This is a genomic window from Pseudomonas brassicacearum, from assembly GCF_918698105.1.
Taxonomy (GTDB): Bacteria; Pseudomonadota; Gammaproteobacteria; order Pseudomonadales; family Pseudomonadaceae; genus Aquipseudomonas; species Aquipseudomonas brassicacearum_F.
Genome location: NZ_CAKKMI010000046.1, coordinates 1 through 54,340, shown reverse-complemented (window position 1 = coordinate 54,340; position 54,340 = coordinate 1). Strand labels below are relative to the sequence as shown.

46 protein-coding genes are annotated in these 54,340 nt (G+C 61.1%); 20 read left to right on the top strand and 26 right to left on the bottom strand.

Annotation, left to right across the window (positions count from 1 at the left end; all coding sequences use genetic code 11):
- Positions 1–180 precede the first annotated feature (180 nt).
- From gorA to ahpF, 3 genes are all read left to right on the top strand, one after another.
- Positions 181–1,536 (top strand): glutathione-disulfide reductase, encoded by a 1,356-nt coding sequence (gene gorA / locus LQ215_RS18510; protein ID WP_230151966.1) that lies wholly within the window; start codon positions 181–183, stop codon positions 1,534–1,536.
- Between the two features lie 295 nt (positions 1,537–1,831).
- Positions 1,832–2,395 (top strand): alkyl hydroperoxide reductase subunit C, encoded by a 564-nt coding sequence (ahpC, locus tag LQ215_RS18505; RefSeq protein WP_230151965.1) that lies wholly within the window; start codon positions 1,832–1,834, stop codon positions 2,393–2,395.
- 124 nt (positions 2,396–2,519) lie between these two features.
- Positions 2,520–4,082: an alkyl hydroperoxide reductase subunit F gene (ahpF, locus tag LQ215_RS18500; RefSeq protein WP_230151969.1), complete on the top strand. Its 1,563-nt coding sequence runs from the start codon at positions 2,520–2,522 to the stop codon at positions 4,080–4,082.
- Between the two features lie 181 nt (positions 4,083–4,263).
- On the opposite strand, the gene gloA is transcribed toward ahpF, so the two are convergent.
- Positions 4,264–4,785, bottom strand: coding sequence for a lactoylglutathione lyase (gloA, locus tag LQ215_RS18495; RefSeq protein ID WP_230151964.1), 522 nt, complete (start codon positions 4,783–4,785; stop codon positions 4,264–4,266).
- A 194-nt stretch (positions 4,786–4,979) separates the two neighbouring features.
- Between gloA and LQ215_RS18490 the strand changes: the two genes are divergently transcribed.
- Positions 4,980–5,507: a DUF4946 domain-containing protein gene (locus LQ215_RS18490; protein WP_230151968.1), complete on the top strand. Its 528-nt coding sequence runs from the start codon at positions 4,980–4,982 to the stop codon at positions 5,505–5,507.
- Positions 5,508–5,613: 106 nt separating this feature from the next.
- Here LQ215_RS18490 and LQ215_RS18485 read toward each other — a convergent pair whose 3' ends face one another.
- The 3 genes from LQ215_RS18485 to LQ215_RS18475 all read right to left on the bottom strand — a co-directional run bounded on the left by LQ215_RS18485 (position 5,614) and on the right by LQ215_RS18475 (position 8,834).
- Positions 5,614–5,979 carry a histone-like nucleoid-structuring protein, MvaT/MvaU family gene (locus LQ215_RS18485; RefSeq protein ID WP_230151962.1) on the bottom strand — a complete coding sequence of 122 codons (366 nt, stop codon included), beginning with the start codon at positions 5,977–5,979 and terminating at the stop codon, positions 5,614–5,616.
- 212 nt (positions 5,980–6,191) lie between these two features.
- A complete protein-coding gene (locus LQ215_RS18480; protein WP_230151960.1) occupies positions 6,192–7,736 on the bottom strand; it encodes an EAL domain-containing protein in 1,545 nt (514 codons plus the stop codon).
- Positions 7,737–7,970: 234 nt separating this feature from the next.
- Positions 7,971–8,834 carry a LysR family transcriptional regulator gene (locus tag LQ215_RS18475; RefSeq protein ID WP_230151958.1) on the bottom strand — a complete coding sequence of 288 codons (864 nt, stop codon included), beginning with the start codon at positions 8,832–8,834 and terminating at the stop codon, positions 7,971–7,973.
- Between the two features lie 229 nt (positions 8,835–9,063).
- Between LQ215_RS18475 and LQ215_RS18470 the strand changes: the two genes are divergently transcribed.
- Together LQ215_RS18470 and hppD are read left to right on the top strand one after the other, a co-directional pair.
- On the top strand, positions 9,064–10,008 hold the full coding sequence (locus LQ215_RS18470; protein WP_230151957.1) for a DMT family transporter: 945 nt from the start codon (positions 9,064–9,066) through the stop codon (positions 10,006–10,008).
- Between the two features lie 250 nt (positions 10,009–10,258).
- Positions 10,259–11,335: a 4-hydroxyphenylpyruvate dioxygenase gene (hppD, locus tag LQ215_RS18465; RefSeq protein WP_230151956.1), complete on the top strand. Its 1,077-nt coding sequence runs from the start codon at positions 10,259–10,261 to the stop codon at positions 11,333–11,335.
- Between the two features lie 176 nt (positions 11,336–11,511).
- Here hppD and rarD read toward each other — a convergent pair whose 3' ends face one another.
- From rarD to LQ215_RS18445, 3 genes are all read right to left on the bottom strand, one after another.
- Positions 11,512–12,396, bottom strand: coding sequence for an EamA family transporter RarD (rarD, locus tag LQ215_RS18460; RefSeq protein ID WP_230151955.1), 885 nt, complete (start codon positions 12,394–12,396; stop codon positions 11,512–11,514).
- A gap of 164 nt (positions 12,397–12,560) precedes the next feature.
- Positions 12,561–13,574, bottom strand: coding sequence for an aldo/keto reductase (locus LQ215_RS18455; RefSeq protein ID WP_230151954.1), 1,014 nt, complete (start codon positions 13,572–13,574; stop codon positions 12,561–12,563).
- 197 nt (positions 13,575–13,771) lie between these two features.
- Positions 13,772–15,082 (bottom strand): MFS transporter, encoded by a 1,311-nt coding sequence (locus tag LQ215_RS18445; protein WP_230151953.1) that lies wholly within the window; start codon positions 15,080–15,082, stop codon positions 13,772–13,774.
- A gap of 185 nt (positions 15,083–15,267) precedes the next feature.
- Between LQ215_RS18445 and LQ215_RS18440 the strand changes: the two genes are divergently transcribed.
- From LQ215_RS18440 to LQ215_RS18420, 5 genes are all read left to right on the top strand, one after another.
- Positions 15,268–16,392 carry a sugar diacid recognition domain-containing protein gene (locus LQ215_RS18440; protein ID WP_230151952.1) on the top strand — a complete coding sequence of 375 codons (1,125 nt, stop codon included), beginning with the start codon at positions 15,268–15,270 and terminating at the stop codon, positions 16,390–16,392.
- 280 nt (positions 16,393–16,672) lie between these two features.
- The gene (locus tag LQ215_RS18435; protein ID WP_230151950.1) at positions 16,673–17,809 is read left to right on the top strand and encodes a glycerate kinase; all 1,137 of its coding nucleotides are present in this window, start codon (positions 16,673–16,675) and stop codon (positions 17,807–17,809) included.
- 83 nt (positions 17,810–17,892) lie between these two features.
- Positions 17,893–19,080 (top strand): pyridoxal phosphate-dependent aminotransferase, encoded by a 1,188-nt coding sequence (locus LQ215_RS18430; protein WP_230151948.1) that lies wholly within the window; start codon positions 17,893–17,895, stop codon positions 19,078–19,080.
- Positions 19,081–19,222: 142 nt separating this feature from the next.
- A complete protein-coding gene (locus tag LQ215_RS18425) occupies positions 19,223–22,258 on the top strand; it encodes a hypothetical protein (protein ID WP_230151947.1) in 3,036 nt (1,011 codons plus the stop codon).
- 266 nt (positions 22,259–22,524) lie between these two features.
- Positions 22,525–24,984, top strand: coding sequence for an autotransporter outer membrane beta-barrel domain-containing protein (locus LQ215_RS18420; RefSeq protein ID WP_230151946.1), 2,460 nt, complete (start codon positions 22,525–22,527; stop codon positions 24,982–24,984).
- Between the two features lie 59 nt (positions 24,985–25,043).
- Here LQ215_RS18420 and LQ215_RS18415 read toward each other — a convergent pair whose 3' ends face one another.
- Positions 25,044–25,499, bottom strand: a complete 456-nt coding sequence (locus LQ215_RS18415) for a hypothetical protein (protein ID WP_230151945.1) — start codon at positions 25,497–25,499, stop codon at positions 25,044–25,046.
- Between the two features lie 408 nt (positions 25,500–25,907).
- Between LQ215_RS18415 and LQ215_RS18410 the strand changes: the two genes are divergently transcribed.
- Both LQ215_RS18410 and LQ215_RS18405 read left to right on the top strand, forming a co-directional pair.
- Positions 25,908–26,609, top strand: a complete 702-nt coding sequence (locus LQ215_RS18410) for a response regulator transcription factor (RefSeq protein WP_003202964.1) — start codon at positions 25,908–25,910, stop codon at positions 26,607–26,609.
- 4 nt (positions 26,610–26,613) lie between these two features.
- Positions 26,614–27,918, top strand: a complete 1,305-nt coding sequence (locus LQ215_RS18405) for an ATP-binding protein (protein WP_230151944.1) — start codon at positions 26,614–26,616, stop codon at positions 27,916–27,918.
- 60 nt (positions 27,919–27,978) lie between these two features.
- Here LQ215_RS18405 and LQ215_RS18400 read toward each other — a convergent pair whose 3' ends face one another.
- The gene (locus LQ215_RS18400) at positions 27,979–28,620 is read right to left on the bottom strand and encodes a DUF1345 domain-containing protein (RefSeq protein ID WP_003202958.1); all 642 of its coding nucleotides are present in this window, start codon (positions 28,618–28,620) and stop codon (positions 27,979–27,981) included.
- 362 nt (positions 28,621–28,982) lie between these two features.
- On the opposite strand from LQ215_RS18400, the gene LQ215_RS18395 reads away from it, so the two are divergent.
- Positions 28,983–31,061 carry a putative bifunctional diguanylate cyclase/phosphodiesterase gene (locus tag LQ215_RS18395; protein ID WP_230151943.1) on the top strand — a complete coding sequence of 693 codons (2,079 nt, stop codon included), beginning with the start codon at positions 28,983–28,985 and terminating at the stop codon, positions 31,059–31,061.
- Positions 31,062–31,067: 6 nt separating this feature from the next.
- On the opposite strand, the gene LQ215_RS18390 is transcribed toward LQ215_RS18395, so the two are convergent.
- Positions 31,068–32,168: a DNA alkylation repair protein gene (locus LQ215_RS18390; RefSeq protein WP_230151941.1), complete on the bottom strand. Its 1,101-nt coding sequence runs from the start codon at positions 32,166–32,168 to the stop codon at positions 31,068–31,070.
- Positions 32,169–32,432: 264 nt separating this feature from the next.
- Here LQ215_RS18390 and LQ215_RS18385 point away from each other — a divergent pair, with 264 nt between their 5' ends.
- Positions 32,433–32,741: an RcnB family protein gene (locus LQ215_RS18385; protein WP_058543516.1), complete on the top strand. Its 309-nt coding sequence runs from the start codon at positions 32,433–32,435 to the stop codon at positions 32,739–32,741.
- Between the two features lie 7 nt (positions 32,742–32,748).
- On the opposite strand, the gene LQ215_RS18380 is transcribed toward LQ215_RS18385, so the two are convergent.
- Positions 32,749–33,072 (bottom strand): protealysin inhibitor emfourin, encoded by a 324-nt coding sequence (locus tag LQ215_RS18380; protein WP_230151939.1) that lies wholly within the window; start codon positions 33,070–33,072, stop codon positions 32,749–32,751.
- A complete protein-coding gene (locus LQ215_RS18375; RefSeq protein ID WP_230151938.1) occupies positions 33,072–34,133 on the bottom strand; it encodes a M4 family metallopeptidase in 1,062 nt (353 codons plus the stop codon). Before LQ215_RS18375 ends, LQ215_RS18380 begins: the two co-directional genes overlap by 1 nt.
- A gap of 146 nt (positions 34,134–34,279) precedes the next feature.
- Between LQ215_RS18375 and LQ215_RS18370 the strand changes: the two genes are divergently transcribed.
- On the top strand, positions 34,280–34,621 hold the full coding sequence (locus LQ215_RS18370) for an FKBP-type peptidyl-prolyl cis-trans isomerase (protein ID WP_230151935.1): 342 nt from the start codon (positions 34,280–34,282) through the stop codon (positions 34,619–34,621).
- A gap of 15 nt (positions 34,622–34,636) precedes the next feature.
- Here the strand turns inward: LQ215_RS18370 and LQ215_RS18365 are convergent, their stop codons facing one another.
- The gene (locus LQ215_RS18365; protein WP_230151932.1) at positions 34,637–35,773 is read right to left on the bottom strand and encodes a cytochrome P450; all 1,137 of its coding nucleotides are present in this window, start codon (positions 35,771–35,773) and stop codon (positions 34,637–34,639) included.
- Positions 35,774–35,855: 82 nt separating this feature from the next.
- Here LQ215_RS18365 and LQ215_RS18360 point away from each other — a divergent pair, with 82 nt between their 5' ends.
- Positions 35,856–36,611 carry an ArsR/SmtB family transcription factor gene (locus LQ215_RS18360; RefSeq protein WP_230151929.1) on the top strand — a complete coding sequence of 252 codons (756 nt, stop codon included), beginning with the start codon at positions 35,856–35,858 and terminating at the stop codon, positions 36,609–36,611.
- A 210-nt stretch (positions 36,612–36,821) separates the two neighbouring features.
- Here the strand turns inward: LQ215_RS18360 and LQ215_RS18355 are convergent, their stop codons facing one another.
- Positions 36,822–37,616: an AraC family transcriptional regulator gene (locus LQ215_RS18355; RefSeq protein ID WP_230151926.1), complete on the bottom strand. Its 795-nt coding sequence runs from the start codon at positions 37,614–37,616 to the stop codon at positions 36,822–36,824.
- 110 nt (positions 37,617–37,726) lie between these two features.
- Between LQ215_RS18355 and LQ215_RS18350 the strand changes: the two genes are divergently transcribed.
- Complete coding sequence (locus LQ215_RS18350; RefSeq protein WP_230151925.1) at positions 37,727–38,656, top strand: DMT family transporter; 930 nt, start codon at positions 37,727–37,729, stop codon at positions 38,654–38,656.
- Positions 38,657–38,887: 231 nt separating this feature from the next.
- Here the strand turns inward: LQ215_RS18350 and LQ215_RS18345 are convergent, their stop codons facing one another.
- The 5 genes from LQ215_RS18345 to LQ215_RS18325 all read right to left on the bottom strand — a co-directional run bounded on the left by LQ215_RS18345 (position 38,888) and on the right by LQ215_RS18325 (position 45,174).
- Positions 38,888–39,907: a branched-chain amino acid aminotransferase gene (locus LQ215_RS18345; protein ID WP_230151923.1), complete on the bottom strand. Its 1,020-nt coding sequence runs from the start codon at positions 39,905–39,907 to the stop codon at positions 38,888–38,890.
- 301 nt (positions 39,908–40,208) lie between these two features.
- The gene (gene lpdA, locus LQ215_RS18340) at positions 40,209–41,591 is read right to left on the bottom strand and encodes a dihydrolipoyl dehydrogenase (protein ID WP_230151921.1); all 1,383 of its coding nucleotides are present in this window, start codon (positions 41,589–41,591) and stop codon (positions 40,209–40,211) included.
- A gap of 18 nt (positions 41,592–41,609) precedes the next feature.
- On the bottom strand, positions 41,610–42,878 hold the full coding sequence (locus LQ215_RS18335) for a dihydrolipoamide acetyltransferase family protein (RefSeq protein WP_230151919.1): 1,269 nt from the start codon (positions 42,876–42,878) through the stop codon (positions 41,610–41,612).
- The gene (locus tag LQ215_RS18330) at positions 42,879–43,937 is read right to left on the bottom strand and encodes an alpha-ketoacid dehydrogenase subunit beta (RefSeq protein WP_013693602.1); all 1,059 of its coding nucleotides are present in this window, start codon (positions 43,935–43,937) and stop codon (positions 42,879–42,881) included.
- A 1-nt stretch (position 43,938) separates the two neighbouring features.
- Complete coding sequence (locus LQ215_RS18325) at positions 43,939–45,174, bottom strand: 3-methyl-2-oxobutanoate dehydrogenase (2-methylpropanoyl-transferring) subunit alpha (RefSeq protein WP_230151917.1); 1,236 nt, start codon at positions 45,172–45,174, stop codon at positions 43,939–43,941.
- Between the two features lie 192 nt (positions 45,175–45,366).
- Here LQ215_RS18325 and bkdR point away from each other — a divergent pair, with 192 nt between their 5' ends.
- A complete protein-coding gene (bkdR, locus tag LQ215_RS18320) occupies positions 45,367–45,855 on the top strand; it encodes a Bkd operon transcriptional regulator BkdR (RefSeq protein WP_003202929.1) in 489 nt (162 codons plus the stop codon).
- A gap of 144 nt (positions 45,856–45,999) precedes the next feature.
- Here the strand turns inward: bkdR and LQ215_RS18315 are convergent, their stop codons facing one another.
- From LQ215_RS18315 to LQ215_RS18285, 7 genes are all read right to left on the bottom strand, one after another.
- Complete coding sequence (locus LQ215_RS18315) at positions 46,000–46,869, bottom strand: aldose 1-epimerase (RefSeq protein WP_230151915.1); 870 nt, start codon at positions 46,867–46,869, stop codon at positions 46,000–46,002.
- Between the two features lie 88 nt (positions 46,870–46,957).
- On the bottom strand, positions 46,958–48,238 hold the full coding sequence (locus LQ215_RS18310) for a TRAP transporter large permease (RefSeq protein ID WP_230151914.1): 1,281 nt from the start codon (positions 48,236–48,238) through the stop codon (positions 46,958–46,960).
- Positions 48,238–48,765, bottom strand: a complete 528-nt coding sequence (locus tag LQ215_RS18305) for a TRAP transporter small permease (protein WP_230151911.1) — start codon at positions 48,763–48,765, stop codon at positions 48,238–48,240. The genes LQ215_RS18310 and LQ215_RS18305 overlap by 1 nt, the downstream gene beginning before the upstream one ends.
- Before the next feature lie 76 nt (positions 48,766–48,841).
- A complete protein-coding gene (locus LQ215_RS18300; RefSeq protein WP_230151908.1) occupies positions 48,842–49,810 on the bottom strand; it encodes a TRAP transporter substrate-binding protein in 969 nt (322 codons plus the stop codon).
- Between the two features lie 56 nt (positions 49,811–49,866).
- The gene (locus tag LQ215_RS18295) at positions 49,867–50,772 is read right to left on the bottom strand and encodes an SMP-30/gluconolactonase/LRE family protein (RefSeq protein WP_230151905.1); all 906 of its coding nucleotides are present in this window, start codon (positions 50,770–50,772) and stop codon (positions 49,867–49,869) included.
- Positions 50,773–50,814: 42 nt separating this feature from the next.
- Complete coding sequence (locus tag LQ215_RS18290; protein ID WP_230151902.1) at positions 50,815–51,636, bottom strand: NAD-dependent epimerase/dehydratase family protein; 822 nt, start codon at positions 51,634–51,636, stop codon at positions 50,815–50,817.
- Between the two features lie 173 nt (positions 51,637–51,809).
- A complete protein-coding gene (locus LQ215_RS18285; RefSeq protein ID WP_436839587.1) occupies positions 51,810–53,111 on the bottom strand; it encodes an OprD family porin in 1,302 nt (433 codons plus the stop codon).
- Positions 53,112–53,900: 789 nt separating this feature from the next.
- Between LQ215_RS18285 and LQ215_RS18280 the strand changes: the two genes are divergently transcribed.
- The gene (locus LQ215_RS18280; protein WP_230151899.1) at positions 53,901–54,245 is read left to right on the top strand and encodes a DUF6124 family protein; all 345 of its coding nucleotides are present in this window, start codon (positions 53,901–53,903) and stop codon (positions 54,243–54,245) included.
- Positions 54,246–54,340 lie beyond the last annotated feature (95 nt).

Genomic DNA, 54,340 nt, shown 5'->3' with positions numbered 1-54,340 from the left:
GGTCCAGCCTACACCCATGTTGAATGTGCCGCCGCCATCGCGAGCAAGCTCGCTCCCACATGGATCGGCGTAACTTGAGTGGCCCAACTGGCTTTTCCATTTTCCGCCCCCATAACCATCGCAACGCTGCCTCAGGTGAAAACAGCAGGTATGCTGATGACCTGCCGAAGGAGATAGAAAATGGCCTACGATTTTGACTTGTATGTGGTTGGCGCCGGTTCCGGTGGTGTGCGGGCGGCGCGGTTTGCCGCCGGTTTCGGGGCCAAGGTGGCCGTGGCGGAGAGCCGTTACCTGGGCGGGACCTGCGTGAACGTGGGCTGCGTGCCGAAAAAACTGCTGGTCTACGGCGCGCATTACGCCGAGGACTTCGAGCAGGCGTCGGCCTATGGCTGGACGGCGGGCGAGGCGAGTTTCGACTGGGCCACGTTGATCGCCAACAAGGACCGGGAGATCAATCGCCTCAACGGCATCTACCGCAACCTGTTGGTCAACAGCGGCGTCGTGCTGCACGAAGGTCACGCCAGGCTGACCGGGCCCAACGAGGTCGAGATCAACGGCCAGCGCTACACCGCCAGGCACATCCTGATCGCCACGGGCGGTTGGCCGGTGATCCCGGACATTCCGGGGCGCGAGCACGCCATCAGCTCCAACGAGGCGTTCTTTCTCAAGGAACTGCCCAAGCGCGTCATCGTGGTGGGCGGTGGCTACATTGCGGTGGAGTTCGCCGGGATCTTCCACGGCATGGGCGCGCAAACCTCCTTGCTCTACCGCGGCGAGCTGTTCCTGCGCGGCTTTGACGGCGCGGTGCGCAAGCACCTGGCGGAAGAACTGACCCGCCGTGGCCTGGACCTGCAATTCAACGCTGACATCAAGGCCATCGAAAAACTGGACGATGGCAGCCTCAGGGTCGAACTCAAGGATGGCAAAACGTTGCTCACCGATTGCGTGTTCTACGCCACGGGCCGGCGGCCGATGCTCGACAACCTGGGCCTGGAGACCACCGGTGTCACGCTGGATGAGAAGGGCTTTGTCCAGGTCAACGAAAAATACGAGACTGCTGAACCGTCGATCCTGGCCATTGGCGACGTGATCGGTCGCGTCCAGCTCACCCCCGTTGCCCTGGCCGAAGGCATGGCGGTGGCGCGGCGTCTGTTCAAGCCCGAGCAGTATCGCCTGGTGGATTACCGGATGATTCCCACCGCCGTGTTCAGCCTGCCGAATATCGGCACGGTGGGCCTGACTGAAGAGCAGGCCAGGGAGGAGGGGCATGAGGTCGAGATTTTCGAAAGCCGCTTCCGGCCGATGAAGCTGAGTTTGACCGACTGCCAGGAGCGCACCCTGATGAAATTGGTGGTGGATGCCCAGACCGACAAGGTATTGGGATGCCACATGGTCGGGCCGGATGCCGGTGAAATCGTCCAAGGCTTGGCCATCGCCCTCAAGGCCGGCGCCACCAAGCGCGACTTCGACGAAACCATCGGCGTGCACCCGACCGCTGCCGAAGAGTTCGTGACGATGCGTACCCCCGTCGCCTGACACTAGTCGTCGCAGCCATGTAGGAGCCATGTAGGAGCCATGTAGGAGCTGTGTAGGAGCTGTCGAGTGCAACGAGGCTGCGATCTTTCCCCAAACACTTGCATCTCAAGCGAAAGATCAAAAGCTCAAAAGCTCAAAAGCTCGCAGGCTCCGCCAGCTCCTACAGATTTTTTCTATCTATAGAGATTCCTGATAGCCAAAACCAATCATTCACATCAGGTTTGCCAATGAGCCAGTCTGGGGATGAGTGGTTAAGATCCTCCCATCAACTTTCAACCCTGACGGAGAAACATCGATGCCTATCATCAACAGCCAAGTTAAACCGTTCACCGCCACCGCCTTCAAAAACGGCGCATTCGTCGAAGTATCGGACGCCGACTTGAAAGGCAAGTGGTCCGTCGTGTTCTTCTACCCGGCTGACTTCACCTTCGTTTGCCCAACCGAGCTGGAAGACCTGGCCGACAACTACGCCGAGTTCCAGAAGCTGGGCGTCGAGATCTACAGCGTCTCCACCGACACCCACTTCGCCCACGCTGCCTGGCACAACACTTCGCCAGCCATCGGCAAGATCCAGTACACCATGATCGGCGACCCGACCCACGTCATCTCGCGCAACTTCGACGTGCTGATCGAAGAAGTCGGCCTGGCTGACCGCGGTACTTTCGTGATCAACCCAGAAGGCCAGATCAAGATCGTTGAAATCAACGACGGCGGTGTCGGCCGTGACGCCTCCGAACTGCTGCGCAAGATCAAGGCCGCTCAGTACGTTGCCGCTCACCCGGGCGAAGTCTGCCCAGCCAAGTGGAAAGAAGGCGAGGCCACCCTGGCTCCGTCCCTGGACCTGGTCGGCAAGATCTAAGACCGTGCTCCCCTTGAGGGCGGTCATCCTCACCTAAGCAAGCTGCACCGCCCACAAAAAACGCCCGGGCGAGATTCGCTCGGGCGTTGTTTTTTCTGAAATTCAAAAAATGGAAATCGCCCGTATGTTGGACGCCAATCTTAAAGCTCAGTTGAAGTCATACCTGGAACGGGTCACCCAGCCGATCGAGATCGTCGCTTCCCTCGACGACGGTGCGAAATCCCAGGAAATGCTCGCGTTACTTAAAGACGTTGCCAGTCTTTCCCACCAGATTACCTTGCTCGACAACGGCAGCGATGCGCGCAAGCCTTCGTTTTCGTTGAATCGCCCGGGAGCCGATATCAGCCTGCGTTTTGCCGGCATTCCCATGGGCCACGAATTCACTTCGCTGGTGTTGGCCTTGCTGCAAGTGGGCGGTCACCCTTCGAAGGCCAGTGTCGACGTCATCGAACAGATCCGCTCCCTCAAGGGCGAGTTCAACTTCGAGACCTATTTTTCGCTGTCGTGCCAGAACTGCCCGGACGTGGTCCAGGCGCTGAACCTGATGGCGGTACTGAATCCGAATATTCGCCACGTTGCCATCGACGGCGCGTTGTTCCAGGCCGAAGTCGATGAGCGCCAGATCATGGCCGTGCCCAGTGTGTACCTCAACGGTGTGAACTTCGGCCAGGGCCGCATGGGCCTGGAAGAAATTCTCGCCAAGATCGACACCAGCGGCATCGAACGCCAGGCCGAGAAAATCAGCGCCAAGGACGCCTTTGATGTGTTGGTGGTCGGCGGTGGCCCGGCCGGTGCCTCGGCGGCGATCTACGCGGCCCGTAAAGGCATCCGCACTGGCGTGGCGGCCGAACGTTTCGGCGGCCAGGTGCTCGACACCATGGCCATCGAGAACTTCATCTCGGTCCAGGAAACCGAAGGGCCGAAACTGGCCGTCGCCCTGGAAGAACACGTCAAGCAGTACGACGTGGACATCATGAACCTGCAACGTGCCGACGCCCTGGTGCCAGGCAAGGACGGTGGGCTGCATGAAATCAAGTTCGCCAGCGGAGCGAGCCTCAAGGCCAAGACCGTGATCCTGGCGACCGGTGCCCGCTGGCGTGAAATGAACGTGCCGGGCGAGCAGCAGTATCGCAACAAGGGCGTGGCGTACTGCCCGCACTGCGACGGTCCGCTGTTCAAAGGCAAGCGCGTGGCGGTGATCGGTGGTGGTAACTCCGGCGTCGAGGCGGCCATCGACCTGGCCGGTATCGTCGCCCACGTCACCTTGCTGGAGTTCGATGTGCAATTGCGTGCCGACGCGGTATTGCAGCGCAAACTGCACAGCCTGCCGAACGTGACGGTGATTACCAACGCCCAGACCACCGAAGTAACGGGGGATGGCCAGAAGGTCAATGGCTTGCGCTACAAGGACCGTCCGAGCGGTGACGTGCGCGATGTGGCGCTGGAAGGGATCTTCGTGCAGATCGGCCTGTTGCCTAACACCGATTGGCTCAAAGGCACCGTCGAGCTGTCGCCGCGGGGTGAGATTATCGTCGACGCCCGGGGTGAAACCTCGATCCCAGGCGTGTTCGCCGCCGGTGACGTGACCACCGTGCCGTACAAGCAGATCGTGATTGCCGTAGGCGAGGGCGCCAAGGCTTCGCTGAGTGCCTTCGACCACCTGATCCGTACCTCTGCGCCGGCTTGAATAGCCGATAGCGGGAAAAACAAAACCCCATGGGCCTGGCTCATGGGGTTTTGTTTTGCGTCATGCATAACCCTGTGGGAGCGAGCTTGCTCGCGATAGCGGTGGGTCAGCCTGCATCAATGCAGGCTGTGCTGATGCTATCGCGAGCAAGCTCGCTCCCACAGGGGGACGGTGGAGAGGCTTACAACGGCGCAGGCTGGATGATTTCAACCCAGTAGCCATCCGGGTCCTTGATGAAGGCCAGGCTTTTCATGCGGCCGTCGTTCAGGCGTTTCTGGAAATCGCAGCCCAGTGCTTCGAAGCGCTCGCAGGCGGCGACGACGTCCGGTACCGAGATGCAGATATGGCCGAAGCCGCGTGGGTCGGTGTTGCCGTTATGGTAGGCAAAGGCCGGGTCGCTTTCGGTGCCATGGTTGTGGGTCAGTTCCAGGATGCCAGGGATCGATTTCATCCATTCGGTGCGCGCCGCCGCGTCCGCCGGGATCTGGTCCTTGTCCACCAGGGCCAGGAAATACAGGCTGAATTCGGCTTCCGGGAAATCGCGTTTCTCCACCAGCGAGAAACCCAGCACGCGGGTGTAGAAGTCCAGGGAACGGGTGATGTCCTTGACTCGCAGCATGGTGTGGTTGAAGACGAACTTGGCCGTGGCGGCATCAGGTTGTGCGGTGACGCCAGGGAAAGTATTGAGTTCGTGCAGGCTCATGGGCCCTCCGGAAATAAGTGGGGCAAACGGCGTCGCAAGCTTGCTTGCGACGGTTCCTGGGCTTGCGTCAGACGGCTTCCTTGCAGGTGCGACCATGATACGCAAGGGACGCGGTGTCGCCAAACCGCGTGTGGCTATTGCCTGCTTCTGCCTCGGGCTTCAGACTTTACGATTCGCCCTTGAGTGCCAACGCAATGTTTCGACCGTTCCTTTCGCTGTTTGTCCTGCTGTTTGCCTGCGTTGCGAGTGTCGGTGGCGTCCAGGCGGACGAACCGCAGATCGCCTGGCCCCAAGGCTGGGTCGTCGAGCCGCTGCCCGCCGATGCAGCGACGCCGGGGCCCTTGCGGCAACGTGCAACCAAGAGTGATTCGGCAGGCAATGCCGTGATGGTCATGGAGTTGACCACGACCACCGTCGAGCCCGAACACCAAGTCAACTTGCAAGGCGTGTTGCTGGAAATGCGCAAGTCGATCCAGAAGGATTTCTTCCAAAGCGGTTACCAAAGTGTCTGTACTAAGATCCATGCTTCCATGTTGGGCGGCGTAACTGCATTGGAAACCACTTGCACGATCACGCAAAACGGACGGCATGTATTGTCCCAGGCACTCGTCGCGGCACTAAATGAGGGCAAGGCTTATGTGCTGTCCTATGCGGGGCAGGCGCAGGTGTTTGTTGAAAGCCAGGATGAAATACAGTCGGTGCGAAACAGTTTGAAACTATAACCCCGTCAGCGTAATACGCTCGGGGTTTAATCCAAAAGTTGAGCCCATAAAAAAGCCCTGAGTGTATTCAGGGCTTTTGTGCATCAGGGATGCTGTCAAGCACGTATCAACCACGCAACCAGGAGTCGACGGTAGCTGCACCGTACTGTTCTTTCCAGGCCTTCAGACCGCGATGATTGCCGCCCTTGGTCTCGATCAACTCGCCGGTGTGCGGGTTCTGGTAAACCTTTACCACTCGCGCACGGCGGGTCTTGATGGGTCTGTTCGATTGCAGGCTCGGCTTGGACGGGTTCGGGTCGAGGATCGCGACGATGTCGCGCAAGCTCTTGCCGTAGGTTTTCATCAGTCCCTGGAGCTTTTCCTCGAATTCGATTTCCTTCTTGAGCCCGGCATCGTTCTTCAGCGATTCCAACTGCTTGAGCTGTTCTTGAAGGGCCTTTTCGGCTGCACGAAATTCAGCGAGTCTGGACAAAATCGTTACTCCAATCAAAATATTTTGGCTGATACCAACCGCAAACAAAGCTATAAGCCGAGCGCCTTGGTGTTAATGACTCTCCTGCTATCTGGCACAGGTAGAAAAATTGTAGTAGTTAATCAGGAAAGTGTAAATCGTAACTTTTTCGTTATGTAACAACAGCAAAAGCATTAATCAGTTGGGCATCGTCGTCAGTAGATCGTCGGTGGTTAACTGCCATTAAGGCCGGTCAAGGTCTTAATGAACGCTTGCCCGCTAATCGGCCGGCCAAATAGATAACCCTGTAGAAAGTTCACCCCATGGGCGCTCAGGTAGTCGCTTTGCTCGACGGTTTCGACGCCTTCGGCCACCATGTCCAGGCCCAGCTTGCCCGACAGCTCGATGATGCTGTCGAGCAGGTGCCGTGACAGGGTATCGGCACCGATCATCGCGACAAAACTCTGGTCGATCTTCAAGAAGTCCACGTTGAACTGGCGCAAGTACGCCAGGCTGGAATGACCCGTGCCGAAATCGTCGAGGGCGATCTTGACGCCCAGTGCTCGCAGCTGGTCGAACAGTTGCCGGGTCACGGGCGTAGGTTCGATCAGTTCGCGCTCGGTCAATTCCAGCACCAGGGCAATCGTACCCGGCGCGAAGGCCTCGAGAAATTCGCGACAATCGTCCACCAGCGCCAGATCCTGGCAGTGGCGGGCGGTGATGTTGATGCCGACATGAAACGGCGCTTCGAGTTGAGGCGCCAGCGGCGCGAGCAGGTGCATGGTCTGCTGCATCAGTGCCCGGGTCATCGGTACGATCAGGCCGCTGTGTTCGGCGAACGGAATGAACAGGTCCGGGCGAACGAGGCCTTCCTTGGGGTGGTTCCAGCGCATCAGCACTTCGACGCCGGCCCAGCGTTTGCTGTCGCTGTGTACGACCGGTTGCAGATAAGGCACGAACTCGCCGGCTTCCAGGGCCCGTTGCAGTTCACGACTGGGCGAGGCGGTGCGTTTTTGCAGCCAGTGCCCGAGGACCCCGGTCACCACGCCGAAGAAGATCAGCAAGCTGAACAGCGGCGGATATTCCCTGGCCATGTAGCGCCAGGTTTCACCCTCGTCGAAGCCGGCTTCGACATTGAAGGCGTAGCGCGATGACCCCAGCTCGTGCTGGGCAACCGGCAGCCCGGGCAAGGGCACGGCCCGGACCTTGCCGTCCGCCGCCAGCCAGTTCGGCCCGACTTGCAGCCGTAGCCGGGTCTGACGGCCGATCAAGCGCAAGACGTTCGTCAGGTGGTACCCGTCAAGCGTGGCCAAGGCGCCTTGATGGCCCTCGTTGAGCCGGTAAATCAGTAGCGCGGTATCCGGCGTGACCGGGTTGCCGTCCATGAGCCACAAGGTGCCTTGATGGTAGTCGCTCGGGTTGATGCGTTCCTCGAAGGCACCGAACAGCGAGCTGCAATACAGGTTGTTGTCCCAGATAAGGTTGGTGGAGCGGACAAAGGGCCGGCGCGTCACTTGTTCGCGTAAGGCCAGCTTCACCGCTTCGCAGGGCTGGCCGGCCAGGGGTAATAGTTCACGGGCCGCCAAGGCGGTGTTGTCGAGCATCAGCTCGATCTGCCTGACCAGTTCCTCGGCGGTCTGCCGGGTCTGTTGCGCCAGTGTCCGTTCGGCCTGCATGTACAAAATGGCCAGCCCAGACAGCATCGGTACCAGGCCGCAAAGCAGGGTGACGAGATAGCGACGGGGCCGGGTGTGCGTGCGTGTGGCGGTCAAGGGCATCGGCACAACCTGAGAAGAAGGGGGATGAGGGGAAAACGTTGATGTCGACCATGATAGATGGCTTGCCGGGTGCTTGCTGACCGCAGGGTGGCTGTGGGAGCGAGGTCTGTGGGAGCAAGGCTTGCCCGCGATGAACGATCATGCGGTCCACCTGGGGAACCGGGGTGCCTTCATCGCGAGCAAGCTTTGCTCCCACAGGTTCAATGCCAGGCTCCCACAGGTTTGATGCTGGGTTCATGACTGCCGGGCCAGCTCGATAAACGCCAGGGTGGCGGGCGAGACCTGGCGGATGTCCAATACCGCCAAGCCAATCTGGCGCGGCACCCGCGGCGACAAGGGGCGGGCGACAAAGCCCGAGCTCTCGCCATCCGGCAACGAACCTTCGGACACCACGCTCACCGCCTCACCGCGCCTGACGACATCCAGGGTGCTGAGCAATTGCGAACAACGAAAACGCACATTCGGCGTCAGCCGGGCGGCATTGAACAGGCGCGAAACCAGCTCTGACGATCCCGCCTCGGTGTGCACGAAGGGATCGTTGCACAGGTCCTTGAGGCTCAGGCTGGCCTGGGCGGCGAGGGGATGGTGAGTGGGCAGCAGGGCGACCATCTGATCTTCCATCAACATGAACGTATCGAAACGCTCCTCGGGCAGCACCACGAAGCCGACGTCGATCCGCCGTTCGTCCAGCCATTGGACGACCTGCCTGTCGGGCCCTTCATCGATGTGCACTTCGATGCCCGGGTGCAAGTCTCGATAGCGCCGCAGGATAGCGGGCAACAGTTTTATCGATGACGTGGGCCCGAACGAGCCGATGCGCAAGGTGCCTCGGCGCATGCCCCGGGCGTCGGCGGCTTCTTGGCGCAAGGTGTTGGCCAGCCCGAGCATGGCCCGGGCCCGCAGCAGCAATTGCTGGCCAATGTCGCTGAGTTCCACCTGGGATTGATGACGCCTGAGCAATTCCACGCCCAATTCTTGTTCCAGGGATTTGATGGCGTGGGAGACCGCTGACTGGCCGATGCCCAGACGCGTTGCCGCCGCCGTGAAACCTCGCAGCTCGGCGACCAGGGAGAAGATTTCCAGTTGGGTGAGGGTCATGAGGGATTGCTCATTTTACGATGATCGAACATGAGTCGGATAATGAAGTATCTGGCCTGAATCACAAAGCGAGGTCGCACCCCGTGGGAGCAAAGCTTGCTCGCGATGAACGATGACTCGGTTTGCCTGCTGAATCGCGCCGCCTTCATCGCGAGCAAGCTTTGCTCCCACAATTGATCCCACTCGCCACAGGTTTTGTGTTGTTCTCATTAATGTGCGGTGGTGAACCATGAAAACCCTCGAACAAGCCGTCCCAACCCCGTCAGACCTGGCGGTCTACCTGAAGCTCGCCATGGTCACCATGATCTGGGGCGGGACCTTCGTGGCCGGTCGGATCCTTGCCAATGCCTTGGCGCCGATGTTTGCCGCCAGCCTGCGGTTCCTGATGGCGAGTATCGCGTTGCTGGCGTTTCTCGCCCTGGCCGGGATCCCGCTGGCCAGGCCCAGCGTGAAGCAGGGGCTGCACCTGGCTGCGCTGGGGTTCTTCGGTATCTTTTTCTACAACCTGTGCTTCTTCTATGGCTTGCAGTACATCAATGCGTCGCGGGCCTCGCTGATCGTGGCCTTGAACCCGGCGGTGATCGGGCTGGCGTCCTGGTGGTTGTTCAAGGAGCGGCTCAGCCGCCTGAAAGTGGCGGGCATCGTGCTGTGCATCGGTGGGGCGGGACTGGTGATCGTCAGTCGTGATCCGTCCTTGTTGCAAGGCGCGGCGCAGGGCTGGATCGGCGACCTGCTGATTTTTGGCTGCGTGCTGGGCTGGGGCATCTATTCGCTGTTTTCGAAAAAACTCAATGACAGCCTAGGCCCGTTGCAGACCGTGACCTGGTCGATTCTGCTGGGCACGCTGATGTTGTGGCTGGCCTGCGCGGCGGCGGGTGAGATTCGGCTCGAAGCCTTTCGCGGCCTGGACGTGAAGCAGTGGCTGAGCCTGTTGTACCTAGGCGTGCTGGGCTCGGCCCTGGCCTATATCGCCTGGTACGACGGCATTCGCCGGATCGGCGCGACCCGTTCCGGGGTGTTCATCGCGCTCAATCCGTTGACGGCGGTGCTGCTGGGGGCGCTGCTGCTGGACGAACGGCTCACGGCCTTGATGTGTGTCGGCGGGGGCGTGGTCCTGGTGGGTATTTTCCTGTGCAACAAACCCCTTGCGCGGGGCAAGGAAAAGGCGATTTGATACAGAAGGCGGACAAACTTGGTTACGCTGTGTAGAATCGAGTTACGCATATAAGAATAACGTCTTCTGGCAGCAGAAGCCTCGCCCGCAAGAGCCTTGGGTCGACAATGAAGATACTTGGGTTTCAACTGATCTATGGCGATTTCCTCGCCCGCAGCGTTCGTGGCATTTCCTGCGCGCCGCCCCGTGTCCTCAGCATCGCCAGCAACTAACGTTTTTTGTTAATTGACCCGACTGATGAGGCGCCGACATGGCAGATCTATACGAAAACCCCATGGGCCTGATGGGCTTCGAATTCATTGAATTCGCATCCCCGACCCCCAACACCCTGGAGCCGATCTTCGAGATCATGGGCTTCACCAAAGTGGCCACCCACCGCTCCAAGGACGTGCACCTGTATCGCCAGGGCGCGATCAACCTGATCCTCAACAACGAACCCCACAGCGTGGCCTCGTACTTTGCCGCCGAGCACGGTCCGTCGGTGTGCGGCATGGCGTTCCGGGTCAAGGATTCGCAAAAGGCCTACAAACGCGCCCTGGAACTCGGCGCCCAGCCGATCCACATCGAGACCGGCCCGATGGAGCTGAACCTGCCGGCCATCAAGGGCATCGGCGGTGCGCCGTTGTACCTGATCGACCGTTTTGGCGAAGGCAGCTCGATCTATGACATCGACTTCGTGTTCCTCGAGGGCGTGGATCGCAACCCGGTGGGCGCGGGCCTGAAAATCATCGACCACCTGACCCACAACGTGTATCGCGGGCGCATGGCCTACTGGGCCGGCTTCTACGAGAAATTGTTCAACTTCCGCGAGATCCGCTATTTCGACATCAAGGGCGAATACACCGGCCTGACCTCCAAGGCCATGACCGCCCCGGATGGCATGATCCGTATCCCGTTGAACGAAGAATCATCCAAGGGCGCCGGGCAGATCGAAGAGTTCCTGATGCAGTTCAACGGCGAAGGCATCCAGCACGTGGCCTTCCTCACCGATGACCTGATCAAGACCTGGGATCACCTGAAAAGCATCGGCATGCGCTTCATGACCGCGCCGCCGGACACCTACTACGAAATGCTCGAAGGCCGCCTGCCGAACCACGGCGAACCGGTGGATGAACTGCAATCGCGGGGCATTCTGCTGGACGGTGCATCCGAGCAGGGCGACAAGCGCCTGCTGTTGCAGATTTTCTCGGAAACCCTGATGGGGCCGGTGTTCTTCGAATTCATCCAGCGCAAGGGCGACGATGGTTTCGGCGAAGGCAACTTCAAGGCGCTGTTCGAATCCATCGAGCGCGACCAGGTGCGTCGTGGTGTGCTGGCGACCGAGTAAGGCCTGAACCCAAAAAAGCCCGCCCGGCAGTGATGCCTGGCGGGTTTTTTATTGCCAAATACACCACCCTTGTGGGAGCGAGCTTGCTCGCGATAGCGGTGGTTCAGCTTGCATCCATGTTGAATGTACCGCCGTCATCGCGAGCAAGCTCGCTCCCACAGGGGCTCGCGGTGACCTTAAGTTCGGCGCTGCTGCCGCACCAAATGCTTGAATCCTTCGAACACCAGCACCGCCACCGCCATCCAGATGGGGATGTAGGTCAGCCATTCACCGGCCTTGATGCTTTCGCCCAACAGCAGCGCGACGCCCAGCAGCAACACCGGTTCGACATAACTCAACAGCCCGAACAGGCTGAACGGCAGCAACCGACTGGCGACGATATAGGACACCAGCGCGCTGGCGCTGATGACCCCGAGCACCGGGATCAGCAGCGACAGCCACGGGTATTGATCGAAAACGGCGAGGCCCTGTTCGCCACTTTGCACGAACCACAGCGCCACGGGCAGCATGAGGGTCATGTCCAGCCAGAGCCCGCCCAGGTTGTCGGTCTTGATGCGTTTGCGCAGGATGAAATAGACCGGGTAGCCGAGCACCACCAGCAAGGTTGCCCAGGAAAAACCGCCCACTTGGTACAGCTCGTTGAACACGCCAAGGGTGGCGAAGAACACGGCGACTTTCTGCAGGTAGGAAAGGCGTTCGCCATAGACGATGCGCCCGGTCAGGACCATCGACAGCGGCAACAGGAAGTACCCCAGCGACACGTCCAGGCTGTAGCCATTGAGCGGCGCCCACATGAACAGCCACAGTTGCGCGCCCATCAGTGCCGACGAGGCGATCGCCGCAATCAGCAGCCGTGGCGTGGCGATCAGGCGTTGGATCAGCGCCGTGACCAGTTTCCATTCTCGCGTCACCAGCATGAACGCGGTCATGCAGGGCATCGTCAGCAGCATGCGCCAGCCAAAGATCTCCACGCCGGTCAGCGGTGAGAGCAACGAGGTGTAGTAGTACATGACGGCGAACAGCGCGGAGGCCGAGACCGATAGAACGATGCCTTTGGACACTGAGGCCTCTTATTGATTGGGGCTGCAACGCAGGTGCGGGAAAGTTGTACCTCTGTGGCGAGGGAGCTTGCTCCCGCTGGGTCGCGTAGCGGCCCCCGGAAAAGAGCGGCCGCTGCGCAGCCGAGCGAGAGCAAGCTCCCTCGCCACGGTGATATCTTTGAATGTTAAGACGTACGCGCCACGCGTCCTGGCACGAAATGCCCCACATCATTGAACCCTGGCGTCGAAGCATGCCCCGGCGTCACCAGCGAATCGATGAACGCTTCATCTTCTGCGCTGATCTTCACCGATTGCGCCTTGGTATACGAATCCCACTGCTCCTCGGTGCGCGGCCCAACGATGGCCGAAGTCACGGCGCTGTTGTTCAGCACCCAGGCGATGGCGAACTCGACAATGCCCACGCCGCGGCCCTGGGTGTATTGCAGGATCTGCTGGGCAATGCGCAGGGACTCGACCCGCCACTCGGTTTCCAGGATACGTTTGTCCTGGCGGCCGGCACGGCTGTTGGCGTCCGGTGCCACGTCCGGCGCGTACTTGCCGCTGAGCACCCCGCGGGCCAGGGGGCTGAACGGCACCACGCCGAGGCCGTAGTTCTGCGCCGCGGTGATCTGCTCGGTTTCCGCCTGGCGGTTGACGATGTTGTATAGCGGTTGGCTGATCACCGGCCGGTCGATGCCCAGGCTGTCGGCGATGCGGATCACCTCGGCGATGCGCCAGCCACGGTAGTTCGACAGGCCCCAATAGCGGATCTTGCCCTGGCGAATCAAATCACCGATGGCCGATACGGTGACGTGCAACGGCGTGTTGTGGTCTTCGCGGTGCAGGTAATAGATGTCCAGGTAATCGGTGCCCAGGCGCGTCAGGCTCGCTTCGATGCCATTGAAGATGTGCTTGCGGCTCAGACCGCTGCGGTTGGGCACGCCATCTGGCGGGCCGAAGCCGACCTTGGTGGCCAGCACCCATTCCTGGCGGTGACGGGCGATTGCCTCGCCGACGATTTCCTCGGAACGGCCGTTGGTGTAGACGTCCGCGGTATCGATGAAATTGATGCCCTGGTCCCAGGCCTTGTCGATGATCCGCAGCGAATCCTCGGTGCTGGTCTGTTCGCCGAACATCATCGTGCCCAGGGTCAGCGTCGAGACTTGCAACCCGGAATGGCCTAGCGTGCGGTAGCTCATGACAAGATCCTTTTATCCATGGGGAAAGGCTCAATCAAATACCAGAACCACCGCACGGATCAAACAGAATTCTCAAACACCCCCAAATCAACTGTGGGAGCGAGCTTGCTCGCGATAGCGGTGGGTCAGTCAATATCGATGTTGGCTGACTTGACGCTATCGCGAGCAAGCTCGCTCCCACAGGGGGCACAGATGTGTCAGGCCCGTAGGGTGCGGGTCATGCGCAACGCCAGCAGGCTGCCGCAGACAATCACGCCCGCCAGCAGGTACAGCGCCGCGTCGGTCGAGCCGGTGGCATCCTTGACCCAACCCACCAGGTACGGGCTCAGGAATCCCGCCATCTGCCCCATGGAGTTGATCAACGCCAACCCACCGGCCGCCGCACCCGCGCTGAGCAGGGCCGTGGGCACCGGCCAGAACATCGGCAGGCCGGTGAGGGCGCCCATGGTGGCGATGGACAGGCCGATGATGGCGATGGCCGGGATGGTGGCGAAGTTGACGGCGATCAGCAGCCCGACGGCGCCCATCAGCATCGGCACCACCAAGTGCCAGCGGCGCTCCTTGTGCAGGTCCGCCGAGCGGCCCACCAGCAACATGAACACGGCCGCCAGCAGGTACGGGATTGCACTCAGCCAACCGATCACCAGGTTATCGCCAAAACCCAGGCTCTTGATGATCGACGGCAGCCAGAAGTTGATCGCGTACACGCCGCTCTGGATGCAAAAGTACACCAGGCCGAAGGCCCAGATCGCCGGGTTCTTGAACACCGCCAACAGCGAGTCGGTGGCGGTCTTTGGTTTGTTGGCCAGGTCTTCGGCGTGGTCGGCGGTGAGCACGTCGCGTTCCTGGTCGGTCAGCCATTTGGCGTTGGCGAAGGTGTCGCTGAGCAGGAAGAACGCCAGCGCCCCGAGGATCACCGTCGGAATGCCTTGCAGCAAAAACATCCACTGCCAACCCGCCAGGCCGCCCTGGCCGGCGGCGAAGTGGTTGAGGATCCACCCGGAAAACGGACTGCCCAGCAGGCCGGACACCGGGATGGCCGACATGAACAACGCCATGATCCGGCCCCGTCGGAACGTCGGGAACCATTGCGAGAGATACAGCACCACGCCAGGGAAGAACCCGGCCTCGGCGGCGCCGGTAAACAGCCGCAAGGTATAGAACTCGTTGGGGGTGGTGACGAACAGCAGGCACGTCGACAGGGTGCCCCAAGTGATCATCATCAGCGCGATCCAGCGCCGCGGACCGAACTTGGTCAGCGCCAGGTTGCTCGGCACGCCGCACAGTACGTAGCCGATGAAGAAGATCCCGGCACCGAGGCCGTACACGGTCTCGCTGAATTTCAGGGCGTCGAGCATCTGCAACTTGGCGAAGCCAACATTGACCCGGTCGAGGTAGTTGAACAGGTAGCAGATGAAGATGAAGGGGATCAAGCGCAGGGTGATGCGCTTGTAGACGGTATTTTTTTCGTCGGGGGTAGCCAGGAGGGCTATTGCGCTCTGGGACATGGCGGGTCTCTCATTATTATGATTTTCGCGAGCCAAGGGGTAACGTTGACCGCCCCTTGAGTCTCGGCCAGCCCAGGGGGCCATGTCTTTGTGCCGGAGCACAGGGATTGATTGCAGACCCTGTGCGCCTGACCAAACCCATGCCTGAAAACAACAATCCACGCCGCTTGCAAGGAACACCGCCCATGTTCGAACTCGATCACGACCTGGCGCAGGACATCGTCGACCGGGCGATGGCGATCCTGCCGTACAACGTCAATGTCATGGACAACCAGGGCTTGATCCTCGGCAGCGGCGAGCGCGAGCGGGTCAATACCCGTCACGAGGGTGCGCAACTGGTCTTGGCGAACGGTCGGGTGGTGGAAATCGACGAGCACACCGCGATGCACCTCAAGGGTGTGCAGCCGGGGATCAATCTGCCGCTGATGCTCGATCAGCAGCTGATCGGCGTCCTGGGCATCACGGGCGAGCCTGCGCAACTGCGCACCTACGCCGAGCTGGTGCGCATGACCGCCGAGATGCTGGTGGGCCAGCGTAACCAGCAGGCCGAGCAGCAATGGCGTCGCCAACGGTGTGATGACTTGCTGGCGCTGCTGTTGGGCGATGCGGGGGATTCGCCGCGTTTGTTGGACGAAGCCCGGCAAATGGGCCTCAAGCCGCAATTGTCGCGGGTGCCGTATCTGTTCGAACTGGGCCTGGAACACGGGCCCGGGCAGACCGTCGAGACGTTGAGCGCGTGGTTGATGTCGCGCTACCCGGACAGTTGGTGCCTGACCTCGTCCAAATCTTCCTTGCTCTGGTGCCGGCCGGTCACCGCTTCGGTGGAGAACGAGCGGCTGCTGGGCAAGCTCGATGGGCTGGGCTGGAACATCCTGCGGATCGCGGTGGGCGGCCAGGCTGAAGGGTTGCCGGGCTTGCGGCGTTGCTATCGACGGGTGGCGGACCTGCTGGCCTACGGGCGTGATGTATTGCCGCAATCGCGCCTGCTGGCCCTCAACCGTTATCGCCTGCCAGTGCTGCTCTGGCGCCATCGCAGCGACGATGCCCTGGACGAATTGCTGACCCCGTTGCGCAAGGTCATCGCCAAGGACAGCAACGGCCAGTTGCTCGCGACCCTGCGCAGTTGGTGCGAACACGACGGCCAGAGCCAGGCCTGCGCCGACGCCCTGGGCATTCACCGCAACAGCTTGCGCTACCGCATGGAACGCATCGCCGAACTCAGCGGGGTGGACCCGTTGCGCCTGGACGGAATGCTGGCGTTGTACCTGGGGGTGCAACTGTTGCCGCAGACCGCCGATACACCCACATAACCCTGTGGGAGCGAGCTTGCTCGCGATGACGGTGGCACATCCAATACCTATGCAAGCTGACACACCGCTATCGCGAGCGAGCTCCCACAGTTTGATCTGCGGAACTACTTCTGTGGGAGCGAGCCTGCTCGCGATGAGGCCGGCAGCTTCAACTTGAATCTCCCTGGAAAACCGGCATTTGTGAATTTGAACAATAATGCCCGGTGTCTTTTGTGCGGCGGACCGGCGTCACGGCTGCGATCAACTGGCAGCATGCTGTGCATCGGAACCGGAGAATAATATGAAAATAATCATCGCCCCCGACTCGTTCAAGGACAGCCTCAGCGCCCAGGGCGTTGCCGATGCCATCGCCCAGGGGCTGGCCGAGGTCTGGCCGGATGCGCAGTTGATCAAATGCCCGATGGCCGACGGCGGGGAGGGGACGGTGGAGTCGGTGTTGGCGGCCTGCAACGGTGAGTGGCGCCGCACCCGGGTTCGGGGTCCGTTGGGGGTTGCTGTCCAGGCGCGCTGGGGCTGGTTGGCCGAGAGCCGCACCGCGATCATCGAAATGGCCGAGGCCAGTGGCTTGCAACGGGTGCCGCCGGGGCAACGCGATGCCTGTTCCAGCAGCACCTTCGGCACCGGCGAGCTGATTCGCGCTGCCCTCGATGAAGGCGCCGGGCGAGTGATCCTGGCGATCGGCGGCAGTGCCACCAACGACGCCGGGGCCGGGGCGATGCAGGCCCTGGGCGTGGTGTTGCTGGGTGACCAGGGCCAACCCCTTCCTCCCGGCGGCCTGGCCTTGGCGAACCTGGCGCGCATCGACCTGAGCGGCCTGGACCCACGCCTGGCCCGGGTCAGCTTCGAGATCGCCGCCGATGTCGATAACCCGCTGTGCGGCCCCCATGGCGCGTCGGTAGTGTTCGGTCCGCAGAAGGGCGCCTCGGCGTCTCAAGTGCAGGCGCTGGACCAGGCCCTGGGGCATTTCGCCGAACACTGCGCGCGGGCGTTGAACAAGGATGTGCGCGACGAGCCGGGCAGCGGTGCCGCCGGTGGCCTGGGGTTCGCGGCCAAGGCATTTTTGGGGGCGCAGTTTCGTACCGGCGTGGACGTCGTCGCCCAGCTGACCGGGCTGGCCGAGGCGGTCAACGGCGCCGATTTGGTGATTACCGGCGAAGGCCGTTTCGACGCCCAGACCCTGCGCGGCAAGACCCCCTTCGGCGTGGCCCGCATCGCCCGCCAGCACGGCGTACCGGTGGTGGTCATCGCCGGCACGCTGGGGGAGGGCTACCAGGCGCTGTATGAACATGGCATCGACGCCGCCTTCGCCCTGGCCAGCGGGCCGATGACCTTGCAGCAAGCCTGCACCGACGCCCCGCGCCTGTTGCGCGAGCGTGCCCGGGACATTGCACGGCTTTGGCGGCTGGCCGCGCGGTAAATCCTGTGGGAGCAAGCTTTGCTCCTACAGTGTTGAATTTGAGATAGGGTTGAGGCTGGATATCGCGCAATCAGGAGAGATACATGCGCTTTTCAGCTTTGACCCAACGCATCACCGGCGAAGGTGCCGCCGCCTGGCAGATTCACGATCGGGCGCTGGCCATGCGCGAACAGGGCATGGATGTGTTGTTGCTGTCGGTGGGCGATCCGGATTTCGACACCCCGCCCGCCATCGTCGAGGCCGCTGTCGCCAGCCTGCGCGGCGGCGACACGCATTACTCGGATACCCGTGGCCTGCACTCCCTGCGGGCCAGCATTGCCCGGCGCCATCAAGAACGTTGCGGCCAACCGGTGGGCGCCGGGCACGTCACGGTGCTGCCCGGTGCCCAATGCGCTGTCTACGCGGTCGCGCAATGTCTGCTCAACCCCGGCGATGAAGTGATTGTCCCCGAACCGATGTACGTCACCTACGAAGCGGTGTTCGGTGCCTGCGGGGCGAAAGTGGTGCCGGTGCCGGTGACCCCGGAAAACGCGTTCCGGGTCCAACCGACCGACGTCGCCCGGCTGATCACCCCGCGCACCCGCGCCATGCTGCTCAACAGCCCCAATAACCCCTCCGGCGCCAGCTTGCCTCTGTCGACGTGGCAAGCGCTGGCGCACCTGTGCATCGACCATGACCTGTGGCTGATCAGCGACGAGGTCTACAGCGACTTGCTCTACGAAGGTGAACACATCAGCCCGGCCGGCCTGCCGGGCATGGCCGAGCGCACCGTCACCATTAATAGCCTGTCCAAATCCCACGCCATGACCGGTTGGCGTATCGGCTGGGCCATCGGCCCTGAACCGCTGGCCGAACATCTGGCGAACCTGTCGCTGTGCATGCTGTTCGGCCTACCGGATTTCGTCCAGCGGGCGGCCCAGGTGGCGCTGGAGCAGGACTTGCCTGAAGTGGTGCAGATGCACGAGGAGTATCGCCAGCGTCGGGACCTGGTGTGCGCCATGCTTGATGGCTGTCCCGGTCTCAAGCCTGTGCGGCCCGATGGCGGCATGTTCGTGATGGTCGACGTGCGCCAGACCGGCCTCGGTGCCCAGGCATTTGCCGAGCGGCTGCTGGATGGCTTTGGCGTGGCGGTGCTGGCGGGCCAGGCGTTCGGGCCGAGCGCGGCGGGGCATATACGGATTGGCCTGGTGGTTGGCCAGCCACAACTCAAGGAGGCCTGCCATCGGATCACCCGTTGCGCGGCGGATACACTGGAGCAAGCCCAAGCTTGATTGTTCTTTCTGGTAAAAGGCGGCCGCGGTGATCAGTCCGACGAACGGCCGTCAGACCTGTCAGATCTGACAGTAGGCGTCACCGGCAAATCCGCATCTAATTTCTCCAGGCCAGATCAATCCTGGCTCTGGAGAATTGTGAATGTCTTCGTCAAGCAAAAGTGGAAGAAATATCGGTGTCCTGGCAAGACCTTTGAGGATTGAAGGGGTTGGCGCAGACAACGTGCTTCCGCCCGAAGCTTCCATCGTGGGCGCGAAACTATTCATTCCAGAGTGGGAGGCTCCATCCCAGACAACCGGTAAAAGTGACTTGCTGGAAGTGTGGGTGGTAGCGCCGGGTTCGCCGGTGGAAATACCGTTCCACCGCGAGCCGTTTCCCGTACCGGTGAACTTTCCGGATTTTGTTTTATTACCGCCGGAGTACCTTCAGATAGAAGGGGATATTCGCCTGCGTTATCGGGTGACAGCGGGAGATGATGAAAACGAGGATACCTCCTCTCCGCAAGTGTTCATTGTCAAGCGTCCTACCCCTGTGAATCTGGCCGAGCCAGATTTTCCCAGCGCTACGTTATGGGGCTATCTCAATTGCTCTTCGCAGCCGAAGTTATGGGAAAGCATATTCGTTCATGTTCCCGCTCAACCAGGACGGTTCGCCAAGGATGATGAGTGCGTCCTGGATTGGGAGGGTTTTACCACGCTCAATGGTCGGGATCCGATTCCTGGGACAGCGCTGCGACTGACTAAGTTATTGACGCAGGAAGAGGCCACGTCCACGCAGGGATTCGATTTCGTATTAGGCAGTGACAAGTATGAGCAGTACATAAAACCGATGGAGCGAAATGCATCGGCTTTAGCCCGTTACACGTTGTATCGAAATGGCGGTGCGTTAGGCAAATCACCACCCGGGCTGGTGAAGATCGATCGAATCATCCCGGGCGAGGCGCTTTCCTGTGGTCCAGGCAGTGTGGCGGGGTTGGGTTCAGCCACCGGCAGCGCTTCAGCGTTTCATGACGTTGGCGATTCAATGAATCAATCATCGATGGAGTCTAAAAACATGAACATGAAGGTTAAATCAGGTGGTGGTGTATTGGCCGAATCTCCAGTGATTATCGGTCAGTTGGCGGACGGAAGGCTCACCTATCAACAGCTCAAGGTAGACAAGCTTATCAAAGTGCGGCTTCCAAACATTGACGATAAAGTCAAAGGCGGGGCAAGGATAGAACTTAAAGTATTTCCGCGTGGTGCACTCCCCGACCCTCAACCTTACGACCCCGCCTATTTGGTGGCAGTCAAGGAAAGGAACAATCAGCCAGGAGATGTCTGGACCTTCCCGATAGAGTTTGATGTGCCAACCGATACCCTGGTCGATGTGAATCATCTCAACGGTGATTACGCGCCGTACGAAATGGCATTTATTCTTGAGGACGATGACGGCAACGTAGACTCATCGGATACCTATACCGACGTCCTCGTTGATTTGACCGCACCTTACCAACGGCAGCCCGGGCCAGGGAACGGTGAGGGGACACCACGGCCAACAGCAGTAATCCCCGTTGTCACCACCATCGACGACGCCTGGCTGGCTGACCCTGCCAATACCAACGGATTGGACATCGTTATCCCCCATGCCTATACAAAGTTTGAAGCAGGAAACGATAGCGTCAATTTTTATATTTCGAAAGCAACGACCTTCAAACTGATGCAGGCTGAAACGCCGGCGTTTAGCGACCCTTTGCTTGCTACCGGTATCATCAACATTCCCCTCACTTTTCTGGAAGGGTTGGATGACGGGACCTATTACTATTCCTACAACCTCACTGACCTGCCTGGAAATATCAGTAACCACGCTGCTGTCACCTTCTTTTTCAATCGGGTCAAGGCGCCCGCACCGATTCTGGGGGTGCCAAGGATCCCGGTCACCAATGGTGGCGTGCCGATTACTTTCTCGACGGTCGCGCCTCCCGGCACCCGGGCGATTATGGAAATAGACCCTCCGCTTCACGCGCTGGGTGGTGATCAAATCATTCCCTACATCAATTCAACCGAAAGGGGGACAACCGCTTTGCCCGAACAGGTCATCCCGACTCCCCCCACGACTGCAACATTGACGTTCGATCTGGACTACGGAACCTTGGCCCCGTTTTTCGGGGACGAAAATAAACCTGACGAAACCGAGATCGAATACTGGTATGAACTGTATCGCGCAACCATTAGTCCCAATCCGGTTTCGGCGCCCATGCAATATGCGATCATCGACTTTTCCTATGCCGGGCCGGAAAACCCCAATCTGCCGGACCCGGACAACATCAACATAACGCCGGTAGTGGTTCAAGGCGCAGGTAACCAACCGCCCCCTCCCAACACACTGGGGCCTGATCAGGCGGGTATGGATGCTGCGATGAACTGGCCCCTTTGGACTGATCCTAATCGGCCCGTAACAGGCCGTGAAATCGTCAAGTTTTACTATCAGGGCAAGCAGGTTGGCGGTCCAGTTCCTGTAGTGGTAGGTGCTACGACGGTCACGACTCAATTACCCTGGACCACCATTCGGGATGAGGGTAACGGCACGGTGGCAAGTGGCGACGCCCGTGAGGCCTACATCACCATCGAGTACCCTGGCAGCGAAAACGTGATGAAGCAGACGCCAACGACCAAGGTCGATGTGACGGCGATCGTCATCGACTTGCCGAAACCACAAATTGTCGTCTCGGCCTACAAAGGCGCGACAGGTTCGACGGTGCCGGAACGGATCGTGACCATGATCAACTGTCCGAGCCTCAACCATCCGACAACGGCTGGCGGGCCTATGCCGCCCTATATGCCACGCAATCTGCGAATCCGCATCCAACGCGACCGGAATATTCCATCGGGTGCCGCGGTGACACTGGAATTCGAAGGGCGGACAACCAATGCAGGGGATGCGTCGCCCATTCCCAATACCCTTATTACTGATTCGGGAACGATGCCAGTAACGGGCGACCTGGAGTTCAGACTGACTGACTACGACAAGATCCGCGAGATCCAATTGCCAAGCCCTGGACCGGAACAGCGCCCGGCCATGCGCTACGCACGAATTGCCTATACGGTCAATGGCATCGAGTCTGCGGTCACCCTACCTGTTTCGCTCTTGAACTCCAGCCTGGTGTATTGCGAACAGGAACGCCCTGAGGTCCCTTGATATGGCTTCCAATAAATATTAGTGCTTCAAACACAAACAGTTAAGGACGACAGTTGTTGTCGTCTTTAACTGTTGAAGCGAGATTCCATAGGTTCAGAGGTAGAGATCCCACATTAAAACGGGTGAAGTCGTACGCATATAAAGATTTGTCCTACATAACAATGGATGGATAAACCTTAGTCTGGCGCCTGTTTTTTATTCCGGCTCGCGCCCATTGAGTCGGTCATTCGTTCCTGAAGGAATGTAATCGAGTAGGACTCATTAATATGTCGTCTAAGTCTGTATTTCCCTATCGCAAGACAGCTGCCAGTGTGTCGGCCATGTTGTTCATGCCGCTGCTGATAAATCCATCGCTGGCCGAGGCCGGCACTGTTCCTGCAGGGCAAAGCCAGTCTATCGACGTTAATACCCCGGTGGAGACCTGGATCGTTCAAGCCGGCGCGACGTTAACCGGCACGGGGGCCTCGACCTTAAGCATCACCGGCAATGCAGGTGCCGTGGTTAACCTGACCAACTCCACGGTCACTCCTGACGGGACGAACGGATTGAACCAGGGTGTTGCGCTGACCAACGCCAGCGCTACGCTGAATAACTCCACGGTGACCAGTGCTCAGGGAATTGGCATATTGGCCGCACGTGACATCAACAGTATTGGCGGCTCGCAGGTCACCTTGAATAACAACAGTGTGGTCCGAGGCCTGACGGGAGGGCTCGCCGGCAACCGTTTCAGCGACCTGACCGTTCAGAACTCCACGGTGGAGGGCACCGGCGCCAACAGTTTCGGGATACGTCTGCATGAGGGAACACTGTCCGCCAGCGGCAGCACGATCACCGGAGGCCTGAACGGGTTGATCGTGGGCACCGATGCCAACCCATCAACGGTCATCCAGTCGTCGATCGTGCTGGACAGTACCCAGGTAGAAGGTCAAAGCGGTTCGGCCATTGTCGTCGGGTACAGTCCTGCCAATATCCCAGGCGTGGCCAACATCGAGGTCCGCAACGGTTCAACCCTGATAGGTGGGAACGGTACGTTGCTTGAAGTGCGTACCGGTGCTGCGGCTAATTTGCTCGTCGATAACAGTGCCTTGACGGGGAACATCGTGGTGGATGAGGGCGGTTCGGGTAACGTCACCCTGCAGAACGCTGCGTCGTTGACCGGTGAGATGCAAAACGTCACCAATGCGACCCTCAACAATCAGGCGAGTATGACGGGCAATATCCTCGGCGCCGCAAGCGTGGTGATCAACAACGCCTCCACGCTCACCGGCAACTTGCAAGATGTCGCCAATGTATCGATCAACAACCGTAGCGTGATGGTCGGTGATGTAACGGGCGCTGCCGACAGCGTGTCCAATCTGACCTTGGATAACGGCGCGAGCCTGACCGGGCAGGTGAATGGTGTATCCAATTTCGCCATCAGCAATCAGGCGTTATGGCAGATGACCGACAGCCAGTCGGTGAGCAACCTTACGCTCAACTCTGGCGGGACCGTTCGGCTGGGGACTGGTCAGCAATATTTCCAACTGGACGTGGCCAATCTGGCGGGTAATGGCAGGTTCGAAATAGGCACCGACTTCAATCAGGGCATCAGTGACCTGCTGAACATCACGGGCAGCGCTACCGGCAATCATCAAGTGTTGGTCGCCAGCACCGGTCTTGATCCGGTCAATGATGACTCGATCAAGGTGGTGCAGAGTGTCGCGTCAGGTGCCCAGTACGATCTGGTCAATGATCGCGTGGATGTCGGCGCTTATACCTACCGTTTGGTGAAGAATGGTGATGACTGGTATCTGCAACCCGATAAGGATGAGGTCAGCACGCCAACCCGTTCGGTCATGGCCATCTTCGGCACTGCGCCCACGCTGATTTATGGCGAGATGGCGCTGTTGAACACCCGTATGGGCGATCTGCGGGTCAATGGCGGAAAGACCGGTGGCTGGATTCGTTCGTTCGGCAACCGCTACAGCATCACCACCAACGCTTACGGAAACGGCTACAGCCAGAATCAACACGGCATCTCCCTGGGGGTCGATACCCCGGTGCAGATCGCGGGCGAACGTGTGTTGCTGGGTGTATTCGCCGGTTACAGCAAGTCGAACCTCGATTTGAGCCGTGGCAGCTCGGGAGAAATCGACAGCACCTCCCTGGGTATGTATGGCACCTGGCTGGGTGATAGCGGTTACTACCTGGATACCGTCGCCAAGCTCAACCATTTCCGTAACGACGCCAAGGTGACGATGAGCGATGGCACCAGGACCAAGGGCGGCTACAACAACCTGGGGGCCAGTGCGTCGGTGGAGTTTGGTAAACACATCGATATCAAGGATGGCTACTACGTGGAGCCGTTTACCCAGTGGCAGGTCGCGACAGTGCAGGGCAAGGATTTCAGCCTCGATAACGGTTTGAAGGCGGACGCCGACACCACGCGATCCATGCTTGGCAAGGTGGGTGTGACACTGGGACGGGGTATGACCCTGGACGATGGCAGCGTACTGCAACCGCATATTCGCACCGCGGTGGTCCAGGAGTTCGCCAAACACAACGAAGTTCGAGTCAACAACAACAAGTTCAACAACGACTTGTCCGGTACCCGGTTCGAAGTGGCGGCGGGAGCCTCATGGACATTGAGTGATCGTTGGCAGGTTCATGCCGAACTCGATACCAGCAAAGGTGACAATGTCACCAAGGACATCGGTTTCAATCTGGGCGCTCACTACTCATTCTGAGTAACGTAAAAAAGGGAAGCTTCGGCTTCCCTTTTTTACGGGGTGTTGGCAATGAACTATCAAGCCTTGCGCACCTGGAACTGGCCTTTGAGCAGCATGGTTTGTCCATCGGTTTCCGGCAGTTCGAGATCAACATTGAAGTTGCCCCTTACGTTCCCCTCCGAGGCCGGTACCAATTCGATGCTGCCGGAAATACCTTCGTAAATTGTGGTGGATTCCTTGAGGCTGAAGCTCACATCATCCCGTGTGTTCAAGTCATAGCTACCCGGTTCTAAATTGGCCGGAATGCTGATAATAAGCTCACGGGTGGAAGTGATTGACGCCCTGGTCTTTTTTTCTTCCCGATCAATGGCGGTAATCACTATGGCTTCCGTTTGCGAGATACCTGCTTTTCGCTTTTCGATCAGCCGGGAGGTGGCGACAAACTCGGGGAAGTCTTTGCCATTGGTTGAGAAAGCTGACCCGGTAACATAGTTGCCGGGGGCAAAGCTCAATTGATGAGTGGCAGCATTCATGGATTTGGTCTCCGTTGTTAGAACAAGGTGTCCAAAGGCCGTGTTGACCCTAATGCTGGATGCACTATAGAAAGCGCGTTTTCCAAAGACTTGTAAACTGTCATTCCTGACAGTTTACAAGCTTTTTAATTTGTGATTTTTTGATGCCCCGCAGGCGGCGCTGACTCTTGAATGCGCTTGTGCCCTGGGTGGCGAGGGAGTTCTTTGGCATGGTGCTTCCCCAATAATGAACGTTGCATGCTACGGGGGGGAAGGGGCGCATTGGTAAAGCTTTGTAGGGGCTGTGTGAAATTGTGTAAGGGGTTTGCTCGTGGGGGGGCGAGGGCGTATATCCTTGGCAGCTTGAGGTTTCCTGCGCCTGACTGGTCGCTATGCGAGCAAGCGCCACCGAATTTTCTGGATACACCCATGCCCAACATCCTCCTCGTCGAAGACGACACCGCACTCTCCGAGCTGATCGCCAGTTACCTGGAACGCAACGGCTATCAGGTCAGCGTGCTCAGCCGTGGCGATCATGTGCGTGAACGGGCGCGGGTCGATCCGCCGGACCTGGTGATCCTCGACCTGATGCTGCCGGGGCTGGACGGCTTGCAGGTTTGCCGCCTGCTGCGGGCCGACTCGGCGACCTTGCCGATCTTGATGCTCACCGCCCGGGACGACAGCCACGACCAGGTCCTGGGCCTGGAGATGGGCGCCGACGACTACGTCACCAAGCCTTGCGAGCCCCGGGTGTTGCTGGCGCGGGTGCGTACCTTGCTGCGCCGCAGCAGCCTCACCGAGCCGCAGACGGTCAACGACCGCATTGTCATGGGCAACCTGTGCATCGACCTGTCCGAGCGCACCGTAACCTGGCGCGGACAAGCGGTGGAACTGTCCAGCGGCGAGTACAACCTGCTGGTGGTGCTGGCCCGTCATTCCGGCGAAGTGCTGAGCCGCGACCAGATCCTGCAGCGCCTGCGCGGCATCGAGTTCAACGGCACCGACCGTTCGGTGGACGTGGCGATTTCCAAGTTGCGGCGCAAGTTCGACGACAACGCCGACGAAGCGCGCAAGATCAAGACCGTGTGGGGCAAGGGCTATCTGTTCAGTCGTTCCGAGTGGGAATGCTGAGCCGATGTGGAAGCTGCTGATTCGCTTGTACCTGGTCACCATCGTCTCCTACAGCGCGGCGATCTACCTGATGCCGGAACTGGTGATTCGCCTGTTCCATGAGCGTTTCCTGACCTATAACCTCGATTATTCCCGTGGCCTGCAAACCTTGATGGTCAAGCAGTTCCGCGCCGTGCCCAGCGAGCAATGGCCGGCGCTGGCGGCGCAGATGGACAAGGAGTTCGACCCGCTGCGCATCGAGCTGGCCGCGGTCGATGACGGCGGCTTCAGCGCCGATGAACAGGCGCGTCTCAAGCGCGGCGAGAACGTGGTGCGCCTTGGCGACTGGGCCTGGCGAACCCTGGCGGCGGCGCCGCTGGATGAGCGCACAGCGGTGAAGATGGTCGTGCCGCCGGACCCGGCCGATGTCAGCTGGTTGTACTGGAGCATCAACGTGTTGATCGGCGCGACGATGCTGGCCTGCCTGTTGCTTTGGTTGCGGCCGCACTGGCGCGACCTGGAGCGGCTCAAGCGCACCGCCGAGCGTTTCGGCAAGGGCCACTTGAGCGAACGCACGCAGATCGCGTCGAGCTCCAACATCGGCAGCTTGGCCCACGTGTTCGATACCATGGCCGGCGACATCGAGAACCTGCTCAACCAACAGCGGGACCTGCTCAACGCCGTATCCCACGAACTGCGCACGCCACTGACGCGGCTCGACTTCGGCTTGGCTTTGGCGCTGTCCGAAGAGCTGCCGGTGGCCAGTCGTGAGCGCCTGCAAGGGTTGGTGGCGCACATTCGCGAGCTCGATGAGTTGGTGCTGGAACTGCTGTCCTACAGCCGTCTGCAGAACCCGCAGCATTTGCCCGAACGGGTCGAGGTGGCATTGGACGAGTTCATCGACAGCATCCTGGGCAGTGTCGACGAGGACCTGGCGGCGCCGGACGTGGTGATCGACGTGCTGTTGCACGGGGCACTGGAGCGTTTCGTGCTGGACCCGCGCCTGACTGCACGGGCCTTGCAGAACCTGCTGCGCAATGCCATGCGTTATTGCGAAAAGCGTATCCAGGTCGGTGTGCTGGTGGGTGATCAAGGCTGTGAGATCTGGGTGGACGATGACGGCATCGGCATTCCCGACAGTGAACGCGTGCGTGTGTTCGAGCCGTTCTACCGCCTGGACCGCAGCCGCGACCGCGCCACCGGCGGCTTCGGCCTTGGCCTGGCCATCAGCCGCCGGGCCCTGGAAGCCCAGGGCGGCACACTGACCGTCGAAGCCTCGCCCCTGGGCGGGGCGCGCTTCAGGCTGTGGCTGCCAACCCCTGATACCTGACACCGTTTCTGTGGCGAGAGAGCTTGCTCCCGCTGGGCCGCGAAGCGGCCCCCATACGCCTCACCCAAACAACCCCGCCGCAATATTGATCGAAAACCCCAGGATCGCCGTGTTGAACACAAACCCGATCAACGATTGCGCCAGGACGATCTTGCGCAGTTGCCGCGTGGCGACGCCCACGTCCGCGGTCTGCACCGCCACGCCGATGGTGAAAGAGAAATACAGGAAATCCCAATAGTTGGGCGTGGTCAGCCCTTCGGCAAACCTCAGCGCCGGCTCCTTGCCCTCCCAGGTGTAATACAGCCGCGCGTAGTGCACGCTGAAGATCACTCCGATCAGCAACCATGAACCGATCACGGTCATTGCCGTGAAACCGTAGTGCAACAGCTTGCCGGCGGCATTCAGGTCGCGGCTGCCGGCCAGTTCCAGGGTGATGGTCGCCAGGCTGGCCAGCGCCGCGATGCAGACCACCAGCAGGACCAGCCCGGCATTTTCATCTTCGATTTCAGCGATGCGCCGGACGTCGGGCGCCTTGGCCCGCACGGTCAGCCAGGACATCAGCACCAGGTAGGTCCAGACACCGACATTCCAGCCGATCAGGATTTTGCTGATGATCGAGTCCACGGGAACCAGGATACCCACCGCCAGGCCAAGGACCGTGGCGCTGGACAGACGCGGGTGGGTGCGGGCGAGGAAGGGCATGGCAACTCACTGTCCGAAAAAGAGACGCCTAGTATGAGCCGTCAAGCGAAGGGGCGGCCATCTATCGCGCTGGACTCGATCAATTGCACGCCCGCTTCCTGCATCGCAAAGGCGTCGTGACATTTAACATTAATATATGCTGGTCCACCGCTTTCGCGAGCAAGCCCCACAGGGGGATTTTGACTGCCTGAAAAAATAGGTATGAGTCCTGAAAAAGCCGGCGAAGTGTCTTTCGTCGAAAATATCCCAGTGTTGATGGCTTTTTGACATTTGGTTCGTGCGTCCCTGTCACGATTCAGTACAATCGCCGGCCTCCAACCGGGCATGGAAGCAGTCCGGTTCTCCTGTTACGAGAAAAAACCATGCTCATTGGCAGTTATTCCCCCGCCCTTGTTTCGATTTCCCTGTTTGTTGCCGTGCTGGCTTCCTACACCGCCCTGGACCTGGCCGGGCGGATCGCGACCGCCCAGGGGCGCGCCGCGCATTTGTGGATGATCGGGGGCGCGCTGGCGATGGGGGTGGGCATCTGGTCTATGCACTTCATCGGCATGCTAGCGTTCAGCTTGCCGGTGGAGCTTGGCTACGACGTATCCATCACCGCGTTGTCGCTGCTGGTCGCGATTCTTTCCAGCGGTTTTGCCCTGTGGTTGGTCAGCCAGCCACGATTGCCGGCGTGGCAACTGGCGTTCGGTGCGCTGATCATGGGTGCCGGGATCAGCACCATGCACTACACCGGCATGGCCGCGTTGCGGATGCAGCCGGGCATCGACTATGACCCGACGCTGTTCGGGGCTTCGTTGGTGATTGCCTTCGGCGCTTCGGCGGCGGCGCTGTGGATTGCCTTTCGCTTGCGCCAGAACAGCCCCCACGTGCGCCTGGCTCGCGCAGGTGCTGCGGTGGTCATGGGCATCGCCATCGTCGGCATGCACTACACCGGCATGGCCGGGGCGCGGTTCAGCGACGGCAGCTTTTGTGGTTCCCTGGACGGCTTGAGCGGCAAGGGCCTGGACAATCTGGTGTTGATCACCACCCTGGCGGTGCTGGCCATCGCCTTGCTGACGTCGATTCTCGACGCGCGCCTGGAAGCCCGCACCGCCGAGCTGGCCCTGTCCCTGACCCGGGCCAACCGGGAACTGACCCAGTTGGCCCTGCACGACCCCCTCACCGGGCTGCCCAACCGGGTGTTGCTGGCTGATCGTATCGACCAGGCCATGCACCGGGTGCAGGAGCAGGGCGGCTGCTTCGCCCTGATGTTCATCGACCTGGATGGCTTCAAGCCGGTCAACGACGCCTTCGGTCACCACATGGGCGATTTGTTGCTGCGGGACGTGGCCCTGCGCCTGCGTGAAGACCTGCGCGGCCAGGATACCCTGGCGCGGATCGGCGGTGATGAGTTCGTGCTGTTGGTGCAACTGGCCGAACCCGACGATGCCTTGCGATTGGCGGCACGTCAGGTTGGCTTGATCGCACGCACCTTCCGGGTGGCCGACCATGACTTGCAGATCTCCGCCAGCATCGGCATCGCCCTTTACCCTGGCAACGGCCAGAGCGCCGAAGAACTGTTGATGAATGCCGACGCGGCGATGTACCACGCCAAGGGCGCCGGCAAAAACGGCTACAGCTTTTTCGATGCGTCGATGAACAGCAACGCCCGCAAGCAATTGCAATTGCTGCAAGACTTGCGCATCGCCGTCGAACAGCGCCAGTTCAGCCTGTATTACCAGCCCAAGTTCGACGCCGCCAACGGCCGCCCGGTCGGCGCCGAGGCCTTGTTGCGCTGGAGCCATCCAACCCAGGGCCTGTTGATGCCCGACACCTTCATCGACCTGGCGGAAAAGACCGGGTTGATCATTCCCATCGGCGAATGGGTGCTGAACGAAGCCTGTCGGCAGATGCGCGAATGGTACGTGCTCGGTTATACCGATTGGCGCATTGCGGTGAACCTGTCGGCCTTGCAGTTCTGCCATACCGGTTTGGTGCAGAGCGTGGCCAAGGCGTTGGAGACGCATAAGCTGCCGGCCAACAGCCTGACCCTGGAAATCACCGAAACCACCGCCATGAGCGATGCGGACGCGAGCATGACGGTGCTGCAACAGCTCTCGGACATGGGCGTGGACCTGTCCATCGACGACTTCGGCACTGGCTACTCGAGCTTGATGTACCTCAAGCGCCTGCCGGCCAACGAGCTGAAGATCGATCGCGGCTTCGTGCGTGACCTGGAGCACGACAGCGATGACGCGGCCATCGTCTCGGCCATCGTTGCCCTCGGCCAGGCCCTGGGCCTGCGGATCGTCGCCGAAGGCGTGGAGACCGATGTGCAACAAGACTTCCTGACCCAGTTGGGCTGCGATTCGCTACAGGGTTATCTGCTGGGGCATCCATTGCCGGCGGAGCGGTTCATCCACGATATTCGCCAGGCGCAACGGGTGGCGGTGGGCTGAGCCACTTCAAGGCACGATATCGAACGCCGTGCTCCCCAGCCGCTCGCCGTTGACCAGCAGGTGCACGGCATGCCGGCCCGCGTAATGTTTGCGGGTGGTCAGCTCGCGAATGTGCTGGGAGCGGCTGAGGTTGACGCAACCCTGGGCGGGCAGGTCGAAGGTCTTGAGCTTGAAGACTTTGGTCGAGGTGCCGCCCGAGGCTTTCACGTAGTCGACGGCATAGTCGATCACCAGGCGTTGGCTCTGCCCAAGGGTTGATTGCACCGTGAAGGACAGCGTGACCTGCTCCCCCAGGCGAATCACCGCAGGCGTCACCTGCAAATCCAGCACCTGCACCTGTGCCTTGCCGCCGACCCCGATGACGCCCAGCGCCCTGGGGTTGCCTTGTTTGATCAGGCTGCGCAGCGCATGCCGGGCGATCCACGCCGTGTGGCGGTTTTGCAGGGGCCAACCTTCGATCTGATCCAGCACCCAGTCGGGATGCTGCTTGGTGACGTCGTTGAGGTGATTGGCCACGGATTTGCGCACATAAAGGCTGTCGTCGGCCTTGAGCGTGTCGAGAATCGTCGCGGCAAGGTCAGGGTTGGCCTGGATCGGCGCCAGGTGAAACGACCACGGCAAGCGTGGCCGGCTGCCTTCGCTGGCCAGGCGGCGCACGTGCTCGTTGGCGTCCAGCGCCCAGTCGTGCATGACCTTGAGGGTGCGTTCCAGGTCGTCGCGCAGGAAGTGCCGCACGGCGAACTCCGACGAGCCGAACCGGGTGAAATACTTGAGCGCATCCAACGACACGTCGAAGCGATCCCGGCCATAAGACGCCACGTAGTGGGGCAGGAACATGCTGACGAACATGCTGTTCAGGCGCGGAGCCAGGGCGCGCAGCACCTCCAGCGACGCTTCGTAATCGAGGGGCAGCACCGCATGCAGGCACTCACTGACCCGGGCCATGCGTTGCATCACCGACAACTCGACCAGCCCGTCGTTGGCCATGTGCAAGAACGCCTTGGCGTCGAATGCCGGGTACACCGCGCGCATCTCGCTGGCGATGTGCTCCAGGCGGGCGTTGTTGAAGATTTCCTTGAGGGCAGGGGAAGAGGTGGTGGTGCTCATGGTGGGTCCGTCCGGCAGGTGTTGTCGTTCAAGACTTGTCACTATGCCATGCACAACCGTGGCGAGGGAGCTTGCTCCCGCTCGGCTCTATAGGAGCTGGCGAAGCCTGCGATCTTTTGATCTTTCGCTTGAGACTCAAGTGTCAGGGGAAAGATCGCAGCCTCGTTTCACTCGACAGCTCCTACACAGCTCCTACAGCAAAGGGAATGATTCGCCGCCCGTGAAGTCCCAGTTCAGTCCCTTTTATAACTGGAGTTTTTTTCTATGCGCAAACCATCCCTGATCGCCAGCCTGGTCTTGATCGCCGGCCTCGGAGCCCTTGGGCCTGTTGCGCAAGCGGTCGAGAAAACCGGAGACGCCCTGGAGCATTCGCCAAGCAATGGCCGCAGGCTGGTGGAGAACGACCGGGTACCGGCGGACTACCAGCGCGCGGACAGGGCCATGAAGGACTGGAAACAGAAGAAACTCGAGCAACCGACCAACGAGCAGCAATGGGTGCATATCGACGACAAGTACTTGCTGATCGAAACCGTGTCCGGCGCCATCGTCAAGATCGTGCCGGCCACACGTTAGAGCACTTTTAGAGCACTTCGCCTTTGTCCCACAGGTGAACCAACTCGCCAGGTGCCTGGTCCTCGGGCACCTGCAGCACCATCTCGTCGTCCTGGTCGTTGGTGCGGTAGTGCACCTCGATCTGGAAAAACCGTTGGTCGCCGCGCCCGGGCGTGGAGGACGTCAGTGGCAGGCAACCCTCCAGCACCGAACAGATGCGTGTGCGTTGGTCGAGGTCGCACTGGGCGAAGTCGATTTCCCGTGGCCGGGTCAACGCATGGATGGCGGCCACGCCACCCTGGCGCGACAGCCGTACCACCGCTTTGTCATCGAGGTTTGGAAGGGTTTTCATCAGCTCTCCTGTGTCAGGTCGACGCCGACCTGGGCCCAGCCGTTCTGTACCGCTTGCACTTCCCGCGTGCCGAAGCGCTGGCGGGCGTGCTCGACGGTCAGGCGGGCGAAGGCGCTGAAGGACGCGTCGTTCGGCAGTCTTCGGTCGCACAAGGTTTCATACCAGATCCGGCCGGCCTTTTCCCAGGCAAATCCGCCCAGCGTGGTCGCTACCAGATAAAAGGCCCGGTTGGGGATGCCGGAGTTGATGTGCACGCCGCCGTTGTCTTCACGGGTGATGACGAATTCGCGCATGTGCGCCGGTTGCGGGTCCTTGCCCAGCAACGGGTCATCGTAGGCGCTGCCGGGGTTGGACATGCTGCGCAGCCCGTCGCCATTGATCTTGTCGGTGAGCAAGTCGGCGCCGATCAGCCAGTCGGCCTGGTCGGCGGTCTGTTCGAGCACGAACTGCTTGACCAACACACCGAACACATCGGAGATGGACTCGTTCAGCGCCCCAGATTGGTTGGCGTAGACCAGGCCGGCCTCGCTTTCGGTGACACCATGGGCCAGCTCGTGGGCCACCACGTCCAGGGAGCGGGTGAAGCGCTGGAAGATTTCGCCATCGCCGTCGCCGAACACCATCTGCGCACCGTTCCAAAAGGCGTTTTCATAGCCCTTGCCATAATGCACGCTGCCCACCAGGGCGAAGCCTTTGTTATCGATGGAGTCGCGCCCCAGCACCTTCCAGAAAAAATCATAGGTGGCGCCGAGGGCGTCGTAGGCTTCGTCCACGGCCGGGTCGCCACTGGCCCGCTGGCCTTCCAGGCGGACCGGCTGGCCGGGCAGTTCCATGGTGTTCTGGGCGTCATGCACGCTGCGTTGCGGCTCTCCGGCCTTGCCGGGCTTGGGCAACTTCGCGGCGGCGGGAAGGTTGCCGGGCGGGCCGGGGTTGTGCCGCAGGCTGCGCACGTGGGTCAAGGTGCCGAGGGCGCTGGAGCGTTGCTGTTCGGAGCCGTGGGCGATGATGCGATTGAGGATGTAGGGCGGAATGAAACCGTGGAGCGGGCGAGAGTCGATCATCAGAAAATCCTTATCTGAAATGCAGGGTCGATACCCATGTGAACCGAAGAGGCCGTCGCGGTTCCCTGCCGCATGGCATACAACGTTTGCCATGCGCCCGAATTTCTGCGAAAACCCCGCGCCTGAATGACACGAGGGATACCGCCATGAATGAAGAGCTACAAATCGTCGACCTGGAACAGGGCGACGGCAAAAGCGTCGTCAAAGGCGCGCTGATCACCACCCAATACCGCGGGACCCTCGAAGACGGCACCGAATTCGATTCGTCCTACAGTCGCGGCAAACCCTTCCAATGTGTGATCGGCACCGGTCGTGTCATCAAGGGCTGGGATCTGGGCCTGATGGGCATGCAAGTCGGTGGCAAGCGCAAGTTGTGGGTGCCGGCCCACCTGGCCTACGGTGAGCGGTCCATGGGCGCCCACATCAAGCCCAACGCCAACCTGATCTTTGAAATCGAGTTGCTGGAAGTCCTGACCCGGGACGATTGATGGCGCTGGGGCGGGTCATGGCATGTCGGTACGTGACCGCTCGCTGAACAGCGGAATACGGCCGTTGACGGAGGGGCGGTAACACCAGGTCAACTGATCCAATGGCGGTTCGCGCTCCAGAATTGCCGCCAGCGTGGCGCGGGCGATGTCCATGGCCAGGGTTTGGCCCGGGCATTCATGGCGGCCGCTGCCGAAGCTGAAACTGCGGCGGTTCGGGCGCTCGAGCAGCAGGGTGTCGGGTCGGGGGTTGAGTTGCGGGTCGCGGTTGGCTGAGGCCAGCAGCACCAGGACCACCTCTCCGGGGTTCAGCGCAGTGCCGAGGATTTCGCAGGGCCCGGCGATGAAGCGGCGAGTGTTTTGCACCGGCGGGTCGAAACGCTGGATTTCGGCCAGCAATGGACCGATCTGCGTGGGGGCCTCCCGCAGCGTCCGGCGCAACGCTGGGTCGCCGATCAGCGCCAGCAACGCGTTGCCGATCAGGCCAGCGGTGGCTTCATAGGTTTGCGACAGCAGACCGATCAGGTTAGCGATTTTACAGTCCCGATCAGCGTCTTCGAAGCCTTGGCCAATGCCCAGCAACAAAGGGCTGTCCTGCGCCTCGATCCGCTCCTGGAATAAGCCGGTCAGTTGCTCGCTGGCCCGGTGCGCCGCGTCCAGTTGTGGCGCTTGGCTCAAGGGCGACAGGCCGGCGACGAAATCCCCGGTCAATTCGCTGACCCGGTGACAGTCCGACGGGCTGAAACCCAGCAGCGCCGCGACCACGCTGGCCGGCCCGATGAACTGGGCCTGGTGCAGGCCTTCGGCGCCGTCCCGGAGAAAGCGCGCCCTGACCAGCGCCTCGACCTGCCGGGGATCGATGTCCCGCAACCGCGGCGCAATCGCTGCCCTCGGGCAACGCTGCCGTTCACCTTCGTTCATGCGCATCAGGTGCCCGAACACCCGTCCGGCCGGCCCCTCGGCGATGGCCTTTGGCACCGGCTCGTGGGCCGGGCGTACATGGCAATCGGGATGGTGCAGCACCGCGCACACGGCCTCGGCGCTGCTGGCGATCCACAGGTTCAGCCCGGGATCGAAGGCCAGCCCGCCGGCAGCGCGCAGGGTGGCGTAAAAAGGGTAAGGGTCGGAATGCGTCGCGGCGGTGATCGGGTCCATGAAGCGCGGCCTTGTTCGTGATGGAGAAAGTGTTGCTACTATCTCCATTCAATGCATGGCTTGATTCGTCGGGGAGCGAAATATGAACGCAGAGCAGCATGACCTGGGCGTGTCGCAAGTGGCCGCGGCCATTGCCGAACCGGCGCGCACCCGGATGCTGTGCGCGCTGATGGACGGCCATGCCCGCACCAGCACCGAATTGGCGAGCATCGCTGAGGTCATGGCCTCGACCGCCAGCGCACATCTGGCGAAACTCAAGCAAATGGCCTTGGTGCGCCTGCACGTCCAGGGCCGTCATCGTTATTACAGCCTGGCCGACTCGCGCGTCGCCCAGGCGCTGGAGGCGCTGATGGTGATCGGCCAGAGCGCCGCGCCAACCTTCACCCCGCGCACACCGGACCGTCTGCAATTTGCCCGCACCTGTTACGACCACATGGCCGGCACCTTGGCGGTACGTCTGCACGACCGCATGCTCGAGGCCGGGTGGCTGGTGGACGTGGAGGGCGAGGGCTATCGGCTAAGTGAATCCGGCGAGGGCGTGTTCGAAGGGCTGGGCATCGAAGTCCAGCGCCTCGCCACGCAACGCCGCCGATTCGCCTGTCCTTGCCTGGACTGGAGCATGCGCCGCCCCCACCTGGGCGGGGCCTTGGGGGCGGCGTTGCTGCAAGTGGCGATCAAGCGCAAATGGATGATCCAGGATCTGGACAGCCGGGCGCTGGGGCTGACGGCCAGTGGTCGCCGGGAGATGGCGAGGCGGTTTGGCGTCAATGCTGAAATCGAAGTCAAACCCACTGGCCCCATCGCGAGCAAGCTCGCTCCCACAATGGAACTGCGCTGAACACAAAACCCATGAACTCCCAAGACCCCTGTGGGAGCGGGCTTGCTCGCGAAGGGGCCTTCACATCCAACCTCCATGCAAGCTGACCCACCGCCTTCGCGAGCAGGCTCGCTCACACAATGGAACTGCGCTGAATACAAGACTCATGAACACCCAAGGTCCCCTGTGGGAGCGAGCTTGCTCGCGATAGCAGTTTCAGCACCACCCACATCATCCAGCCATATGCCGGCGCCGATACTCATCCGGCGTGGTGCCCATCATCTTGCGGAACATGCTGATGAACGCCGAGGCGCTGCTGTAGCCCAGGTCCAGGCCGATGGTTTCCACGCTCTGGCCACGTTCGAGCAGGGCCAGGGCCTCGATGACTTTGAGACGTTGGCGCCATTCCACCAATGACATGCCCAAATCCCGTTGGGCCCGGCGCATCAGTGTGCGTTCGGTGGTGTTGGCGGCGCGGGCCAGTTGCGGCAAGGAGCGCGGGTCGCTGGGATTCGCCTCCAAGGCCCGCAGCACGGGGCCCAGCAGGGGATCATCCGAGAAGGGCAAGTAGCTGCCGGCATGGGGGGCCTGCGCCAGTTTGTCCACCAACACCTGCAGCAAGCGCTGCTGTTCGGGCGTCTGCGGTTGGCTCGGTGGGTCGCTGCGCAACTCTTCCAGCAGGGCGCGGATCAGCGGGCTCAAGGTCAGCGCACAGGGTTCGGCCGGCAACGCGTCGCACAGTTCGGCGGCCAGGTATAACGAACAATGGCAGGCCTCATGGCGATTGAAGCCAACGTGTTCCATGTCCGGCGGCAACCAGATGCCGTATTGCGGTGGCGCCAGGTAATGGTGCTGGGCGATTTCGATTTCCATCACGCCACTGTAGGAGTAGACGAACTCGCCCCAGGCATGCCGGTGCAGAGGGTAAGTGGCGTGGGCCGGCATGCAGGCGCTGCGAAAGAAAATCGGCGAGGGCAGGGCGGCTTCGAACGGAGGAATCTTCAGATGTTGGGCTGGAGGCTGCATATCGACCGCAATGGCGGATTACCGGGATGGCTTGTCGGGTAATCACTATATCCAGCAAAGGTGTCAGGCAGACAATCCTTTCATCTCTTTCTGTCCAAGGACCGTTCCCCATGACCACCCGCCGCGCCCTGGATGGCCAGGTCAGCGCCCTGATGACCGGCCTCTGTGCCATTTGGGGTTTCCAGCAAGTCGCGATCAAGGCCGGCGCCGCCGACATGGCGCCGATGCTGCAACTGGGCGTGCGCTCGGCCATCGCTGCGGCACTGGTCTGGTTGTTGGTGCTGGTGCGCGGCGAACGCCTGTCCCTGGTCGATGGCAGTTGGCGCCCGGGCCTGCTGGTGGGGTTGTTGTTTGCCTTGGAGTTCGTGATGGTCGGCGAAGGCCTGCGGCATACGACGGCGTCGCACATGGTGATTTTCCTCTACACCGCGCCGATGTTCGCCGCCCTCGGCTTGCACTGGAAACTGCCGAGCGAGCGCCTCAAGCCGGCGCAATGGCTGGGCATCGCCGTTGCATTCGGCGGGATCGTGGTGGCTTTCAGCGGGGGCTCGGGCACGGCGAACGGCAGTTCGTTGCTCGGTGACGGCATGGGCTTGCTGGCCGGAGCGCTGTGGGGCGCAACCACGGTGACGGTACGCTGTTCGCGGTTGACGAATCTGCCGGCCAGCCAGACGCTGCTTTACCAACTGGTTGGCGCCGGGGTGCTGCTGATCGGCATGTCGGTAGCGCTGGGGCAAACGACGATCAACCCCACGCCACAACTCATTGCCAGCATGGCGTTCCAGGTGTTGCTGGTGTCTTTCGCCAGCTTCCTGATCTGGTTTTCCCTGTTGCGTCACTATTTCGCTTCGCAACTGGGCGTGCTGTCGTTCATGACGCCGCTGTTCGGCATCGGTTTTGGCGTCTGGTTGCTGGATGAGCCGCTGGAGCCGAACTTTATCGTTGGCGCGGTTCTGGTGCTGGGCGGGATTTTGCTGGTCAGCGGTTACGGATGGTTTCGCCAGCGTTGGGGGCGATGGCTGGTTTTGCGTCGGGAGTAACCGAAAGAACATGTAAAAAAGCCCACCCCTGCAAGGACAGGGGTGGGCTTTCTGTACTGAAACTCATTGTGGCGAGGGAGCTTGCTCCCGCTGGGCTGCGCAGCAGCCCCAAAGCCAGGCAATGCGATCATTCAGGTAGACCACATTGACCGGGTTGCGACTGCTGCGCAGTCGAGCGGGAGCAAGCTCCCTCGCCACAAAAGCCCCCGAGTGCTACGGGGGAGGCTTGGATCAGACCTTGACGATCCAACCCGCTGGCGCTTCCACGTCGCCGGTCTGCACGCCGGTCAGCTCTTTGTAGAGCTTCTGGGTGATCGGGCCGACTTCGGTTTCGCTGTGGAATACGTGCAGCTTGTCCTTGTAGCTGATGCCACCAATCGGGGTGATCACCGCAGCGGTACCGCAAGCGCCGGCTTCCTTGAAGTCTGACAGCTTGTCGATGAACACATCGCCTTCGATCACTTCCAGGCCCAGGCGCGATTTGGCCAGTTCGATCAGCGACAGGCGGGTGATGCCCGGCAGGACCGAAGGGGAGTTGGGGGTGACGAATTTGTTGTCGTGGGTGATGCCGAAGAAGTTGGCCGAACCGACTTCCTCGATTTTCGAGTGGGTCATCGGGTCCAGGTAGATGCAGTCGGCGAAACTGGCCTTCTTGGCCTGGGAGCCGGGCATCAGGCTGGCGGCGTAGTTGCCACCGACCTTGGCCGCGCCGGTGCCTTGTGGGGCGGCACGGTCGAAGCTGGAGATCAGGAAGTTGTGCGGGGTCAGGCCGCCCTTGAAGTAGGCGCCGACCGGGATGCAGAAAATCGAGAAGATGAACTCGGGTGCGGTGCGCACACCGATGTTGTCACCCACGCCGATCACGAACGGGCGCAGGTACAGCGCGCCGCCGGTGCCGTAAGGCGGGATGAAGCGCTCGTTGGCGCGGACCACTTGCTTGCAGGCCTCGATGAACTGCTCGGTGTCGACGTGCGGCATCAGCAGGCGGGCGCAGCTGCGCTGCATGCGGGCGGCGTTCTGGTCCGGGCGGAACAGGTTGATCGAACCGTCCTTGCAGCGATAGGCCTTCAGGCCTTCGAAGCACTGCTGACCGTAGTGCAGGGCGGTGGAGCCCTCACTGATGTGCAGCACGTTGTCGTCGGTCAGGGTGCCCGCATCCCAGGCGCCATCGCGCCAGTGCGACAGGTAGCGCTTGTCGGTCTTGATGTAGTCAAAGCCCAGTTTGTCCCAATTGATGCTCTCGTTACCCATGACACCCTCTATTTCCTGACAACCGTCGAAACGGTTCAAGGCTTCTGACGTTTTTTGGATGGGGACAACAATACTTCATTCCGGGGCTGTTTCGCAGCCTGCTCGATAGGTGACAGGCAGATTTTCTGCCGACTCCCCGTGGCGAGGGAGCTTGCTCCCGCTCGGCTGCGAAGCAGTCGTAACCCGGTCAACGCGGTGTGACTGAACGATCCCGGTGCTTGGATTGGGGCTGCTTCGCAGCCCAGCGGGAGCAAGCTCCCTCGCCACAAGTGAAACTCATGCCCACAGATGTGCTACACATCTACAGATGCAACGCATGCCCCAACGCCCGCAACGCCGCTTCCTGCACGGCCTCGCCCAGCGTCGGGTGGGCGTGGATGGTGCCGGCGATGTCCTCCAGGCGCGCGCCCATCTCCAAGGATTGGCCGAACGCGGTGGACAGCTCCGACACGCCGACGCCGACTGCTTGCCAGCCAACGATCAGGTGATTGTCCCGGCGCGCCACGACCCGGACGAAACCGCTTTTCGATTCCAGGGTCATGGCCCGCCCGTTGGCGGCGAACGGGAAGCTCGACACCATGCAATCGAGCCCGGCCGCCTTGGCCTCGTCCGGCGTCTTGCCGACCACCACCAGTTCCGGGTCGGTGAAGCACACCGCGGCGATGGCCGTCGGGTTGAACTCGCGGTGCTGGCCGGCGATCAACTCGGCGACCATTTCACCCTGGGCCATGGCCCGGTGGGCGAGCATCGGTTCACCGCTCAGGTCGCCGATGGCCCAGACGTTGCGCATGCTGGTCTGGCAACGGCTGTCGATTTTCAGCGCTGAACCGTTCATCGCCAAGTCCAGCGCTTCGATGTTCCAGCCCTGGGTGTTGGGTTTGCGACCAACGGCCACCAGCACCCGGTCGGTGTCCAGGTTCAGCGTCTCGCCATCGGGATCACGCACTTGCAAGGTGCTGGCCTGGGCATCGAAACCTTCGACGCTGTGCTTGAGGTAAAGCTTCACGCCCAACTGCTTGAGGGCCTCGTGCACCGGTTGGGTCAGCTCGCCGTCATAGGCTGGGAGGATCCGTTCCTGGGCTTCGACCACACTGACCTCGGCGCCGAGCTTGCGGTAGGCAATGCCCAGCTCCAGGCCGATGTAGCCACCGCCGACCACCACCAGGTGCTTGGGCACCGAGGTGGGGGCGAGGGCTTCGGTGGAGGAAATGATCGGTCCGCCAATCGGGAGCATGGGCAGGTCGACGCTTTTCGAGCCGGTGGCCAACAGCAGGTGTTCGCACTGGATGCGCGTGTCGCCGACCTCGACCGTCTTGCCATCGATCACCTTGGCCCAGCCGTGAATGACTTGGACCTTGTGCTTTTTCAACAGCGCCGCGACGCCGGTGGACAGGCGATCGACGATGCCGTCCTTCCATTCCACGCTCTTGCCGATGTCCAGCGTCGGCGCCGCCACCGTGATGCCCAAGGCCGAACCCTGGCTGTGGTGCCGGGTCTGGTGGAACTGCTCGGCCACATGGATCAATGCCTTGGACGGGATACAGCCGATATTCAGGCAGGTCCCGCCCAACGCCTGGCCTTCCACCAGGATGGTCGAGATGCCCAGTTGCCCGGCGCGAATCGCCGCCACATAACCGCCAGGACCGCCGCCGATGATCAGCAGCGTGGTGTTCAAAGTTTGCATGGCCTGCTCCAATGATGATTAGTCCACAAACAGGGTGGCGGGTTGTTCGAGCAGGCCACGCAGGGCCTGGATGAATTGCGCCGCGTCCATGCCGTCGACTACCCGGTGATCGAAGGAGCTGGAGAGGTTCATCATCTTGCGGATCACGATCTGGCCCTTGATCACCATGGGCCGTTCGACGATTTTGTTCACGCCGACAATCGCCACTTCCGGCAGGTTCAGCACCGGCGTGCTGACGATGCCGCCGAGCGCTCCGAGGCTGGTCAGGGTGATGGTCGAACCGGACAGCTCATCGCGACTGGCCTTGCCCGTGCGGGCTGCCGTGGCCAGGCGGGAGATTTCCGTCGCGCTGTCCCACAGGCTACGGGCTTCGGCGTGACGCACCACCGGCACCATCAGGCCGACGTCGCTCTGGGTGGCGACGCCCACATGCACCGCGCCTGAGCGGTGGATGACCTGGGCTTCGTCGTCGTAGCGGGCGTTCATCTGCGGGAAATCGCGCAGGGCCACGACCAACGCGCGGACCAGGAACGGCAGCAAGGTCAGCTTGCCGCGACTGGCGCCGTGTTTTTCATTCAAGTGGACCCGCAGCTCTTCCAGGGCCGTGACGTCGATTTCCTCGACGTAGCTGAAGTGAGCGGCGCGCTGGGTCGCTTCCTGCATGCGCTGGGCGATCTTGCGACGCATGCCGATCACCGGGATCTGCTGCTCGTCGTGGCGCTCGGCATAACCCGAACCGCCCTTGGCCTGGGTCGACGGACCTTGGGCCAGATAGGCTTCCAGGTCCTCGTGCAGGACCCGCCCGGCGGGGCCGCTGCCCTGGACCAGACGCAATTGAATGCCCAGGTCCAGCGCGTGTTTGCGCACGGCCGGCGAGGCCAGTGGACGCTCGTCGGGATCGCGGGCCACCGGGGCTTGCGGAGCCGGGCGGGGCACGGCGGTTTTTTCCAGCACCGGTTCAGGCGTGGCCACGGGTGCCGGCTTCGGTGCCTGCGCAGCCGCCGCAACGGGAGCCGGTTGGGCCGACTCTTTCAAGTTACCCGCACCTTCGACTTCAATGCGGATCAGTTCGCTGCCCACCGCCATGACTTCACCGGGCTCGCCACCCAAGGCGATGACCCGGCCATGCACCGGCGAGGGGATGTCGACCATGGCCTTGTCGGTCATGACATCGGCCAGTACCTGGTCTTCGACCACCATGTCGCCGACCTTGACGTGCCACACCGACAGCTCAACTTCCGCGATGCCTTCGCCGATGTCCGGCATCTTGATAACGTGCGTGCCCATTCAGACCTCCATGACCCGTTTCAACGCCGCGCCCACACGGGACGGCCCTGGGAAATACGCCCACTCCTGCGCGTGCGGGTAGGGGGTGTCCCAACCAGTAACACGCTCGATGGGCGCTTCCAGGTGGTGGAAGCAGTGTTCTTGGACCAACGCCACCAGCTCGGCGCCGAAACCGCAGGTGCGGGTGGCTTCGTGGACGACCACGCAGCGACCGGTCTTCTTCACGGATTTGACGATGGTCTCCAGGTCCAGCGGCCAGAGGCTGCGCAGGTCGATGACTTCAGCGTCGATACCGGTTTCCTCGGCGGCGACCTGGGACACATAGACCGTGGTGCCGTAGGTGAGGATGGTCACGTCCTTGCCCGGACGGGTAATGGCGGCGACGTCCAGTGGCACGGTGTAGTAGCCGTCCGGCACTTGCGCCGAGGGGTGTTTCGACCACGGCGTTACCGGGCGGTCGTGGTGGCCGTCGAACGGGCCGTTATACAGGCGCTTGGGTTCGAGGAAGATCACCGGGTCATCGTTTTCGATGGAGGCGATCAGCAGGCCCTTGGCGTCATAGGGGTTGGACGGCATGACGGTGCGCAGGCCGCAGACCTGGGTGAACATCGCTTCGATGCTCTGGCTGTGGGTCTGGCCACCATAGATACCGCCGCCGCAGGGCATGCGCAGGGTCATCGGCGCGGTGAACTCGCCGGCCGAGCGATAGCGCAGGCGCGCGGCTTCGGAAATGATCTGGTCCGAGGCTGGGTAGACGTAGTCGGCGAACTGGATCTCGGCCACCGGGCGCAGGCCGTAGGCGCCCATGCCCACCGCCACGCCGACGATGCCGCTTTCGGAAATCGGTGCGTCGAACACCCGCGAGGTGCCGTACTTGTTCTGCAGGCCTTCGGTGCAGCGGAACACGCCGCCGAAGTAACCCACGTCCTGGCCGAACACCACGACGTTGTCATCGCGTTCGAGCATCACGTCCATGGCCGAGCGCAGGGCCTGGATCATGGTCATGGTGGTAGTGGTCATGGCGGTGTCCAACGCAATATTGTTGTTGTGATCGTTCATGTCAGATCCCCAACTGCTGACGCTGGCGCTTCAAGTGCTCCGGCATCTCTTTGTAGACGTCTTCGAACATGGTCGCGGCGCTTGGAATCTGCCCGCCGGCGAGGGTGCCGTACTGCTCGGCCTCTTTCTGCGCGGCGATCACCTCGGCTTCCAGTTCAGCGGTCACTGCCGCATGTTCCTCTTCGGACCACTGGCCGATCTTCACCATGTGCTGCTTGAGGCGCGCAATTGGATCGCCCAGCGGGAAGTGGCTCCAGTCGTCGGCGGGACGGTATTTCGAAGGGTCGTCCGAAGTGGAGTGCGGGCCGGCGCGGTAGGTGACCCATTCGATCAGCGCCGGGCCGAGGTTGCGGCGGGCGCGTTCGGCGGCCCAGCGCGAGGCGGCGTAGACCGCCATGAAATCGTTGCCATCCACGCGCAGGGAGGCGATGCCGCAACCGACGCCGCGTCCGGCGAAGGTCGTGGCTTCACCGCCGGCAATGGCCTGGAAGGTGGAGATTGCCCATTGGTTGTTGACCACGTTGAGGATCACCGGCGCGCGGTAGACGTGGGCGAAGGTGAGGGCGGTGTGGAAGTCCGATTCGGCGGTGGCGCCGTCACCGATCCAGGCCGAGGCGATCTTGGTATCGCCTTTGATCGCCGAGGCCATGCCCCAGCCCACGCCCTGGATGAACTGCGTGGCGAGGTTGCCGGAAATGGTGAAGAAACCGGCGTCCTTGACCGAGTACATGATCGGCAACTGCCGGCCCTTGAGCGGATCGCGCTCGTTGGACAGCAGTTGGCAGATCAGGTCCACCAGCGGCACCTCGCGGGCCATCAGGATGCTTTGCTGGCGGTAGGTGGGGAAGCACATGTCGTCGATGTTCAACGCCAGGGCCTGGGCGCTGCCGATGGCTTCTTCGCCAAGGCTTTGCATGTAGAACGACATCTTTTTCTGCCGCTGGGCGACCACCATGCGGTTGTCGTAGATGCGCGTCTTGAGCATGGCGCGCATGCCCTTGCGCAGGATCTCGACGGGAATGTCCGCGGCCCAGTCGCCCAAGGCATTGCCCTGGTCGTCGAGCACGCGAATCAGGCCACGGGCCAGGTCGGCGGTGTCGGCGGGTTCCACATCGATGGGAGGTTTGCGCACCGTGCCGGCATCGGACAGATGCAGGTAGGAGAAGTCGGTCTGGCAGCCGGGACGGCCCGAGGGTTCGGGGACGTGCAGGCGTAGCGGTTCGTACGCTGGGTTCATGGCTTTCTACGCTCGATCTTGTGAATTTCTTGTAGTGGGCGCGCTAGCTGACGAATTTCCCCGGGTACGGGAAATTGTCCTACAACAATCATAGGCTCGACGAAGAAGAATATTTTTCTCTGTTCGCTTGCTGTTCAGATCATTTGCAGATAAAAAATCTGCACAACGATAAAAAACAGGATTATTTGTCTCATGCGTAAATTGGATCGCACCGACATCGGCATTCTGAACAGCCTTCAGGAAAACGCCCGCATCACCAACGCCGATCTCGCCCGCTCGGTCAACCTGTCGCCGACCCCGTGCTTCAACCGTGTCCGGGCCATGGAGGAGCTGGGGGTGATCCGCGAGCAAGTCACGCTGCTGGACGCCGACCTGCTGGGGTTGCACGTCAACGTGTTCATCCATGTGAGTTTGGAGAAACAGGTGGAAGAGGCGCTGCAGCACTTTGAAGAGGCGATCTCCGACCGACCGGAGGTGATGGAGTGCTATTTGATGGCGGGCGATCCGGATTACCTGATCCGCGTGCTGGTGCCGACCATCCAGTCGCTGGAGCGGTTCATGATGGACTTTCTGACCAAGGTCCCGGGCGTGGCGAACATCCGCTCCAGCTTTGCCCTCAAGCAGGTGCGCTACAAGACCGCGCTGCCGTTGCCGGCCAATGGGTTGACCCTGGGCACCTGAGGCTCAGGGTTAACACCGGACACTGTGGCGAGGGAGCTTGCTCCCGCTGGACTGCGCAGCAGGCCCATCCTTTATGACGCAGGGCGTCTGCTGCGCAGCCGAGCGGGAGCAAGCTCCCTCGCCACAGGAACCTGTTTGGATGGATTACAGGAGTCGGCACTGCATCGAAAACCCCAGCGCCACCGACTGCCCTTGCTCCAGCAAACGCAAGCCCGGCCGCCCCGGCAGGTGATGGGCGTTGACCGGATGGCTCACCGGTTCGATGCAGAAAAAATCCAGGCCCACGGGGCAGTACAGCAGGAAATAGTCGCTGCCGCTGGCCCGGCATTCCAGCTCATAACCCAGGTCCGGTTGCTGGATCAGACAGTGCCCGTCCCAACCGCCGAAACCGTTGTCGACCAGGGTGTCTGGCAGTAACCGAGCGTGCTGGAAATCCCACTCTGTGGGGATGTCCCTCAGTTGCGTTGGCAGTTTCGAGGCATCGCACAGCCAGACTTCGCTGGCGCGGGCTTGCAAGCGAGTACCGGCGGTGCGCGGAAAATACGGATGCAACCCCAGCCCGTGCCAGGCGGCCTGTTCTGCCATGTGGGTGACGTGCATGGCGATTTGCAACTGACCGCCGCTCAAGCGGATCCGCAGGCTGGCGCAGTAGGCGAATGGGGATTGGCTGTCGAGTTGCAACAAGACTTCCTGGGCACTGTGCTCAGTCACTTGCCACGGTTGTTGCCAGGCGCTGCCATGGATCGGGAATGGATCGTTGGGGCTGTTGGCTTCCAGGGCCAGCCAGCCGCCGGGGCAGTCGAAACCGCCGTTGGCGATCCGGTTCGACCAGGGGATCAACGGGAAGCCGCCGAGTTTGCCGGGTAAACGGTTTTCCAGCGCTTGCGGAGAGGGAGGGCGTAACAGCGGCGCGCCGCTGCTGCGCAGGGTCCAGTCGACGAGGCTGGCGCCCAGGTGCGGGGCGAGGGTGAGGCGGGTGAGTTCGTCTTCGAGGTGCAGAAGAGGCTGCGTCATGGTAGTCGCGTCTGTCGAGTGGGGAAAAAGCTTTTGTGGCGAGGGAGCTTGCTCCCTCGCCACAAGGGGGACTTGCGCGCTTTTGGGGTTACAACACCAGGTGCGGCAGCCACAGCGAGATGGCGGGAACATAAGTCACCAGCAGCAGCACCACGAACAGCATGGCGTAGAACGGCAGCAGCGCCTTGACCGTGCTTTCGATGCTGACCTTGCCGATGGCGGAACCGACGAACAATACCGCGCCTACTGGAGGCGTGATCAGCCCGATGCCCAGGTTCACCAGCATGATCATGCCGAACTGCACCGGGTCCACGCCGATGCCCACGATCACCGGCATCAGGATCGGCGTCAGGATAAGGATCAGCGGCGCCATGTCCATCACGGTGCCCAACAGCAGCAACATCACGTTGATGCACATCAGGATCACGTAGCGGTTGTCCGACAGCGTCAGGAACGCGGTGGTGATCTTCGCCGGGATCTCCATCAGCGTCATGATGTAGCCGAAGCTGGCGGCGAAGCCGATCAGGATCATCACGATGGAGATGGTGCGTACCGTGCGGTGCATCAGTTTCGGCAACTCGCTCCACTTGTAGTCGCGATAGATGCACATGGTCACGAAGAATGCCCACACCACGGCAATCGCAGCCGATTCAGTGGCGGTGAACACACCCGAGAGTATGCCGCCAAGGATGATGAACAGGGTCATCATGCCCCACATGGCTTCCTTGCAGATCTTCAAGGCTTGCTTGAGGGGAATGACTTCGCCCTTGGGGTAATTGCGCTTTTTCGCGAAGACCAGGCACAGCGCCATCAGGCACAGGTTCATCATGATGCCGGGGACGATCCCGGCCATGAACAGCGAACCGATGGAGACGGTGCCGCCAGCGGCGAGGGAGTACAACACCGCGTTGTGGCTGGGCGGTGTCAGCAACGCTTGCACCGAACCACTGACGGTGACCGCGGTGGCGTAATCACGTGGATAGCCCCGGCGTTCCATTTCCGGGATCAGCACCGAACCGACCGAGGCCGTATCGGCCACCGAGGAACCGGAGATTGCGCCAAAAAAGCTCGAGGCCACGAGGTTGACCAATGACAGGCCACCGCGCACAAACCCCACCAGCACACTGGCGAAGGCCACCAGTCGGCGGGACATGCCGCCTTCGGCCATGATCGCGCCAGCCAGCACGAAGAACGGAATGGCCAGCAACGAGAATTTGTTCACGCCGCCCGTGATCTGAATCATCATCGCCTGGAATGGAATATCGATCCACCACGCCCCGATCAGGGCGGCAGCGCCCAACGCGTAGGCGACCGGCATGCCGATCAGGATCAACAACAAAAAACTGCCCAGCAGAATCAGAGCGTCCATTAAACGGCACCTTCGCTTTCTTCGATCAGGTCGAACTGCACGACCCGACGTTGGCTTTGATCACCCAGAAAGAGTTTTTCCAGGACAAAAATCAAGGTCAGGAAACCTCCGACCGGAATCGGCATGTAGGTGATGCCGACGCGCAGGGTGGGAATGGCGCTCATGAATTGATTCCAAGTGGTCATGCACAGCTTGGTGCCCCAGATGGTCATGAAAATGCACACCGCCGCCATCAATAGCTGGGTGAAAATCGACGCCGCGGTGCGCCATTGCGATGGCAGGCGGCTGGTGACCATGTCCACGGCCATGTGCGAGCCGGAGCGGTAGCTGGCGGCGGCACCGATGAAGGTAAACACGATCATCAGCAAGATGGCGGTGGGCTCTGGCCAGCTTGAGCCGGTACCGAGTACATAGCGGGCGAACACGCCCCAGGGAATCATCAGCGCAACGGCGAGGACAGAAAGGCCGGCCACCCAGATGCAGGTCATGTAAATCGTGTCGTTGATACGCAGCAGCAAATTCTTCATCGGGTTCCACCGTAACCGGGCGCGCCTTTTAGCCGCAGGCGCGCCCGGCCTTTTCATGAGTAAAGATTGAAAGGCCTTACTGAACGGCTTCGATACGCTTGATCAGGTCGGCATACGGCGCGCCGTATTTGGCCCGGATCGGTGCGGTGGCGTCGTAGAAGGGTTTTTTGTCGAGGGTGATGAACTCGACGCCGGCGGCCTTGAGTTTTTCTTCACTGCTGGCGGACTTCTTGTCCCACAGCACACGCTCTTCAGCCTGGGCGGCCTTGGCGGCTTTCTTCACCATGTCTTGCTGCTCTGGGGTGAGCTTGTTCCAGGTGATTTTCGACATCACGATCGGCTCAGGCAGGATCAGGTGGCCGGTCAGGCTGTAGAACTTGGCGTTCTGGTAGTGGTTGTGTTCGAGCATGGTCGGCGGGTTGTTTTCTGCGCCGTCGATCACGCCGGTCTGCAGGGCGCTGAAGATCTCGCCGGTGTCCATGGCGATGCCGTTGCCGCCCATGGCATTGATGGTCTCGATGAACATCGGGTTGCCCTGCACGCGAATCTTCATGCCCTTGAGGTCTTCGAGCTTGCGCACCGGTTTCTTGGTGTAGAGGTTGCGCGTGCCGCCGTCCATCCAGGCCAGGGCCACCAGGCCGAATTCGGAGTTGGTGATCCGGTCGAGGATCGCATCGCCGACTTCACCATCGATGACGGCGCGCATGTGGGCCTGGTCGCGGAAAATGAACGGCATGTTGAACACGTTCACGTCCGGCACCACAGGGCCGACGATACCCAGGCTGACACGGGACATCTGGATCGCGCCGGCTTGCATCTGCTCGATCACTTCTTTTTCAGAACCCAGTACGCCGCCCGGGAAATACTTGAATTTCAGTTCGCCGTTGCTCTCTTTTTCCAGGGTTTTACCCATGGATTCCTCGGCGACCACGGTTGGGTAGCCCTTGGGGTGGATGTCGGCGATCTTGATGTCGAGGGCATGGGCCGCCTGCGCCAGGAAGGCCAGGGGCAGGGCTGCGATCAGAAGGGTGCGTTTGAAATTCATGGTCAATCTCCAGTGTTGTTGTTTTTATGTCTATCGATGTGAAGCAGCAAAGCAGATCAGTTCGCGGAGTGTTTCCGTCCTCCGAAAGCAGGTTCAGCCAGGCCCTTGACGCCGGGATTGAGGGCGAACACGCCACCGGCCAGGGACTGCGGGTCGTTGTCGTCGCCCGGGCGGATCGAGGTGACGAAGAGGGTGTCGAGGCGACTGCCGCCAAAGGCGCACATGGTCGGTTTCTTCACCGGCACTTGCAGTGAACGGTCAAGACGTCCATCGGGGGTGAAACGGTGAATCAGGCCGACATCGTTGGCGCAGATCCAATAGCAACCGTCGGCATCCACCGCGGCGCCATCCGGGCGACCGGCCAACGGCATCATGTCGACGAACAGCCGCCGGTTGGCCGGCGTGCCGCTGTCGATGTCGTAGTCGAAAGCCCAGATCTGCTGCACCAGGGGGTGTGAATCGGAGAGGTACATCGTGCGTCCGTCCGGGCTGAAGCCCAGGCCATTGGGCACGATGAAACCGCTCAGTTGCGCCTCGACCGGGCTGCGCTGGCCTGCCTCGTAGCGATACATCCGGCCTGCGTCCGCGTTGGCGCCCATGTTCAGCACCATGCTGCCGGCCCAGAAGCGACCCTGGCGGTCACAACGGCCATCGTTGAGGCGCATGTCGGTGCGGCTGTGCTCGACGCTTGCACAGAGCTCGCTGTCGAGGCTGCCGTCGTCATGGGGATGCAGGCGGAAGAAACCGCTTTCCATGCCCGCGACCCAGCCACCGTCCTGATGACGAGCAATGCAGGCGAGCATTTCGGGGGTTTCCCAACCCTGGATTTTTCCGCTGCTGGCATTCCAGCGTTGCAGGCCACCGCTGGGAATGTCCACCCAATACAGGGCGTTTTCCCCGGGGACCCACACCGGGCTTTCCCCGACGGCATTGCGTGCATCGACAATCAATTCGGCTTGCATGGTGATTCCTTTGTGCGTGTGTATCCCATGAAATACAGCGAATCAGTCGTCGAACGGGCCGGCCGCCACAAAGGCGCCACCCTGGTAAACCATGGCCGGGTCATCGGCGGCCGGCATCGGCTGCGCTTCGACCTTGGCGCGAAAAATTTCCGAGGTGTCCTTGGGCTGGTAGCCCAGGTGCGCGGCGTGGCTGTTGTCCCACCAGACGTCGCGGTTGGCGGAGACGCCGTAGACCACGGTGTGGCCGACTTTCGGGGTGTAGAGCGAGCATTCGATCAGCTGGATGAGGTCGTCGAAGCTCAGCCAGGTGCTCATCATCCGGCGGTTCTGCGGTTCCGGGAACGACGAGCCGATGCGGATGCTGACGGTCTCGATGCCGTAGCGATCGAAGTAGAAGTTGGCCACGTCTTCGCCGTAGGACTTGGACAGGCCGTAGTAGCCATCCGGGCGGCGAGGGCAGAGGGCGTCGAGGGTCTGGTCCTGTTTGTAGAAACCGATAACGTGGTTGGAGCTGGCGAAGATCACCCGCTTGACGCCATGTTTGCGGGCGGCTTCATAAATGTGAAAGACGCCGCTGATGTTGGCGCCGAGGATTTCTTCGAATGGACGCTCCACCGAAACACCGCCGAAGTGCAGGATGGCATCGACGCCTTCGACCAGTTGATGCACGGCCTGCTTGTCCGACAGGTCGCACGGCACCACTTCTTCGCTTTCGTCGATGGCCGGGGCCATGTTGGCGATGTCCGACAGACGAATGTGGCGAGCGAAAGGCTTGAGGCGTTCGCGCAAGACTTTGCCAAGGCCGCCAGCGGCGCCGGTCAATAGGAGGCGATTGAAGGGATGGCGAATCTGTGTCTTGGTCATGGCATTACCTGAGCAAACTATGAGAGGTACAGTTGTTATAAGTTGTCGTACGACCGAGAGGGAATATCCTTATCCTTCCGTTACCTTGTCAACGTTTGATCGACGAACCGCTCTGGATCGGCGTCCCTGCCGCAGGTTGCCATGGGATGCGCTCATGGCAATGGATCCTGGTATTACAGAAGCGAGAATGGATAGTTGATGAATATGCGGTTCTCATCGAACTCGTTGGTGCTGTAGTCCCGACGAATCGATGCGTTACGCCATTTCACGTTGAGGCTCTTCAGCGCGCCGCTTTGCACGGTGTAGGCCAGTTCGGTTTCACGGCCCCATTCCTTGCCGTCGTCAACGGTGGCGGTGTGCACGTTGTCGCCGCTGATGTAACGGTTCATCAGGGTCAGGCCCGGCACGCCGACGGCGGCGAAGTTGAAGTCGTGGCGCACTTGCCAGGATTTTTCCTTGGCGTTGTCGTAGCTGGAGTTGTAGCTGTCGTTGGCCAGGGTGCCGCCGCTGGTGCCGTTGACGCGCATCCAGGCATCATCGCCGCCGACTTTCTGCAGGCCGACGTAGAAAGTGTTGCCGCCGTATTTGGCCGAGAGCATGGCGAATGCGGTTTTGTTGTCCAGGTCGCCGGCCAGGGCGCTGCCGTCTTCCTTGCCGATGAAGTAACCGAGGTTGGCGCCCAGGGTCCAGTCGCCCATGGGCTGGCTGTGGGTCAGGTTGAAATATTGCTGCTGGTAGATGTCGGACAGTTCCGAGTACCAGACGCCGACCTGGGTGCGTTTTTCGTTGAAGGCGTATTCACCGCCGCCGAAGTTGAAACGGTCGGAGGTGAACGCGCCGCGGCCGTTCATCGACATGTCTTCCATGCTCGCGTCGTTGCGCGGGCTGTTGGCGCGGAACTGGCCGCCATAGAGGGTCAGGCCGTTGATTTCGGTGGAGGTCACCTGGCCGCCGCGGAAGGTTTGCGGCAGGGAGCGGCCATCGTCGGAACGCAGGATCGGCAGCACCGGCATCCATTCACCGACCTTCAGTTCGGTCTTCGACACCTTGGCCTTGAGGGCGACGCCCAAACGGCCGAAATCGTCAGCCGGGCGACCGTCATCGTGTACTGGCAGCAGTTGCGTACCGGTCGTGCCACGGCCACCGTCGAGCTTGACCGAGTACAGGCCCAGCACGTCCACGCCGAAACCGACCACGCCCTGGGTGAAACCGGACTTGGCGTCGAGGATGAAACTCTGGGTCCATTCCTCGGCTTTGCCCTGGGCATTGTTCGGGTTGGTGAAGTTGCGGTTGAAGTAGGCGTTGCGCAGGTTCAGCGTGGCCTTGGCATCATCGACGAAGCCTTCGGCGTTGGCGGTGGTGGGCACAAGCGCGGCAAGGCTGCTGCAACCGAGCAGGAGCAGGGCGGGGCTGGTATTGAGAAGGGTACGGCGGTTTGGACGGCGGTCGGGCGAAAAACGGACACGTGTGCTCACTGTGACGCTCCTACTTTTTGTTGTTTTTATTTGTCATACGTCGTCGTACAACATGGAGGAGATTATTTGGAAGCCGCTCCCCATTGTCAACTGGCCATTATCGGAATTATCCAAGTTGGGAGTGCTTCAAAATGAGGCGTTTCAATGCTTGCCACCGATCGAGGTCAAGATCGCAGGCTGTGCTGCCGGGCAAATCCGTGGCTTGAGAATAGCGATGAGGGCGCTTGGTTGTGCGATGACTGGTCTAAGACATTAGTCGAATGTTGGCGATTGGAAGGCTCAAGCGGGCTTTTGTGGCGAGGGAGCTTGCTCCCGCTGGACTGCGAAGCAGGCCCCGGTTTTCTGTTCAACGCAGAAGTTTTGGGGGCGGCTTCGCCACCCAGCGGGAGCAAGCTCCCTCGCCACAGGTTTTGTGTTAACCCAGGCTCCCAGTCTAAAAGGGGGGCGTGTTTATCCAGATGTAGGACCGTTCGGGATCGGGCTACGTTGTCTTGCGCCGTTGCCTACAACTGCGCCAGAATCCGCCGGCTTGTGCGCCTTCGGGTCGGGCTCTATCGTTTCCGGGTCGCTGATTGAATCAGTGATCGGGTTTGGTAGCCCGGCTTTTGACTTGACGCATAGCCCTTTGCAGCAGAGGCCTTTTGGCATCTGTTTTTATGGCGGTCATGCGCAGGGCGTCTTCGGACGCGCCGGTTCTCCAAGTCACCGGTCTACCAACCCGCGTATGGCCGCCACCCTTCGTTTGGTAGCGAGAGTGATGGCTCCACTTTTCGATTTGGAGATTCATCTATGTTCAAAGTAACCCCCAACCCACCGGACACCGATCCATCCAACTCAAAAGCGTTCGACAAAGCCGCCGACCGCATCCTCGACTCCTACCTCAAGCCCAAACCCAGCAAACCCGAGGCCGATCCCGGCCAACTCTTCACCGTCGTCAACGGCGTCGACACCGAAACCCTGCTCGCCAACCTCAGCGAAAACCTCGCCTCGGCCAATGCCATGGTCAGCGACCTGGCCTTCGACCTGGAAGGTTCCAGGCGCCACATTGCCCTGGGTATCCTGCAAGTGATTGAACTGAGCGCAATGCTGGCAAACCGCGCGCTGGACAACGTCGAAGCACGCCAGTCGACATAGCGCATCACCCTGAACAGACACACAGTCAAAATGTGGGAGCGAGCTTGCTCGCGATAGCGGTGGTTCAGCCAATCACAACGTAACTGACCTACCGC

Bases quoted from the DNA above. Each gene is read 5' to 3' on its own strand.
- LQ215_RS18350 (WP_230151925.1), top strand. From the start codon at position 37,727: ATGACCACCCGCCGCGCCCTGGATGGCCAGGTCAGCGCCCTGATGACC.
- LQ215_RS18365 (WP_230151932.1), bottom strand. From the start codon at position 35,773: ATGGACCCGATCACCGCCGCGACGCATTCCGACCCTTACCCTTTTTAC.
- bkdR (WP_003202929.1), top strand. From the start codon at position 45,367: ATGCGTAAATTGGATCGCACCGACATCGGCATTCTGAACAGCCTTCAG.
- LQ215_RS18385 (WP_058543516.1), top strand. From the start codon at position 32,433: ATGCGCAAACCATCCCTGATCGCCAGCCTGGTCTTGATCGCCGGCCTC.
- LQ215_RS18300 (WP_230151908.1), bottom strand. From the start codon at position 49,810: ATGAATTTCAAACGCACCCTTCTGATCGCAGCCCTGCCCCTGGCCTTC.
- LQ215_RS18410 (WP_003202964.1), top strand. From the start codon at position 25,908: ATGCCCAACATCCTCCTCGTCGAAGACGACACCGCACTCTCCGAGCTG.
- LQ215_RS18470 (WP_230151957.1), top strand. From the start codon at position 9,064: ATGAAAACCCTCGAACAAGCCGTCCCAACCCCGTCAGACCTGGCGGTC.
- LQ215_RS18440 (WP_230151952.1), top strand. From the start codon at position 15,268: ATGTTCGAACTCGATCACGACCTGGCGCAGGACATCGTCGACCGGGCG.
- LQ215_RS18430 (WP_230151948.1), top strand. From the start codon at position 17,893: ATGCGCTTTTCAGCTTTGACCCAACGCATCACCGGCGAAGGTGCCGCC.
- LQ215_RS18425 (WP_230151947.1), top strand. From the start codon at position 19,223: ATGTCTTCGTCAAGCAAAAGTGGAAGAAATATCGGTGTCCTGGCAAGA.
- LQ215_RS18480 (WP_230151960.1), bottom strand. From the start codon at position 7,736: ATGCCCTTGACCGCCACACGCACGCACACCCGGCCCCGTCGCTATCTC.
- LQ215_RS18360 (WP_230151929.1), top strand. From the start codon at position 35,856: ATGAACGCAGAGCAGCATGACCTGGGCGTGTCGCAAGTGGCCGCGGCC.
- LQ215_RS18475 (WP_230151958.1), bottom strand. From the start codon at position 8,834: ATGACCCTCACCCAACTGGAAATCTTCTCCCTGGTCGCCGAGCTGCGA.
- LQ215_RS18345 (WP_230151923.1), bottom strand. From the start codon at position 39,907: ATGGGTAACGAGAGCATCAATTGGGACAAACTGGGCTTTGACTACATC.
- LQ215_RS18280 (WP_230151899.1), top strand. From the start codon at position 53,901: ATGTTCAAAGTAACCCCCAACCCACCGGACACCGATCCATCCAACTCA.
- LQ215_RS18355 (WP_230151926.1), bottom strand. From the start codon at position 37,616: ATGCAGCCTCCAGCCCAACATCTGAAGATTCCTCCGTTCGAAGCCGCC.
- LQ215_RS18490 (WP_230151968.1), top strand. From the start codon at position 4,980: ATGTTTCGACCGTTCCTTTCGCTGTTTGTCCTGCTGTTTGCCTGCGTT.
- LQ215_RS18445 (WP_230151953.1), bottom strand. From the start codon at position 15,082: ATGTCCCAGAGCGCAATAGCCCTCCTGGCTACCCCCGACGAAAAAAAT.
- LQ215_RS18325 (WP_230151917.1), bottom strand. From the start codon at position 45,174: ATGAACCCAGCGTACGAACCGCTACGCCTGCACGTCCCCGAACCCTCG.
- LQ215_RS18330 (WP_013693602.1), bottom strand. From the start codon at position 43,937: ATGAACGATCACAACAACAATATTGCGTTGGACACCGCCATGACCACT.
- lpdA (WP_230151921.1), bottom strand. From the start codon at position 41,591: ATGCAAACTTTGAACACCACGCTGCTGATCATCGGCGGCGGTCCTGGC.
- gloA (WP_230151964.1), bottom strand. From the start codon at position 4,785: ATGAGCCTGCACGAACTCAATACTTTCCCTGGCGTCACCGCACAACCT.
- LQ215_RS18390 (WP_230151941.1), bottom strand. From the start codon at position 32,168: ATGAGCACCACCACCTCTTCCCCTGCCCTCAAGGAAATCTTCAACAAC.
- LQ215_RS18420 (WP_230151946.1), top strand. From the start codon at position 22,525: ATGTCGTCTAAGTCTGTATTTCCCTATCGCAAGACAGCTGCCAGTGTG.
- LQ215_RS18290 (WP_230151902.1), bottom strand. From the start codon at position 51,636: ATGACCAAGACACAGATTCGCCATCCCTTCAATCGCCTCCTATTGACC.
- LQ215_RS18315 (WP_230151915.1), bottom strand. From the start codon at position 46,869: ATGACGCAGCCTCTTCTGCACCTCGAAGACGAACTCACCCGCCTCACC.
- gorA (WP_230151966.1), top strand. From the start codon at position 181: ATGGCCTACGATTTTGACTTGTATGTGGTTGGCGCCGGTTCCGGTGGT.
- LQ215_RS18455 (WP_230151954.1), bottom strand. From the start codon at position 13,574: ATGAGCTACCGCACGCTAGGCCATTCCGGGTTGCAAGTCTCGACGCTG.
- LQ215_RS18335 (WP_230151919.1), bottom strand. From the start codon at position 42,878: ATGGGCACGCACGTTATCAAGATGCCGGACATCGGCGAAGGCATCGCG.
- hppD (WP_230151956.1), top strand. From the start codon at position 10,259: ATGGCAGATCTATACGAAAACCCCATGGGCCTGATGGGCTTCGAATTC.
- LQ215_RS18370 (WP_230151935.1), top strand. From the start codon at position 34,280: ATGAATGAAGAGCTACAAATCGTCGACCTGGAACAGGGCGACGGCAAA.
- LQ215_RS18405 (WP_230151944.1), top strand. From the start codon at position 26,614: ATGTGGAAGCTGCTGATTCGCTTGTACCTGGTCACCATCGTCTCCTAC.
- LQ215_RS18400 (WP_003202958.1), bottom strand. From the start codon at position 28,620: ATGCCCTTCCTCGCCCGCACCCACCCGCGTCTGTCCAGCGCCACGGTC.
- LQ215_RS18415 (WP_230151945.1), bottom strand. From the start codon at position 25,499: ATGAATGCTGCCACTCATCAATTGAGCTTTGCCCCCGGCAACTATGTT.
- LQ215_RS18310 (WP_230151914.1), bottom strand. From the start codon at position 48,238: ATGGACGCTCTGATTCTGCTGGGCAGTTTTTTGTTGTTGATCCTGATC.
- LQ215_RS18380 (WP_230151939.1), bottom strand. From the start codon at position 33,072: ATGAAAACCCTTCCAAACCTCGATGACAAAGCGGTGGTACGGCTGTCG.
- ahpC (WP_230151965.1), top strand. From the start codon at position 1,832: ATGCCTATCATCAACAGCCAAGTTAAACCGTTCACCGCCACCGCCTTC.
- LQ215_RS18305 (WP_230151911.1), bottom strand. From the start codon at position 48,765: ATGAAGAATTTGCTGCTGCGTATCAACGACACGATTTACATGACCTGC.
- LQ215_RS18295 (WP_230151905.1), bottom strand. From the start codon at position 50,772: ATGCAAGCCGAATTGATTGTCGATGCACGCAATGCCGTCGGGGAAAGC.
- LQ215_RS18375 (WP_230151938.1), bottom strand. From the start codon at position 34,133: ATGATCGACTCTCGCCCGCTCCACGGTTTCATTCCGCCCTACATCCTC.
- LQ215_RS18395 (WP_230151943.1), top strand. From the start codon at position 28,983: ATGCTCATTGGCAGTTATTCCCCCGCCCTTGTTTCGATTTCCCTGTTT.
- ahpF (WP_230151969.1), top strand. From the start codon at position 2,520: ATGTTGGACGCCAATCTTAAAGCTCAGTTGAAGTCATACCTGGAACGG.
- LQ215_RS18435 (WP_230151950.1), top strand. From the start codon at position 16,673: ATGAAAATAATCATCGCCCCCGACTCGTTCAAGGACAGCCTCAGCGCC.